58 protein-coding genes and 2 pseudogenes (1 of these 60 running past the window's edge) are annotated in these 54,641 nt (G+C 62.2%); 15 read left to right on the forward strand and 45 right to left on the reverse strand.

Features of this window, described 5'->3' with window-relative positions:
• Window positions 1–261: 261 nt before the first annotated feature.
• From ET21_RS0108010 to ET21_RS0108040, 8 genes are all read right to left on the reverse strand, one after another.
• Entirely contained in the window at window positions 262–1,914 is a 1,653-nt protein-coding gene (locus ET21_RS0108010; protein WP_051768060.1) for a recombinase family protein, read from the reverse strand.
• Window positions 1,911–2,375, reverse strand: coding sequence for a PIN domain-containing protein (locus ET21_RS0108015; protein ID WP_030539247.1), 465 nt, complete (start codon window positions 2,373–2,375; stop codon window positions 1,911–1,913). Before ET21_RS0108015 ends, ET21_RS0108010 begins: the two co-directional genes overlap by 4 nt.
• A complete protein-coding gene (locus tag ET21_RS28890) occupies window positions 2,372–2,635 on the reverse strand; it encodes a type II toxin-antitoxin system Phd/YefM family antitoxin (protein ID WP_051768061.1) in 264 nt (87 codons plus the stop codon). The genes ET21_RS0108015 and ET21_RS28890 overlap by 4 nt, the downstream gene beginning before the upstream one ends.
• A gap of 197 nt (window positions 2,636–2,832) precedes the next feature.
• Window positions 2,833–3,441 carry a lytic transglycosylase domain-containing protein gene (locus tag ET21_RS27005; RefSeq protein WP_081856635.1) on the reverse strand — a complete coding sequence of 203 codons (609 nt, stop codon included), beginning with the start codon at window positions 3,439–3,441 and terminating at the stop codon, window positions 2,833–2,835.
• Complete coding sequence (locus ET21_RS25695; RefSeq protein ID WP_037470503.1) at window positions 3,438–3,986, reverse strand: restriction endonuclease; 549 nt, start codon at window positions 3,984–3,986, stop codon at window positions 3,438–3,440. The genes ET21_RS27005 and ET21_RS25695 overlap by 4 nt, the downstream gene beginning before the upstream one ends.
• Window positions 3,976–6,951, reverse strand: a complete 2,976-nt coding sequence (gene mobF, locus ET21_RS0108030; RefSeq protein WP_030539250.1) for a MobF family relaxase — start codon at window positions 6,949–6,951, stop codon at window positions 3,976–3,978. Before mobF ends, ET21_RS25695 begins: the two co-directional genes overlap by 11 nt.
• Window positions 6,948–8,996: a type IV secretion system DNA-binding domain-containing protein gene (locus ET21_RS0108035; protein ID WP_030539251.1), complete on the reverse strand. Its 2,049-nt coding sequence runs from the start codon at window positions 8,994–8,996 to the stop codon at window positions 6,948–6,950. The genes mobF and ET21_RS0108035 overlap by 4 nt, the downstream gene beginning before the upstream one ends.
• The gene (locus tag ET21_RS0108040; RefSeq protein WP_030539252.1) at window positions 8,993–9,295 is read right to left on the reverse strand and encodes a hypothetical protein; all 303 of its coding nucleotides are present in this window, start codon (window positions 9,293–9,295) and stop codon (window positions 8,993–8,995) included. The genes ET21_RS0108035 and ET21_RS0108040 overlap by 4 nt, the downstream gene beginning before the upstream one ends.
• Window positions 9,296–9,762: 467 nt before the next feature.
• On the opposite strand from ET21_RS0108040, the gene ET21_RS25700 reads away from it, so the two are divergent.
• Window positions 9,763–10,089 carry a hypothetical protein gene (locus tag ET21_RS25700; RefSeq protein WP_037470504.1) on the forward strand — a complete coding sequence of 109 codons (327 nt, stop codon included), beginning with the start codon at window positions 9,763–9,765 and terminating at the stop codon, window positions 10,087–10,089.
• Window positions 10,090–10,238: 149 nt separating this feature from the next.
• On the opposite strand, the gene ET21_RS0108050 is transcribed toward ET21_RS25700, so the two are convergent.
• From ET21_RS0108050 to ET21_RS0108065, 4 genes are all read right to left on the reverse strand, one after another.
• Window positions 10,239–11,252: a DUF2493 domain-containing protein gene (locus ET21_RS0108050; RefSeq protein ID WP_030539254.1), complete on the reverse strand. Its 1,014-nt coding sequence runs from the start codon at window positions 11,250–11,252 to the stop codon at window positions 10,239–10,241.
• 81 nt (window positions 11,253–11,333) lie between these two features.
• Window positions 11,334–11,825 carry a DUF736 domain-containing protein gene (locus ET21_RS0108055; protein WP_030539255.1) on the reverse strand — a complete coding sequence of 164 codons (492 nt, stop codon included), beginning with the start codon at window positions 11,823–11,825 and terminating at the stop codon, window positions 11,334–11,336.
• Between the two features lie 815 nt (window positions 11,826–12,640).
• Window positions 12,641–13,546: a DUF4238 domain-containing protein gene (locus tag ET21_RS0108060; RefSeq protein ID WP_030539256.1), complete on the reverse strand. Its 906-nt coding sequence runs from the start codon at window positions 13,544–13,546 to the stop codon at window positions 12,641–12,643.
• Entirely contained in the window at window positions 13,543–14,082 is a 540-nt protein-coding gene (locus ET21_RS0108065) for a hypothetical protein (RefSeq protein WP_237751512.1), read from the reverse strand. The genes ET21_RS0108060 and ET21_RS0108065 overlap by 4 nt, the downstream gene beginning before the upstream one ends.
• 132 nt (window positions 14,083–14,214) lie before the next feature.
• Here ET21_RS0108065 and ET21_RS0108070 point away from each other — a divergent pair, with 132 nt between their 5' ends.
• Genes ET21_RS0108070 through ET21_RS0108080 form a run of 3 tightly spaced genes read left to right on the forward strand, consistent with a single transcriptional unit; the run spans window position 14,215 to window position 16,707 of the window.
• On the forward strand, window positions 14,215–14,850 hold the full coding sequence (locus ET21_RS0108070) for a hypothetical protein (protein ID WP_030539258.1): 636 nt from the start codon (window positions 14,215–14,217) through the stop codon (window positions 14,848–14,850).
• A complete protein-coding gene (locus ET21_RS0108075) occupies window positions 14,837–15,640 on the forward strand; it encodes a hypothetical protein (RefSeq protein ID WP_081856636.1) in 804 nt (267 codons plus the stop codon). Before ET21_RS0108070 ends, ET21_RS0108075 begins: the two co-directional genes overlap by 14 nt.
• A complete protein-coding gene (locus ET21_RS0108080; RefSeq protein WP_030539260.1) occupies window positions 15,637–16,707 on the forward strand; it encodes a hypothetical protein in 1,071 nt (356 codons plus the stop codon). Before ET21_RS0108075 ends, ET21_RS0108080 begins: the two co-directional genes overlap by 4 nt.
• Here ET21_RS0108080 and ET21_RS0108085 read toward each other — a convergent pair.
• The 6 genes from ET21_RS0108085 to ET21_RS0108110 all read right to left on the reverse strand — a co-directional run bounded on the left by ET21_RS0108085 (window position 16,645) and on the right by ET21_RS0108110 (window position 22,214).
• Window positions 16,645–18,993 (reverse strand): hypothetical protein, encoded by a 2,349-nt coding sequence (locus ET21_RS0108085; RefSeq protein ID WP_030539261.1) that lies wholly within the window; start codon window positions 18,991–18,993, stop codon window positions 16,645–16,647. The genes ET21_RS0108080 and ET21_RS0108085 overlap by 63 nt on opposite strands.
• Window positions 18,990–20,504 carry a hypothetical protein gene (locus ET21_RS0108090; RefSeq protein WP_030539262.1) on the reverse strand — a complete coding sequence of 505 codons (1,515 nt, stop codon included), beginning with the start codon at window positions 20,502–20,504 and terminating at the stop codon, window positions 18,990–18,992. The genes ET21_RS0108085 and ET21_RS0108090 overlap by 4 nt, the downstream gene beginning before the upstream one ends.
• 69 nt (window positions 20,505–20,573) lie before the next feature.
• Complete coding sequence (locus tag ET21_RS0108095; RefSeq protein ID WP_030539263.1) at window positions 20,574–21,311, reverse strand: YoaK family protein; 738 nt, start codon at window positions 21,309–21,311, stop codon at window positions 20,574–20,576.
• A 7-nt stretch (window positions 21,312–21,318) separates the two neighbouring features.
• Window positions 21,319–21,600, reverse strand: a complete 282-nt coding sequence (locus tag ET21_RS0108100; protein ID WP_237751513.1) for a DUF167 domain-containing protein — start codon at window positions 21,598–21,600, stop codon at window positions 21,319–21,321.
• Window positions 21,601–21,620: 20 nt separating this feature from the next.
• Complete coding sequence (locus tag ET21_RS0108105) at window positions 21,621–21,929, reverse strand: alkylphosphonate utilization protein (RefSeq protein WP_030539265.1); 309 nt, start codon at window positions 21,927–21,929, stop codon at window positions 21,621–21,623.
• Between the two features lie 21 nt (window positions 21,930–21,950).
• Window positions 21,951–22,214: a helix-turn-helix domain-containing protein gene (locus ET21_RS0108110; RefSeq protein ID WP_030539266.1), complete on the reverse strand. Its 264-nt coding sequence runs from the start codon at window positions 22,212–22,214 to the stop codon at window positions 21,951–21,953.
• Window positions 22,215–22,382: 168 nt separating this feature from the next.
• Here ET21_RS0108110 and ET21_RS0108115 point away from each other — a divergent pair, with 168 nt between their 5' ends.
• A complete protein-coding gene (locus ET21_RS0108115; protein WP_030539267.1) occupies window positions 22,383–22,601 on the forward strand; it encodes a hypothetical protein in 219 nt (72 codons plus the stop codon).
• A 133-nt stretch (window positions 22,602–22,734) separates the two neighbouring features.
• Here ET21_RS0108115 and ET21_RS0108120 read toward each other — a convergent pair whose 3' ends face one another.
• Window positions 22,735–22,938 carry a DUF5818 domain-containing protein gene (locus ET21_RS0108120; RefSeq protein WP_030539268.1) on the reverse strand — a complete coding sequence of 68 codons (204 nt, stop codon included), beginning with the start codon at window positions 22,936–22,938 and terminating at the stop codon, window positions 22,735–22,737.
• Window positions 22,939–22,955: 17 nt separating this feature from the next.
• Here ET21_RS0108120 and ET21_RS0108125 point away from each other — a divergent pair, with 17 nt between their 5' ends.
• Window positions 22,956–23,477 carry a hypothetical protein gene (locus ET21_RS0108125; protein ID WP_237751514.1) on the forward strand — a complete coding sequence of 174 codons (522 nt, stop codon included), beginning with the start codon at window positions 22,956–22,958 and terminating at the stop codon, window positions 23,475–23,477.
• Window positions 23,478–23,665: 188 nt separating this feature from the next.
• Here ET21_RS0108125 and ET21_RS0108130 read toward each other — a convergent pair whose 3' ends face one another.
• The 8 genes and pseudogenes from ET21_RS0108130 to ET21_RS0108160 all read right to left on the reverse strand — a co-directional run bounded on the left by ET21_RS0108130 (window position 23,666) and on the right by ET21_RS0108160 (window position 31,775).
• Complete coding sequence (locus ET21_RS0108130; RefSeq protein WP_081856637.1) at window positions 23,666–25,228, reverse strand: ISL3 family transposase; 1,563 nt, start codon at window positions 25,226–25,228, stop codon at window positions 23,666–23,668.
• 56 nt (window positions 25,229–25,284) lie between these two features.
• On the reverse strand, window positions 25,285–25,863 hold the full coding sequence (locus ET21_RS0108135) for a hypothetical protein (protein ID WP_193378969.1): 579 nt from the start codon (window positions 25,861–25,863) through the stop codon (window positions 25,285–25,287).
• Window positions 25,860–26,465 (reverse strand): annotated as a pseudogene (locus ET21_RS0108140) (hypothetical protein); the annotation flags it as partial. The gene ET21_RS0108135 and the pseudogene ET21_RS0108140, both read right to left, overlap by 4 nt.
• 103 nt (window positions 26,466–26,568) lie before the next feature.
• Window positions 26,569–27,027 carry a hypothetical protein gene (locus tag ET21_RS0108145; protein ID WP_030539273.1) on the reverse strand — a complete coding sequence of 153 codons (459 nt, stop codon included), beginning with the start codon at window positions 27,025–27,027 and terminating at the stop codon, window positions 26,569–26,571.
• Entirely contained in the window at window positions 27,011–28,819 is a 1,809-nt protein-coding gene (locus ET21_RS0108150) for an integrase (protein ID WP_030539274.1), read from the reverse strand. The genes ET21_RS0108145 and ET21_RS0108150 overlap by 17 nt, the downstream gene beginning before the upstream one ends.
• 4 nt (window positions 28,820–28,823) lie before the next feature.
• Complete coding sequence (locus ET21_RS28440; protein WP_237751515.1) at window positions 28,824–29,960, reverse strand: hypothetical protein; 1,137 nt, start codon at window positions 29,958–29,960, stop codon at window positions 28,824–28,826.
• The gene (locus tag ET21_RS28445) at window positions 29,900–30,640 is read right to left on the reverse strand and encodes a hypothetical protein (RefSeq protein WP_237751516.1); all 741 of its coding nucleotides are present in this window, start codon (window positions 30,638–30,640) and stop codon (window positions 29,900–29,902) included. The genes ET21_RS28440 and ET21_RS28445 overlap by 61 nt, the downstream gene beginning before the upstream one ends.
• Complete coding sequence (locus tag ET21_RS0108160; RefSeq protein WP_030539275.1) at window positions 30,633–31,775, reverse strand: tyrosine-type recombinase/integrase; 1,143 nt, start codon at window positions 31,773–31,775, stop codon at window positions 30,633–30,635. The genes ET21_RS28445 and ET21_RS0108160 overlap by 8 nt, the downstream gene beginning before the upstream one ends.
• Before the next feature lie 243 nt (window positions 31,776–32,018).
• On the opposite strand from ET21_RS0108160, the gene ET21_RS0108165 reads away from it, so the two are divergent.
• Window positions 32,019–32,522, forward strand: a complete 504-nt coding sequence (locus tag ET21_RS0108165; RefSeq protein WP_030539276.1) for a Pycsar system effector family protein — start codon at window positions 32,019–32,021, stop codon at window positions 32,520–32,522.
• A 4-nt stretch (window positions 32,523–32,526) separates the two neighbouring features.
• Window positions 32,527–33,234, forward strand: a complete 708-nt coding sequence (locus ET21_RS0108170; protein ID WP_030539277.1) for an adenylate/guanylate cyclase domain-containing protein — start codon at window positions 32,527–32,529, stop codon at window positions 33,232–33,234.
• A 32-nt stretch (window positions 33,235–33,266) separates the two neighbouring features.
• On the opposite strand, the gene ET21_RS26505 is transcribed toward ET21_RS0108170, so the two are convergent.
• Window positions 33,267–36,365: a tetratricopeptide repeat protein gene (locus ET21_RS26505; protein WP_051768062.1), complete on the reverse strand. Its 3,099-nt coding sequence runs from the start codon at window positions 36,363–36,365 to the stop codon at window positions 33,267–33,269.
• A 148-nt stretch (window positions 36,366–36,513) separates the two neighbouring features.
• Here ET21_RS26505 and ET21_RS0108180 point away from each other — a divergent pair, with 148 nt between their 5' ends.
• From ET21_RS0108180 to ET21_RS0108195, 4 genes are read left to right on the forward strand one after another with little or no spacing between them, the layout of a single operon-like run.
• A complete protein-coding gene (locus tag ET21_RS0108180) occupies window positions 36,514–38,094 on the forward strand; it encodes an adenylate/guanylate cyclase domain-containing protein (RefSeq protein ID WP_030539279.1) in 1,581 nt (526 codons plus the stop codon).
• Window positions 38,095–38,102: 8 nt separating this feature from the next.
• On the forward strand, window positions 38,103–39,800 hold the full coding sequence (locus ET21_RS0108185) for an E2/E1-associated domain-containing protein (protein WP_162180692.1): 1,698 nt from the start codon (window positions 38,103–38,105) through the stop codon (window positions 39,798–39,800).
• Window positions 39,778–40,341: a Mov34/MPN/PAD-1 family protein gene (locus tag ET21_RS26510; protein ID WP_081856638.1), complete on the forward strand. Its 564-nt coding sequence runs from the start codon at window positions 39,778–39,780 to the stop codon at window positions 40,339–40,341. Before ET21_RS0108185 ends, ET21_RS26510 begins: the two co-directional genes overlap by 23 nt.
• Window positions 40,338–41,267 carry a TIR domain-containing protein gene (locus tag ET21_RS0108195; protein WP_030539282.1) on the forward strand — a complete coding sequence of 310 codons (930 nt, stop codon included), beginning with the start codon at window positions 40,338–40,340 and terminating at the stop codon, window positions 41,265–41,267. Before ET21_RS26510 ends, ET21_RS0108195 begins: the two co-directional genes overlap by 4 nt.
• Before the next feature lie 89 nt (window positions 41,268–41,356).
• Here the strand turns inward: ET21_RS0108195 and ET21_RS25710 are convergent, their stop codons facing one another.
• The 11 genes from ET21_RS25710 to ET21_RS0108250 form a co-directional block, all read right to left on the reverse strand.
• Window positions 41,357–41,794: a hypothetical protein gene (locus ET21_RS25710; protein ID WP_051768065.1), complete on the reverse strand. Its 438-nt coding sequence runs from the start codon at window positions 41,792–41,794 to the stop codon at window positions 41,357–41,359.
• 138 nt (window positions 41,795–41,932) lie between these two features.
• Window positions 41,933–42,289 (reverse strand): hypothetical protein, encoded by a 357-nt coding sequence (locus ET21_RS0108205; RefSeq protein WP_030539284.1) that lies wholly within the window; start codon window positions 42,287–42,289, stop codon window positions 41,933–41,935.
• 51 nt (window positions 42,290–42,340) lie between these two features.
• A complete protein-coding gene (locus ET21_RS0108210) occupies window positions 42,341–42,547 on the reverse strand; it encodes a hypothetical protein (protein ID WP_030539285.1) in 207 nt (68 codons plus the stop codon).
• Window positions 42,544–42,888: a hypothetical protein gene (locus ET21_RS0108215; RefSeq protein WP_051768066.1), complete on the reverse strand. Its 345-nt coding sequence runs from the start codon at window positions 42,886–42,888 to the stop codon at window positions 42,544–42,546. Before ET21_RS0108215 ends, ET21_RS0108210 begins: the two co-directional genes overlap by 4 nt.
• Before the next feature lie 46 nt (window positions 42,889–42,934).
• Window positions 42,935–44,602, reverse strand: a complete 1,668-nt coding sequence (locus ET21_RS0108220) for an ATP-binding protein (protein ID WP_030539287.1) — start codon at window positions 44,600–44,602, stop codon at window positions 42,935–42,937.
• A 49-nt stretch (window positions 44,603–44,651) separates the two neighbouring features.
• Window positions 44,652–44,972 carry a hypothetical protein gene (locus ET21_RS0108225; protein ID WP_030539288.1) on the reverse strand — a complete coding sequence of 107 codons (321 nt, stop codon included), beginning with the start codon at window positions 44,970–44,972 and terminating at the stop codon, window positions 44,652–44,654.
• Window positions 44,973–44,989: 17 nt separating this feature from the next.
• Window positions 44,990–45,451, reverse strand: coding sequence for a hypothetical protein (locus ET21_RS0108230; RefSeq protein WP_030539289.1), 462 nt, complete (start codon window positions 45,449–45,451; stop codon window positions 44,990–44,992).
• Between the two features lie 3 nt (window positions 45,452–45,454).
• The gene (locus tag ET21_RS25715) at window positions 45,455–46,693 is read right to left on the reverse strand and encodes a phosphoadenosine phosphosulfate reductase family protein (protein ID WP_237751517.1); all 1,239 of its coding nucleotides are present in this window, start codon (window positions 46,691–46,693) and stop codon (window positions 45,455–45,457) included.
• Between the two features lie 45 nt (window positions 46,694–46,738).
• On the reverse strand, window positions 46,739–47,251 hold the full coding sequence (locus ET21_RS0108240) for a hypothetical protein (protein WP_237751518.1): 513 nt from the start codon (window positions 47,249–47,251) through the stop codon (window positions 46,739–46,741).
• Window positions 47,252–47,261: 10 nt separating this feature from the next.
• On the reverse strand, window positions 47,262–47,948 hold the full coding sequence (locus tag ET21_RS0108245; protein ID WP_030539291.1) for a hypothetical protein: 687 nt from the start codon (window positions 47,946–47,948) through the stop codon (window positions 47,262–47,264).
• A 53-nt stretch (window positions 47,949–48,001) separates the two neighbouring features.
• On the reverse strand, window positions 48,002–48,496 hold the full coding sequence (locus ET21_RS0108250; RefSeq protein ID WP_030539292.1) for a sigma factor-like helix-turn-helix DNA-binding protein: 495 nt from the start codon (window positions 48,494–48,496) through the stop codon (window positions 48,002–48,004).
• A 201-nt stretch (window positions 48,497–48,697) separates the two neighbouring features.
• Between ET21_RS0108250 and ET21_RS28450 the strand changes: the two are divergent.
• Window positions 48,698–48,825, forward strand: a pseudogene (locus ET21_RS28450) (IS110 family transposase); the annotation flags it as partial.
• Between the two features lie 52 nt (window positions 48,826–48,877).
• Window positions 48,878–48,973, forward strand: a complete 96-nt coding sequence (locus ET21_RS27600) for a DUF736 family protein (protein ID WP_237751519.1) — start codon at window positions 48,878–48,880, stop codon at window positions 48,971–48,973.
• Window positions 48,974–49,058: 85 nt separating this feature from the next.
• On the opposite strand, the gene ET21_RS0108260 is transcribed toward ET21_RS27600, so the two are convergent.
• The 5 genes from ET21_RS0108260 to ET21_RS0108285 all read right to left on the reverse strand — a co-directional run bounded on the left by ET21_RS0108260 (window position 49,059) and on the right by ET21_RS0108285 (window position 53,384).
• On the reverse strand, window positions 49,059–49,430 hold the full coding sequence (locus ET21_RS0108260; RefSeq protein WP_030539293.1) for a nuclear transport factor 2 family protein: 372 nt from the start codon (window positions 49,428–49,430) through the stop codon (window positions 49,059–49,061).
• A gap of 436 nt (window positions 49,431–49,866) precedes the next feature.
• Window positions 49,867–50,073, reverse strand: a complete 207-nt coding sequence (locus tag ET21_RS0108265) for a hypothetical protein (protein ID WP_030539294.1) — start codon at window positions 50,071–50,073, stop codon at window positions 49,867–49,869.
• A 101-nt stretch (window positions 50,074–50,174) separates the two neighbouring features.
• Window positions 50,175–50,792 carry a hypothetical protein gene (locus ET21_RS28170; protein WP_051768067.1) on the reverse strand — a complete coding sequence of 206 codons (618 nt, stop codon included), beginning with the start codon at window positions 50,790–50,792 and terminating at the stop codon, window positions 50,175–50,177.
• Between the two features lie 11 nt (window positions 50,793–50,803).
• Complete coding sequence (locus ET21_RS0108275) at window positions 50,804–52,000, reverse strand: hypothetical protein (RefSeq protein ID WP_030539296.1); 1,197 nt, start codon at window positions 51,998–52,000, stop codon at window positions 50,804–50,806.
• A 547-nt stretch (window positions 52,001–52,547) separates the two neighbouring features.
• Entirely contained in the window at window positions 52,548–53,384 is an 837-nt protein-coding gene (locus ET21_RS0108285) for a helix-turn-helix transcriptional regulator (protein WP_030539297.1), read from the reverse strand.
• A 96-nt stretch (window positions 53,385–53,480) separates the two neighbouring features.
• On the opposite strand from ET21_RS0108285, the gene ET21_RS0108290 reads away from it, so the two are divergent.
• Complete coding sequence (locus ET21_RS0108290) at window positions 53,481–54,383, forward strand: SDR family oxidoreductase (RefSeq protein ID WP_030539298.1); 903 nt, start codon at window positions 53,481–53,483, stop codon at window positions 54,381–54,383.
• A 227-nt stretch (window positions 54,384–54,610) separates the two neighbouring features.
• On the opposite strand, the gene ET21_RS0108295 is transcribed toward ET21_RS0108290, so the two are convergent.
• On the reverse strand, window positions 54,611–54,641 hold the end of the coding sequence (locus ET21_RS0108295) for a hypothetical protein (RefSeq protein ID WP_030539299.1). Its footprint extends 674 nt past the window's final position; the window shows 31 of its 705 coding nt (coding positions 675–705); its start codon lies off the right edge, out of view; its stop codon occupies window positions 54,611–54,613.

Genomic DNA, 54,641 nt, shown 5'->3' on the forward strand with positions numbered 1-54,641 from the left:
CTTACCCGCCCAACTCACATCTTGGCAGGCGGCCTCAACCGTTCGGTTACTTTGAACCCTCGGCCCCAACATTGGCAAGGTTGCTCAGCCATAGTGTGCGCTGCTTCAAAATTCGGCCTCTATCTCGGCAACGGACTTGGTCGCGGATGCGCTATTCAGCGCCATTTTTTCGCCCGAACGATTCCGAAGTGATTCCGGATCGGAATCTCAGTGTCTGCGGCCGAAACGCAAAAAGGCCGCCAATATTGAGTGGTTGCCTTTTTATGACCTCGTTTTGGTTGCGGGAGGGCGCAGTCCCCGTTGGTATAGTTGCCCTCCTCCCCCGCCTTCCTTGCTTACAGCATTGAGAATTCCCATGAGTTGCCCGCACAATTCGGCGTAAACCTGCCCACGGTCAGGGCCGGGCGAGATGATGATTTTCCCAACGATCGATCGAATATCCTGAGCCACCTCATCCCGCAGGGCTGGGTCTTTCAACGCCTCAATCAGATATGCGACGCGCCGCCGGTATAGCTCAGCGAGGTTCGGGTGAATGTCCGGAACCACCACCGAATGTTCGACGTGTCGATGCTGAAGCTCATCCCGCTGCTGTTCGAGATCGCTCAATCGCGCCTTCATGGATGGCTGATACATGCCATCCTCAATCGCAGAGAGAATTCCTGCGATCGCGCGTTCGACCTTGTCCAAACTGCGGCGGTCCAGTTCCGCCTGAGCACGCTGTTCCCGGTTAGCGGAATTGATTTGCTCTATGTAGCTGGCCACGGCCTGCTTCACCGCGTCCGCAGAAACGAGGCGCTCCGATATTCCATGCAACGCACGTTTCTCCAGCATCTCACGCCGGATTGTCCGATTGTTGCCGCAGGTACCCTTTCGGAAGTGGTTGTTGCAGCCGTATCGATCATTCACGATGATGGTGCAGTTCCCGCCGCAAACGCCGCATTCTATCATTCCCGAAAACAGGAAGACGGGCCGATGCAGGTCGCGAAGTCTCTTTCCCTTTGAGACCCGGATACCGTCCGCAACAGCCTTATAGCGCTCTCCGATTTCGTCCGCCCGCTGGCGCACGGCCTGCCACAGCTCGTCAGTCAGAATGCGCAATTCGGGCACATCCTTCTTGATCCATTCAGATTCAGGGTTGGGCCTGGAGACCCGCTTCCCCGTCGACGGGTTTTTGATAAATCGTTGCCGATTCCAAACCAGAACGCCGACATAGAGTTCGTTGTGAAGGATGCCGGTCTTGCGCGCCGCATGTCCCCTTATCGTCGTGTCCGACCATTGCTTGCCAAATGGTCCGGGAACGTTGTCGCGGTTGAGGTCCCACGCGATCGCGCGGGGGCTCCTGCCATTGGAGAACTCTCGGAAGATCCGTTGAACGACCAGAGCTTCCGCCTCATTGATCGATCTCTCGCCACGAACCAGTTCGCCGCTCGCATCGACCCTCTTAAGCACATTGTAGCCGTAGCACAGGCCACCGCCCGATTTGCCCTTCTCGACCCGTCCCCTTAGCCCTCGATGCGTTTTCTTCGCGAGATCCTTGAGGAAAAGAGCATTCATCGTGCCCTTCAGCCCTACATGCAGCTCCGATATCTCGCCTTCGGCGATGGTGATCAGCTTCACGCCGGCAAACTGGAAGTGCTTGTACAAGGTCGCGACATCAGCCTGATCTCGGGAAATGCGATCGAGCGCTTCGGCAAGGATCGTGTCGAATTTACCGAGCTGCGCATCCTGGAGCAGCGATTGAATTCCCGGTCTCAGAATCACGGAGGCGCCAGAGATTGCTGCATCCTGATAGCTTCCGATGATGCGCCATCCTTCCCTGGCGGCCTGATCGCGGCAAATGGCGAACTGGTCGTCTATCGAGGTCTGGCTTTGCATATCGCTCGAGTATCGGGCGTAAAGTGCAGTACGGGTCAAGATGCGTCTCCGGTCGATGGTGCCGGCCTGGTGCGGTAGGCTGCATGCCAAGGATTTAGGGTCCGAACGTTCATCCCTGTGGCCTCTTTGGCATTTCGGGTAAGGAGAATGAGACTGTTCGACGCTGCCGTCGCAGCAATTAGCGAAGCGGTGACCGAGCGGATGTGGTCATTTCGTACGGCGCTCCATGCGTCCGCCACATCGCCATCGACGGGCAAGAGCCTCTCCTCGAAGCAGGCCTTTGCCTCATCGAGCCAATTCTCGAAGCGGGCTGCCGTTTCGGGCTCGATCTCAAGCAAGTCCCTTGCCTGCCGACGGAGTTCACCCAAGCTGAGAGCGCTAAGAAACAGCCTGTCTGCTGACGTCTCTTTTAGAAACCGCGCGACGTTCGGATGCATTGACGCTCGGCGTGTCTCGAACAGCACGTCGGTGTTCAGGAGGAAGCTCTCATTGCCTTTCAACCTTCCCCCTCCCCTATCGCGTGGAATGCCAGGTCAGGTGATGCAAGGTTTGCCTTGGGACCTCCCAATAGCCATTCCTTGAAGTCCGGCCTCTGGGACGTCATTGCCGCGTAGTCGGCAGCAGAGAGCAGTACCGCACGAGGTCGGCCGTGGCGCGTGATCATCTGAGGCCCACGCACCTGTGCCGTTTCAATCACCTCGCTGAGTTGGTCCTTCGCTTCCTGAAGTTGCCAGGCAGGCATATCCAAAACCTCTGCCATTTCGGCTAGAACTATAGCTCAATCATCCTGTTCTTCCAATGGGCCATCGCGTATTTCTGGCACACCAGTTGCGCCCGCCTTCCGCGCCATCTCCTCCCTGGCGAGATGCCGGCCAATCGCTGCTGCTATGCGAAGGATCCGTTCGTCCAGATCGTCCGCGGGGCTCCGCGAAACCTGTGGCTCGCCGCTTGAGCCGTTCACTGCGGCTTCCCCTGAGCAAGAGGAAAGGAACTGCTTTCCTGGCGTTGGGATAAGGTTTTCGGCGGAAGGGGTGAAAACACATTCGCCCCGAACCTTGAAACCAGGCGCCGTGCGACATTTTTGCGGTAGCGTTCTTGCCGCCACGGTGTCGGGCTGTGATAGACACCTACAGCCTGCCAATAACTCCCGCTGGTGCGCAACCCCGACAGGAACAGCCACTTGGCTGCCTGCACGTTGAAGCACGGATCGTTGATCAGCCAGGTGCGTACAAGACCGGGATCGCGGTCGACGAGAACAGATAGCTTGGCTACCCAGGAGCTATTAACCTGGAGAGGACCGAGGTCATGTGTACCGTTGCTGTTCGGAACCTCAGCGCCGATCCATCCGGCCTCCTGATCGCGCAGACCCCACAGCGTCTTTTCAAGCCATGATCTGCCCGCCGATGCGAATTGGATACATCGAGCGATCTCACGTTCCCCGGTGGCAGAGCCGACCGGACGAGACGCCGCTGCAGCTGAACCCGACAGGAGGGCGAGGCCCGCTACGAGCGACGGCAAGGCATAGAGTCCCGACCGCCAGCGCGCGCGCGCGATGGGGAGTCTCATATGCGCTTCCCCCTGACCAAGACGGGTTCACCGCGAATGAGGGCGAGAAGCTGTTCACCAGATATGATCTGGATATGAGGATGACGATTGAGCAGCGTCCGGGTCGATGGTCCGGTTCGTCCAGTGTGAATGAACAGCCCCGGCATACTCTTTGCGGCACATAGCTGCGCGAACGCATCAACATTTTCTGGCCGTATCGTGTCTTTGTAGCGCTTGGCTTGGACAAGCCAGACCCATCCGCAGATCCTTACCTTCCCATCAATACCTCCATCACCGGTGTAGCTCTGGTTTCGGACCACTTCGATCGCGCGGCGTTCAAAGCATTCCAGAAGCAGTTCCTCGAAAGCCAAGGGATCCATGCGGCGCATCCGGGCGAAAACCACCGCCGGAGGTTGGGAGCGATCGCGGCCCTGCAATTGCCGGCACATGATGCGTGCCTGTCGACGTCGCCATCGGTGTTTGACCGGAGTCCGGGAACCACGAAGGAACCAGGCAAGGAGCACAATCCCGACGACAATAGACAATACGGCCCAATCAGCGATCATGGCCGCCTCCGTGATCCTGGGAAGGAGCGTGGGCAGGTTCGGGAGCCGGCTGGGGCGCCGTCGCGGCGGCGCGCCCGTCTTCCCGGTCAGCACCTCGATGGGAACTTCGATCGAGAAGAGATACGACCCACCGGTCCATGAAGGATGCAGCCGACAACGCACGATCCGCAATGCGCTCAGCCAGTCCGGTGAACTGAGTGCTCTCCGCAGATCCACGTTGCGCCGCCGGCTTGTCCTTTCGCTCTTCGCGTTGGGCGCGTTGCTCGGCGCGGAGCTTGTCCCAGCGTTCGGAGTGGCGGGTCGACCGGCCCTTCACACCGTCCCGATCGATCCGCCCCAACCCCTGGAGGGAAGATGTCTTTTCGCCCGTACGCTGCTTCAGTTTTTCGACCAGCCTTTGCCGATTCTCGGTCCACAGGCTGGCCCCGAATCTCGCGCGGGTGATCGCGGTGTAGAAGTTTTGCCCTGTAACGAGCGGCGAGTTGACGGGCGCCAGCACATAGACCCGGTCGTAAGTCTTGGACTGCGCCGAGTAGACGGTTTCGCCATAGCCATGGTCCCAGTTCTTGTGCTGGGAAAGATCGATTTCCTGGCTCCGCCCGTCCCGATCCCATCGGATTGTGGCAACGGTGCCGTTGAGGCGCTCCAGGGTGCCTCGCTCGGCATTCTTGAGATCCAGCTCCTCGTTGACGAGGCGCCATTGTATCCGGTCGCCGGCGGCAAGGTCGCGTTTTTCTTCCTTGAACACGTTGATCTGGGAGGCCCGCCCCAGACGGGGATCCCACTGGATGGTGCGGCCATGTTCATCGACCAGGTTGACCGTCTGACGCCCACGGGCGTCTCGTCCAACGCCAATCACCTTATACTCGGCATCTCGGGCGATCCCCAGCCCGACATTGTCGCGGGAGAACACCACGACCTGACCGCGAGAATAGAAGCGCGCGAAGTGCTTCTCCTGCTCGGTCATGCCGGACGGCGACAGGATCGACAGCCGGGTTTCCTCGGCCGCGATCGCACCTTCCGTTTTCAGCGCCTCGCGGACCTTGGTGTTCACGATCAGACGGGTCGCATTCTCAAGCACGAGAATGTTCGTCTTCTCGCGGTTTTCCGGACTGAGGCGTGTCCAGTCGGCAACGAGCGACGCGGCAAGCTTTTCACTGCTTTCCCCGGTCGTCACCCTGTCCAGCGAGGTAAGCGATCCGTCGTAGTTCTGGAGCCGTGCCAGCCGCACGGCCTGGGTCATCTTGTCCGTTTCCTGCCGGACAGGTTCCCGGAGTTCGGCTTTCGGCAGGCCGAGACGTTGCATCAGCCAGAACGGCTTGCCCTGCTCGATCGCCCCTGTTTGACGGGTGTCACCAATCAGTAGAAGGCGCGCGCCGGTGGTCCTGCTGATCTCGAGGAGACGTACCGCCTGGCGGTTGCCAAGCTGCCCGGCCTCGTCAACAACCAGGACATGACTTTCATCAAGCCTCGCGCCGCCGCTCGCAAGGAGACTGGCAACGGTGCGCGATTCAATATTGGCCTTCTTCCCCAGTTCCGCCGCCGCCGAAGAGGTCGGAGCGAGGGCAATGAGGGTCGCGTCCTCACCCGCCGCACTCCTTAGTGCGCCGATGATGGTCGACTTGCCCGAGCCGGCGACGCCGTGGACACCCACGATCCGGTCTTCGCTCCGGCCGAGATGAAGCAGAGCTGTCCGCTGCTCGGGAGTGAGGTTGTGGGCAAGACCTGCATCCCTGAGGGCTTCGATAGACGCCAGGGGCCGGGCGTCTGTGAGGGCCAGGGCGAGATGATCGGAGAGCGACATTTCGAGACGCGCCGTCCTACGTGACGTTCGACCGCGGGTGTGTATCTCGTCACCGGTAAGGTGGCGGGTTTCGAGAAGTTTGGCTCGCGCCTGATGTTCCTCGACCACGGGACGAATATCGGAAAGCCGAACCTCGCCGACATGTGAAGCCAGGGCCGTCTGCAACAGCCGACCGAGATTGTTGACCGCCTCCTTGCCTTCCGACTGGCGCAGGCCGAAAAGCATGGCACGCGCCGCCGTCTGCGCCTCGACCTCAATACTGCGCTCACCAATTTGCTCGGCGTCGGCGCGCGCCTCCATCACCGCCTCGGCATGTTTGCCAAGCCGCCCGTCCCACCGCTGATGGAGCTCTTCGAGTGAGACTTTCTGCTTTGGTCCCCGAGTGGCATAGAAGGATTTCTGCCGTGCCGCCTGCCCGGTCAGGCCATGCTCTTTTGCATGAGCCTCGATCTGTTCGGCGCGCTGCGACATTTCGGTGATCAGGTCCTTGGGGACGCCCCTGATCTCGAACAGGCCACGACGAGGGTCGAACTCGACATCGTAGCCGCGCTCGCGGAGGAGGTGTGCCAATTCATTGCGGTACACCTGCCCGGCCGCCATCTGCTCGGCGAACATGGCGCGAGTTTCCAGGCTGACCTTCTTCGCTCCATCCCGCTCGTCGGTGATGTTCATGACGACGACGTGCGTGTGAAGATGGGGATCGAGCTCGCGAGACGCATGCTCGGTGAAGCGCGCCCAGATCAGCCGGCCGGTCGTCTTCTCGGTGACCTTGCCATCGACGCGGTGCCGCATCGTGGCGTGTTCCTCGAGATAGTTGAGCGCGACCCCGACCGCCTGCTCATGCGCCTCAACGATCCGCTCGTCGCCGGAGACGAGTGCCATGATCGACACCGACTTGGGGGCGTTTACGGCGAAGTCCCACCCCGGATGATGCTGGATGTTGCCATCTTTCCGCTGGCGACCAAGCTGCTGGTCACCGACCTTACCGGCTAAGAGTTCCTTGAAGACGGCAGGGTCGACCTCACCTTCCAGTCCCAGTTCGGTGGCGATCTTGCCACCCCATTCGGAATGCTCGTCGGCACCCTTGGTGTAATAGTCGCCGACCGTGTAGTACCGAGCGATGTTGGCGGGTTTGCCCTTGAGGCGGATGGGATTGATCATGCCGGCCTCGCTGCATTGCGGGTGCCGTCATGGCGGCCGTGCTGGCTGAGACGGAAACACGCCGGCTTCCCGAACAGCTCGAGCGGTGGTGGTGGGTTGCTTGCTTCCCCTTCCCGGCCGTTGTCGGTCGGAGGAGACGCCGCCTCTTCATCGGAGGGTATGCCGGTCGGTCCCGTAGCGTCGCTTGGCGGTACCAGGGGCAGTTCGGCTCCTGGATCACTGGGGGCAGCACGTCGCCGTTTCGTCGGGGTAGCTTTCGGCTTGGCTGGTGTTATCGGCGCTGTCGGCGCCGGGGGCGCCGATGGCGTTGGAACCGCCATCCGAATGGGCGCGGCGCCCCGCTCCTCGAACGCCTCGCCGATGGAGGCGACCTTGTTGTAGCTGTCCTCGAACCGGACCACCGGAAGGCTGCGACCGAACCGCAGATAGCCCATCAGGTTGGGCAGGTTTGTGACCTCGGTGTGCATGACCAGCGGTCGGGTTACCTGCATGCGCGAGAGGTTCACCCCGTCGCGCATATCGTTGACCCCGTAGGACATGCCTTCGTTGGCTTCGACCTGTTCGACCTGGCCGAAATTTTCGCTGACATGCTTCGCTGTGGGGGTGTCGTTGGCCCGCAGCGCCACCCAGGTGGAGCAATAGCCGGTGATCGCCGCAGCGTCCTGGATGCCGTAGGTCGCCTCGAGCTGGGGATAGCTCTGGAAGCCGAGGATACCGCAGCCTCCATACTTCCTTGCGCGGGCCAGGAAGTCGCCGAGCGAGGGCAGGCGCTGGAGCGTCGGCAGTTCGTCGATCACGCAATAGAGGCGCCGGTTGCGATCGGGCGTCATGCTCATGATCGCGCTGATCGCGATGTCGAGCCATACCGTGATCAGGGGGCGCAGCGAAGGCAGCTGGTCCGCCTTGACGGTGATGAAAAGCCAGCTGTCGTCTTTCTCGTTGGCGACCCAGTCGCGGATCGAGAAACCATCAGCGGTATCGTCGAGATAGGAGAAGCTGCGCATGACGGAGGCAAGCTCAGCCTGGATACCGGCGCTGGTGCGTTCGCCCTCGGTCGAGATGAATGCCGCCGCATCGGTGCCGGCGGCAAAGGCTGCGAGGTCCTTCAGCTTGGAGCGCAGCAGCGTGTCGAGCAGGATCGAAACGAGGGTGCGTTCCTGCCGAGCCAGCTTCCGCAGCACGGCGACCAGCGTACCGCGCGCCGCCTTCGCCCAGAAGGGATCGCCGGTCTTGTCAGGGATCGTGGACTCGGCGATCTGATCGTAATGATAGTCCCTCGGGACGTCGACCCAGGGCGACCAGCAATCCGCCCGTGCGTCGAGCGGATTGAGCAGCACGTCGATCCCCGGCCGGTAGAATTTTTCGACGAAGGTGCCGGCTGTGTCATAGACGATCGCGCGGCGCTTTCGCTTCCGGATGCCGTCGAGCATCTTGACGATGATGTTCGTCTTGCCGGTACCTGGCGCACCGCAAATCAGGATATGTTCGGGTTCGAAGGCGTCGGGTACATTGACCCCACCAATGTCGAAGCTGCCCTTGGCGTAACGCCAGAGAGCGCGGCGGACCTGCCGCACTGTGCCGAACCGCGCCCCGCGCAGGAACTGATTGGAGCCGAGGCCTTTCCCCGTCCGGGTGAAATAGAACCACGCCCAGAAGAGCATCGCCAGAGCGAACACACCGGAGAGCGCTGCGCCGTGTAGCAGGTAGGTCTCGAAGGCGGCGAGCGTCTTGTGGGCGACACCTGAGTCGAGCAAGCCCTTGGGTGTTGTCCAATATTGTTTGCCCGCCGGTGTCTTGAATAAGATCGGGGTCGCGTTGCCGGGAACAGCGTCGCCCATGAAAGCCGCTTGGCCGAGCTTCACCAGAACGAAGCGCTCATACTCTGAGGATTTCTCGAGCGCATACCAGATGATGCCGCCGATCCAGATGACCAGTCCAGCGAGGAAGGTCTGGTAGAAGACCTGGGTGGTCATCCGGACGTTGTGGACGATGGCCTGGCCGCCGCGAGTCCAGGAGCCGAGGGTGTCGTGACGAAAGATGCTCATGACCGGTCCTGCTCGGGGTCGAGCAGCCCCCTTTCGCGGAGGAGGCGACGGGCTTCGCCCAGTCCCTTTTGGAGGATGTCCGGAGAGCGCTCGCCGACAGACGTGGCGAGGATGGCGAAGGCCTGGATGACCGTCGCATGGAGCTCATCGAAGCGGGCGTGATATCCCGAAGGATCTGTGCCTTCGAACCGTTCAAGGATGTCGCGACAATAGGTCGCGGCGCCGAGACCTGCGTTGCGCGCATGGACGGAAAGGCGCGCATAGAGATCATCGTCTATGCGGATTGTAATACGTGCCAAGCGGCGGACTCCTTGTCCGGCACGCCAGCAACGTGGTGAAGCGTCGCCCTTATAGCCGATTTGCGCCGTGATCTCAACAATTTATCGAAACTGCCGCTGGCAGCCAGAGAGTGCCAAGCGAGATCAATCGGTTAGGCCGGCAGCATTCTGGGGCTGGCTGCCGGCGGCAGCCGATCAGTGCCAGATGGGCTGCCGTCCTGTGCCGCTAAAAAACGGCGGAAATCCGGGCGATTCGCGCCCGCAGCACCCCGTGCGTGGGGTGCATTACACCCGCCTCCGGCGTGCGTCCCTCCTCCGCAGCGCGCTTGCCCGCTGCGCCCGTCGACTCGACCGTGGGCGGGTCTCCCCGGTTGGGTGCGTTTGCGGGCGTGATCTCATTCCGATCGCCGGGAAGGCATTGCATGGCGGTGGTCCTTGGTGGATAGTCGAGGGCGGCGGGCAGACCTCCTTGAGCAAGGAGTCTAAGAATGCCCAAGATGACGGAACGCGAACGGCTGGCGAAGATCGAGGCCGATCAGCAAAATCTCGCGCGGGAAGCCGAGACGGTGCGGCGTGGATTGCGCGCCCATTATGGGAAGCTGGCGACGGAACTGCCGGTCGAACGCTTAAGCGAGCGCGAATTTCGCGACGTGCTGAGCCAAGCGATTCGAGTCGGCGGCGGCGTGGCGATTGCCGCGCTCAAGGGGCTGACGGCACAAGGCATCCAGGCGGAACCGTCTGCGGGGTCGGCTCGCAAGCGCGCGGTTGTTCCCCCGGCTGGCGGTGATGACGCCTCAACGGCTGTGCATCCTTAGCGGAAAGGGGAGCGACGTTGGCGGGCGGTACGCCCGGCAAAAGGAGCGGCGCGGGGAAAACCGTTCGGGTTTCCCCCGCTCGTGCCAAAGGCACGACAAGGGGCCGGGAGCGGTTGCCCGCCCCGGCCCTTCTCTTGGTGGCTTCGCGATCAGGCCGCTATGACGCGGCGCTTCTTTTTGATCGGAACATCGGGCGCCTGATCTGCCCGCATGAAAACATGGGTTGGGACACGGTGGCCCTTCTCCGGGTTGAACAGGTCATAGAGGCTCGACTGGATGCCCGACCCTTCGCATAGCAACGCCTCGACGGGCATAAGCTCGGCAATGTTGCGATTGCGCCGGAAGGCTTTGCCGTTGCCGCGCCCATAAAGGCCGAACGCGATGCAGACCACGCCCCGTTGCGCTGCCCATGCGGCGGCGGCTGCATCGACCCCAAGGCGCTGCCCGGTGGTGACAAGCACCATGTGAGGAATGCGCGTTCTGATCTGGTCGAGCCGTCCCCAGATAATCCGCCAATCGTGCCAGTCGGAAGGGCCGGACACGACCACGACGGGGCCTTGCGGGTCGTATCGGTCACGCTTCCGTTCAGACCTTGCGCGCAGGAAGTCGAGCGCCGAAATCTGGCTGGCGGTGGTGACATGGGACGCGCGCGAACCCTTGGCGGGCGACCATGGGCGACCGGCATAGGCACGATACATTGCCGCCGCATAGTCGCGCATGGCTTCCATGGCGGCGCGCTGTTCCGCGACCGACTGGCATTCAAGCTGGGTGTCCTCCAGTTCCTTGTTGAACACCTCGCCCGGTTCCAGACGGCGGGCCATATCGCGAATGGTATCGGCCAGCCTGTCCTCGCGGCCTTCCAGCTTGTTTGCGACGAAATGGAAGCTGTTTACGAAGCCCCATGCGAGTTCCGGGGCAAGCGGGTCCAGTCGGGTATCGCCTAGCAGATCGAAGATGGCGGCGATGATGCCGCCGCATTCCGCCTGTGCCGCGAGAGGATCGGGCATGAAATGTTCGGCAGGTTCCTCGTCCGGCTCGATGATGGTGAGGGGCAAGGGGTCGCCGAACGATGCCACGAAATCGGGCGTGGCGATGGCTTCGGCATAGAGTTCCGGCAGGTCGGCAAAGCTGCTAACGCTGCGCAAGGCCGTTGGCTTGCTCATGGGATGGGTTCCTTTGGTCGGGTGACGGTTCAGGGTCCGGGGAAGCGTTCCAGCGCTCCCCCGGCCCGCCTTGGGTGCCGCTTAGAAGGGCACCTCATCGTCAAGGCTGCGTCCGCCGCCGGTATATCCGCCGTCCGGTCCAGCGGTGCTGCCGCCGGAGAAACCGCCGCCGGTCCGTCCGCCGAAACCGCCCGACCGCTGACCGCCGCCATTGCGCCCGCCAAAGCCGCCGCCCTGCGCCTCGCGCTCGCGTTCGCGCCGCCACTGGACATCGAAGCCGTTCGTCTCGTCCCCGAAAAGGGCGATGGGCAGCGGCTCGCGGAAGCTCGGATCGTCCACCATGCCGGACAGGAACACCTCGTCATTGGACTTCATGCGGCGTTCCCAGACCACGCCGATCTGGATTTCGTCGCCAGCGCGGTTCGTCTCGTAAATCTCATAGACGGGGGCGCTGTCGCTCTGTCGATCCTCGACGCGGCGCATGATAAGGTAGGGAAAGCGCATTTCGCGGGTGGCGATCTTGCCGATAATGTCGCTGGCGCGCTCGTCGAACTTGAAGCTACCGATCTTCATGACTTCATCCTTTCTCTGTGCTGTGGCTCGTTTCTCTTTCCCGGCCACATCAGAACCCTACTCCCTCCCCTCCATTACTTCCATAACATTGATTTCTTGACAGAAATCCATCGTACCTGGTGAGCCCGAGCATCAAACGGCCGCGTCAGCGGCCCACAAATGACGAAGACGCACCGGCCGCTTGCGGCCGGTTCTGCTTGAATGGAAAGGGAGCGTGGGCCGGCTGACAAGTCATCGCACCCGGAGCCGCCCTCGCAGGTCCGAAGGCGCAGGGCGGGGCTCTTGTCCGCAAGAAGCACGGGAGGGGCTCTAGCGAAGCTTGGCGAAAAGGGGCCGGCGCTTCTGTTGAAAACAGACAAACATCGCCGGCCCCTTTTCGCCTAGCGTAGCTTTGTCCCGACGCAATTCTTGCGGACGAAACCCGTCCTGCAACGCACGGATCCTGCGAGGGCGGCGAAGGGGGTGATGGCTTGTCTGCTCGCTCCACGATCCGCATCGCGCGACTAGCGCGATTCCTTAGGCGAAGCCTGCATTGCGATGGTCGTGCCGGGCCTTCTGACGTCTCGGGAAGAATGCCTCCCCTGCCCGGCCTCCCCGCGGAAGGGATCGTTACGGCGTCAGCCGCCAAGACCCCAAAGGGGGCTTGGTCGGAGCGGAGCGGAGATAGAGCCCGGTGCCCGCTTTAGCGGGCATCCGCCCGACCTCGGGATGTCTATCCTGTCGTTTATCGCTCGGCGTGCAATCCCGAGATGCCCCGCTTTCACGACAAACCGGAGGCTTGCCCCAGTGCAATGCGCTGGATCGTGGTTGCCGGATCATCGCCCCGTGCCGAGCTTGCGCCATCGGGCACCATGGGTCGTGGACCGCTCGAAGCCATAGCCGGCCCACACAAGGTCGTCATCAAGATAGGGGTCGTTGGCGAGGAGGTAGCGAACCGTCATGCTGTTGCCATGCTGGACCAGATATTGCTGGTTGATCATGCGGGCCGCGTCAGGCGGCAGGGTAGAATTGCTGAACCCCGGCGGGCCACCGGCGATGATGAAGGCGCCACAATATCGATCGAGCGTGAGCCACCAGGTTCTCAGGTCGTTGAAGAAGGCGCCGAAGATGGATTGATGGCCCGGCGCCGAGATCATCAGCGTTGGGTTCGTCGATGTCCGCAAAGGGATCGGCGAATGGCAGACCATCACATTGATGGCGTCGGCGTCCTCGGGGATATTCGTGTCCATCGCGCCCTCGCGAAACAGGGCATGCGCATTGTCCGCGGATGCAGCGATCCATGCGTGCATCTCCTGCTCGTCCTCGCTCAAGTCGCCGTCGAGCGCGCCATCCGCGAAGCGGGCGGACTCAGCCTCTATGAAGCGCAAGGTCTCAAGGTTGCGACGTTGGAGGTGACGGGCGAAACCATAGATCGGTATCTTGTCGGTCTCAGCGAGACTGGTGCCGGCACCCTCGACGATCTTCCTCCAGGCCGGACTGTTGGAGAAGGGCGTCTCGATCATATGGTTGATCGGACCTTCGATCGACCCTGCGACCCCGTCCGCGACATAGTCATGGATGGAGTCCTCATAGCCGATGCGATCGATCGATTTGCGGTCGATGGCGAGGATATCGCCATGTCGTTCGACCATGCGGACCTTGTTCGCGTCGTCCGGGCAGGCAAAGCGACGGAGATAGAATTGCGGCACATAATGATGCCGCTTGGGCCTCTCGGCGGTCATTCTCGCGTTTCCTCGGCAGGGGGAGCAGCCCTGACCGATGCGGCCTGTGCGTCGATATCAAAGCCGTCAATCGAGAGGCCGACGATCATGTTGATGAAGGTCTTGGCCTCCGCGATCACCGCCTCGGCCTCATCCTTGTTGCTGAAGGAACCTTGGTGGACGACGGCGTTGCGGACGGTGTTGATCTTGCCCGCCGAGCTGATCAGGGCGCGTGCGGTTGGGCTTGTCCGGGGGGTCGCGAAGAAAACGGGTACGAACAGGCGCTCGACCTTCAGTGGGAGACCATTCGCCCAACGGAGGAACTGGTCGACGATGGCTGCATCGAATTGGGTCTTCTTGCCCCACTCGGTGCGTACCGCATAATTGGCGGCGATTTCCGCAGCCGTGGCGCAGCGCACGATCGCCGCGGATGGTTCATCGCGCCCATGGAGCCCCGACAATTTGGTCCATTGGGACTGGAGTTTCTCAAGGTCGGTGCGCTCATTATAGGGCTTTCGCGAAGATTTCCGGTGGGCATCGCCTTTGGCACTCTTCACGCATTCCCCCTGTGTCTAATTGCACGCACCTCTATCGCATCGTCGTCACCACGGCGAGGTCTTGATGACTTGCAACTATGGGAGAAAGCTTCACCTTTTGGGGCGCGCGAGGAAGCGCGCAAGAGGATTGTGATGATGTCGACGGCGGAGCGGTTACCCAGGATCTTTCAGGCCAATCTCGGGCGGTTCTTCGATCGCGTGATCTTGCCCGTCATGGACAAGCTGCCGTCCCATGCGGGCCTTGAGACCGGGGAGGCCGATAGCCTTGATCAGTTTCTCGATCGGGCGGCGGCGCAGGTCGACAATTATACTGCCAATGAGGCGGCCAAGGCGTTTGTCCTTACCCTCGCCGGTTTGTTCGAGCGACAAATGAGCCGCTGGGCGCGCGCGATACAGGATGCTGGGGGTTCCGATATGGGCAAGCTCAACGGCTTTGAAGCACTGCTCGCCGGCTGTGCCGAGCGCGCCGGTATCGACCTTATGCTTGAGCCTCTTGGAGAGGCTCTGACGGAGATGTTCGTGGTTGCCAATGTCGTGCGTCATGGAGAGGGGCGATCCTGCGAAAGGCTGCGCGCGCTTGCCCCGCACCTCTGGGATGAGGAGTCTGTTGACTATCACGATCTCCTCCCCGGAACGCCGGTGGCAAGTGAACATGTGCGCATCCGGCAAGCGGACCTTGAGCGCTATACCCGGGCCACGACGCGGTTCTGGGGCTTGGCCGATCCCCTTCCCCTGGCGGTGACGAATCCGCCTTATGGGAGCCTATGACGGCGTGCCGGAGATGTTCGAACCGGAGGACGAAGAGCCACGCTATCGTCGGGTGTCCGACATCGGGCGGAGCGATCTTTTCGAGGCGCTGAAGTCGCTGGCCGGTTTTGCCGAGAACCCGTTTCTCGTGATGCAGGCGAGCCAGCTTTGCCATGTCGATAATCTGCTGAACGGCCTTGAAGAGCAGGTCCTGCAACAGATGGCGGAGGATGATCCGCCACGGTCGACCATGGCCATGGTGCAGGCGCTTTCACCGATGTGGATCTTCGCTGCCTATGAATTGCTGCGCACGTGGCGGCAGCGCTGTGAAGAGGTCATCAAACTGGCCGAAAATGGTGGGTTCGACCAGAAGGCGAGCCATCTCGAGCGCGAGCTTGGGTACCGTCATTATGACCGGGAGCTTCGCGCGCAGCAGTTGCGTGATGCGCAGGAACGGCCGGAACTGGTGGATCAGATGCGACTCGATCTGCGCCGCACGGAAATGGGGTTCACCACGCTGGAGTTCATCCGGGTTGCGCTCGCCAAGCATGAGGTCAGCAAGAAGGGCAACAAGAAGCCCATCGCCTTTGCTCCGGGGCTGGCCCTTCCCAATTGCCATACCGGATCGGTGGACTATGAGATGAGCAATGGCGGCTCGATTATCGGCTATGTCTCCCGTCGCGACATTGCGGAGACGATCCGGTTTTTCCCTGAGGCGGACAATCCAAGCGATGAGGATCTGACCGGATTTCGGCACTATATGAACCCGCCCGATGTCGAGCCACCAAGTTCGAACGGGAGCACGCCATGACCAAGGGGATGCCTGCGCAACCCCAGCCAAAGGCGTTTGATCTGCTGGCGTCGCTGGCAGCCTTTGCGCAGCGTGAAGGCGTCGCCCTCAACGATCCGACGCTGATCGACAGGTTCATGACCGATGCTCGACCGAGGCTGGAAACGGCGCTGTCTGATGCAACCCTGATCCATGGCTCGCGGACCGAACGGCTGTTCGAGGCGACGATTCTGACCCTTGGGCGCTATCGGATGCTGAAGACCGAGGACATCGGCCGTGTTCATGGGAGCGCAGTATCGCGTGCTCCGGATTTCCGGGTTGTTCTCAACGATGGCGAGCAATGGCTGGTCGAGGTCAAGAATGTCCGTAGCCAGAAGCCGTTCAGGCAGCGCACCTCCATGTCGGCGGCTTATCTCAACTCGCTGCAATCCTATGCCGACCTGGTCGGCACGCCGCTCAAGCTGGCGATCTTCTGGTCGCTCTGGAATATCTGGACGATCATTCCCCCGGGGCCTTTTCGCCGCCCTGATGGCGGCCTGCGCGTGACTATGCAGGAGGCGGTGATGGCGAATGAGTTCGGCAGGATCGGTGAGGTGATCATCATGACGCGGCCACCGCTCCGTCTGGTGCTCGACGCCGACCGGAAAATGCCGAGAAAGTTGAGCCCGGAGGGGTTGGCGGAGTTCATGATCGGCGCGGCGCGCATGTATAGCGGGGATACAGAACTCACCGATCCTCGTGATCGCAGGCTGGCGCAGATTCTCTTCCTGTTCGGGGATTGGACCGTGGGCGAGCCAATCGCACGGATGGATGGTGGCGAGATTGGAGGTGTCGAGTTCGTGGCGCAGCCTGAGGACCCATCGGACCAGGGCTTTGACGGGATCGGCTGGGCCAGCCGGATCTTCAGCCACTATTATGCCGCGCAGACGGTCGACGGCGATCAGGTGATCCAGCTCCATGGCGAGGCGGTGCCCGAATGGTTTGCGCCGCTGGGGGCTTGGGACTTCAAGAACAGCCGGCTCCCTTTATGGCTGGGGCACATCGAGCCGAACAGCGATCGGATCAAGGCCGAGTCTGATCCCGATTGACTGGTCGAGTCCTGCACGAATGGCTGTGGCGATATCACCATTCAGCTCGTCGGATCTCAGACCGAGAAGGGAAACCACGCGTCGGCGCAGTTCGGGAATATATTTCACGAACTCGCGGTCCTTGCGCTGGTTTGCCAACAGGGTCTCGATCGCCTCAAGACTCCATAATATGGTAATCCAGCATTCCATGAAATCGACCGGCATGGCCTCGAAATCGCGTGCGAGCATGACGCGTCGTATTGCGGGCTTCCCGCCGCAGAAAAAGGCGACAAGGACGCGCACGACGAAGCGTGGCCAGCCAAGGAGGGCGCTGGATGTATCCAGGCCCTTCGGCAGATCAGGGCATCGGGCCTTGTAGAGGAGAAACAGGACCCAGTAGCGCAGCCGCAGCACGTCGCTGGAACCGAGCGCCTCCTCGTCGGCCTCAAGTCCTTCGGTATATCCAAGAATATGCCGCTCGTAGAGCCGGGCGTCGACCGGGGTGGGCGCGAGCGATGGCTTGTCAGTGTCGCGATGTTCAACGCTTTCATCGGCCGGGTCATCCTCACGGTCGGTGTCGGCCTTTTCGTCCGAGAGGTCATCGAAAGCTGTGTCGTCTTCGGCGGATTGATCTGCTTGAGGGCCGCGGCCGGAGAGCAGATTGAGGAAGTCGCGAATCGTGTCGCTATATGTGCCGGCAAGACTGTTATCGCCCTCGCCGCCCGAACGGCCGGCGCCGGAGCGCGCCTGGGTGAACTCCTCATAGCTCAATGAAACGGGGGCCGCCGGCTCGTCCACGCTTTTGCGCTCCTGCGGCCGGGCGGCCGACAGGGCGCGCGGCTGGGTCACGGCCTCGAAATCCGCGCGCACAAGGGTTTCGAATGCCTGATGCATCCAGAGATCGAAATCAGCGCCATCGATGAAGGGCGCGAGCGCGCGTGCCACGCTGCCGGTCGCTACCTCCCGACGTCCGGCGCGCAATATCTCGCGATGCGTGATGTGCGCGAGGGTCGAGACGAGATCGCCGGTGGCCAGTCGAGCGAAGCACAGGGACTTGTGCAATGCGGGCTCTACCGGTGCGCGCCGCCGGTTATCGATCTGGACGAAGGATCGCACCGGGATCGTCCCGATCAGGCGCACAGACCGGTCGAGCAGCTGGATGTCTCCATCTGCCACATCCGTTTTCGCGGCTGTCCAGATGAGCTGGCCCTGGTCGAGTTCGAAGATGCCGGGCTGGCGGGCTTCGATGGTATCGAGCGGGATCGGGGATGTCACAATCGGCGGTGACAGGTCGGAGAGCTTGATCGGCTCAGCGTCAGTCCAGCGTTCGAGGCCCAACGCTCGACCCGCTGCACCGGCGGGAAGCCTGCGATAGATGCAGGCTTCGGCATTGGCGCCTGGCATCCCGGCTGATCCGAGGGCGGCACTGGTACAGTTGGCGCTGCCGAAGAGGATATGGTCGTGATCAGCGGTCGAGGCGATGATGATCTTGGCGTGCGTGAAGCGCCGGGATGGCCACTGAAGATCGACGATCGTCGTCTTTCTGGCAAAGCGTGCATCGACCGGAAATTCATGATGGTTGCGGTCGATCGGAAGGATGATCCGGGTCGGGGAGAGGCGCTTCGAGAGATTGGCCAGCGCAGCGAGATCATGGTCCCAATAGGGACTGATTACCGTCAGACTCTGGACCCTCGCGCCCTGGATCAGTGACACGAACTGATCTGCGATTCCCGTGTCGCCGGGCCCATCGAGGAAAGCGATGCCGGTCCCGTCCAGTTCGTGCACCGCATCTCCTGGTGCCCCGCCGAGCCAGGTCGCACGCTCTTGCGTCCAGCGCAGCGCGTCACGCGCTGGAGAACTGGCGGCGGGCACAAGTGCGTCGAGATAGCGCCAGATAGAGCGAATGATCTCGCGCTCGGGGCTGTCTATGTTCTTGCATTCGATCTCGATCGCGACCTCGGCGTTGCCGGCAAGGCCCGATGCGGTAAGGTTTGCGGAACTGACGATCGCCCGGGCGCTTTCGCGACCAACTTGCAGGATGATTTTCGGGTGGAAAATGCCGTTGGCGGCAGGCGGGCTGTAGAGCGCATAGTCGCGACCAAGGGCGGCAGGAAGGGCTGAGCCTTCCGAAAGCGCGAGCGCGGTCATGCGCGCGTCGGTCAGGAGGAGGAGGTTCGTGGCGCCGCTGGCCATGAGCTGCGGCAGCAGGATTTCCTCGACCGCCGCGAACTCCAGGGCGAAGCTGGTGGCGATTGCACTATGGAAAGGGCGGCCGCTGCGGCGACCCAGACGATCGGGGAGCTTCATCGGCCGGCATCCCGCGCCGCCCAGCCGAGCGGCGTCAGGCCATCATCGTCGAGAAGATGGATGTCAGCGAGAAACTGGATTGCGGATGCCAGCCGCGGTGTGGTGGCGACCGGCTGGTAGGCAGCGAGATAGACGAAACGCCCCTCTTGCTGCTCGAACAGGAACGTATAATCGCCCTGTCGCCGCAGTTTTTGCATGGCGACATGGCTATGCCGCCTGATGATGCGCTCGATCATATAGTCGGCGATCAGCGTGGCGATGCTCTCCCCTTCCCTGCCTTCGAGCCATGATATTTCTGTCCGTAGCGAGTGGGCCATCCCGCGATCGGGCAGACCTTGCGCGGCGGCGGCAGCCAGTTCGGGACGGCCGAGGAGTCGCTGATGAAGCGCAGCAATCAGCAGGCATGCGCTGACGGCCTTGTCGGCAACGGCGCCGCGCGCGCCGGTGAGTTCGGCCCACATCGCGGCATAATCGAATATGTGGGGATCGATCGCGAGACGCAGCGCGCGCCAGCTCGAGTCCGGATCGGGGTCATCCAGCGTTTCGAGATGGGCGACGACCTCCGCTCGGATCTCGGCAAGCGACCGGCCTTGTGGCTCGGCGTTGATGATCGCTATGCCCCATGCGAGCAGCGCGGCGCACGCCACCTGCATCATGTCCTGGCATTGATAGGCTTCCCAGGCGAGCCGCTGGGTTTCGAGGCTGGAGGGAAGGGCCGGCTCGGGTGGATCAAAAAGATGCCAGCGGACCTGTTCGGGGCTTGGCCACTCCTTTTGCGTGAAGGCGGTTTCGAGGATGAGGTCGAGCGATGCCGCGCGGCTCGGCCCTGACTTTCCTGCGTCACCGGACCGGGCGAAGAGCAATGTTTCGTAGAAAGTCCGCTCCTCGCTTTCTTCCGCGATCTGCGATGGTGCGATGGGTTGAAGCCGGTCGAGTTCGCGAAGGCTTACCTTGGCGTCGACGATCTTCTGTCGCAGGAGTCTGGCGAGGTCCGGTCCGATGGCGTCGGCAAACAGGGAGGCCGCGCGACGGCCGAGATCCTTGGTGGTGACCTGGATGCCGTGGCGGTTCTCGGTGAAGAGGTTCATTTCGGCCATCTGGCTGTAATAGGCGCCGCCGAAGACGCCGAGCGACTGGCGAAGGTACCGTTCCTGCGCGGGATCGGTCGAGGCGGCGGCTTCAAAGTCGATCACGCGTCCCGAGGTCGCGAGGCGCCGATTGGCCCATTCGATACCGCCGACGCCGGTTTCACCCGTCCGTGCTGACACGAGGGCGTAGAGTGCCTCGGCGCGGCGCACCCAGATGCGCCAGGCTTCGAAGTCGCTGGTCGCGTCCCGGCGGGCATAGGTTTCGCTGACCCAGCAATAATAGCCATAGTAGCGCATGCGCAGCGTGACGTTGCTGATGCCCGGGAGCAGTGACTGATAGAGCAGCACGCCGCTATTCTGCATGCCGAGCGGGTCGAGCCCGCGCTTTTCGGCTTTTTCGGTCCATTGTGGCAGCAGGATCATCGGCCCTCGGTGATTGTTCGGGCCAGTGGCCTCATTTCACCATAGTAATGAGCGGTGAAGTAATGGTGATCAATCGAGCGGATCATTTTGCGGGACAATCTGGCCGGCACGTCGCATCGAGGTTCCCGCGATGGCTGCGAGAACCAGGCCTGCAATCACGAAACAGAGGTCGCCGACGATGCGCCACGCCAGCACCCCCGCGACTCCGCCGAGCAGGAAGGACAGCACCGTACCCGTGTGAAGGCTCAATCGGGTTGTAATTTCCCCGCGATCCGCAGGGCCAGCCTTGCCGCGAAGGATATCGAGCATCCTGGCGAGTCCAATGCCGATGTCAGTGGCCATGCCCGATACATGGGTAGTGCGCACCCGCGCGTTCGAAATATGGGTAACGATGGCGTTTTGCTGCCCCATGAGGAAAGCGAGGCCGATGATCAGCATCGGCACCCCTGCGGAGCGATCGAGCGCCATCCGCGTAAGACCGAGCGCGGCAAGAAGAGCGGCTTCGACCAGGATTACGCGGGCGTAGATAGTGCCGATCCCGCGCCGCAGGCCTGAGCCGATCGCGAGTGTCGAAAGCATGGAGCCAATAATGAAGGACAAGACTATGGCGAGATAGCCAAGAGCATGCCCCCATTGTCCCATCGCGAGCAGGCTGGAGAGGGCGGACACATTTCCGGTCATGTTGGCGGAGAAGAAGCCGACCTCGTGAAACGCCGCCGCATTGAGTCCGCCCGCCACCCACGCCAGCGCAAAGGCAAGCTTGCGGTCGAGCCGACTGTCGCGTGCGTCGCCCTGGCGGATCAGCATTCCGCGATCATCCGCGCGGCTGCCCGATACGCACGACTTTGGTGCGGCCTGTCTCGCCGCGAACGAGCTGGATCGAAGAGACGGGTTGGCCAAGGGCGTGGGCGAGAAGGCGCAGGATCGCTTCATTGGCCTTGCCGCCCTCGGCTGTGGCCGTTGTGCGCACAAGAAGTTCCAGGCCCCCGGCTTGCGATGGTAGAAGGATTGCGTCGGCCGAAGCATTTGGCGTGGCGCGGAGCGCGAGACGTCCTTCGCGATCCGCCAGCGCGCGGATTTCGATCGCAGAGGGCATCGGGATCCGGCGCCGCGCCATCAGCGCTTGCGAACGAACTCGGCGCGCAGCACGAGGCCCTTGATGCCGTCGAACTTACAATCGATTTCCTGGGCGTCACCGGTCAGGCGGATCGCCTTGATGAGCGTTCCGCGCTTGAGCGTCTGACCAGCGCCTTTGACGTCCAGATCTTTGATGAGTGTCACCTGATCGCCGTCGGCGAGAAGGTTGCCGACAGCATCCCGGACTTCCGGCTGAACGGCGGCGTGCTGGCGCTGGGCAAGTTCGGAAGCTGGCAACCATTCGCCACTTTCCTCATCATAGACATAATCTTCGTTGCTATCGGTCATCTGTCCTTGTCCCTTGGTCAGTCACTGTTGGCCGGCGACAGCCTGGCGCAAGCGCACACCGCGTCCCCCGGTCTGGCTGGTCGCATTCTCGCCGATCAACTCGACACCTGCGCGTTCAAGCGCTGTGACGACCTTGACCAGCGTTTCCACGACACCCCGCACCTGTCCGTCCGACGCTTCCATCCGCTGGATCGTGGGAAGCGATACGTTTGCCAGTTCCGCCAGTCGCTTCTGGTCGATGCCGAGCAAGGCTCGCGCCGCGCGCATCTGCTGTGAGGTGATCATGCTGCGCTTATGACGTATAAGACATCATATTTCAATCTTACACCATCACTATCCATATGTTATACCCAAGCCAACCGGAAACTTGGAATATGGCAGACGTGATCTCGTGATGCACATCGCAATGACGCGGATCGACCGATTCGGCGGTGCTCGGCGCGTGATGGTGCGATGAAGACGGGCAAGCGGATCAGGGGCTTTTTCCTCCTCCAGAATATGATGCTGAAGGATTTCGTCCGGGAGGGAAGCGCGCGGCAGGCGCTTGCGCGGGAGGAGGTCGACCGACTTTGCCGGCTGGAGGCGCTCAACGCTGCCGAGCTTGAGAGATGGGAGCAGGATCTCTTCATGGCCGGTGACCAGCCGACGTTTCGGCAGAGAGGCGGCGGGTAAGGAGGACTGCTCATATCGCGCGAACGAATCCGGCGCTGTCCTGCTCGCTTGCCGTCAGCGAGCGATTTCAGAGGCGGTTACAGGTTCGAGCTGATTTGAGGCATAGTTCCCCCCTTACCGGACCATCCGGCCATCAGGCCGGACCGATCCACAGCAATTCGAGGATGCTTGCTCCGCGCTGCCAGGCCTCGACCCGAACCCGTCGATCCTGATGCGTACGAAGATCCGCGTCTGTTTGAAGGCGCCAGAGAGGCCCCTCCTCGACCTCCAGGAAAGGGCCACGCTCGTTTAGCCGCAGTATCCCGTGCAATCGCAGCGGCGCCTTGCTGTCAGTCATGGGCGAGTGCCTCCGGGATGGAGACTGTCCGAGGCGAGCGGGATAAAAAAGACAGAACAGACATTGCCTCCGCATGGCATAAGCGTGTTCAGACTTGCAATCTTGTTCATTTTATGTTCTCAGGCACACTGAGGAGCCACGCCATGATCCGCGATTATCTCGCCAGTTATGATTATAACTTGCCGCTGGACGATGCGGCGGTCGATCCTGATCTGCCACTGGTTCGCCGCCGGCTGGCGAGCCTCGCGGCGAGCGAGGGTCTGGATGGCGGCTATTACGAGGCCCAGGAGATGGCCGAGGCGTTTCTCGATGCTGCCCGAGAGGCGAATGCGGGCATCGAGGCGGAGGACAGCCCTGCCCGTGTTCGCCTGCGTGATATTCTGGATCGCGACCTTGCCTATCAGCATGAGCTGTTCGATGAAGTTTGCCAACTGCCGTTGGCGGACGCAGCCGCGCATCTGGCCTGGCTTGCCGATTTGATGAAGCGGCGGGCAGATATGGCGCGGCCAATCGCGGCCGAGCTCGGTTATCGCCACTGACGCGGCCACCTTCGGTACAATCAAGCCTTTTGCCGCCCTTCATCTTCGACATGCGTGCGTGCATTGGCATGGCCTGATGCGTGACTTTCAGGCATTTCCCAGGCGGGTTGCCACCGAGCGAACGATGCACGCTTGCTTGTGGATCGGCGTGGAAAAAGGGGTCTGACTCATATTCCGTGCACCTCGTATCATGCTGGCGCCATGACCCTTGCCTTGAGCAGGTCGATTTTAGCGCGCCCGAACATCTGGCGCTTGATCGCCTTGAGGCGGTTTATTTTCCCCTCGACCTGACCGCTGGACCAAGGCGTGGCGATTGCGGCGGCGATGGCGTCCTTGTCCGCCTCGACGCCGGCGGCGAAGGCGGCGAGCTTAGTGTCTGCCGCCATGGCGATCCATGGATCGAGCCGCGCTTCGTCCTTCGAGCGCATCATGGCATGGAAGCGATCGAGGGCCTCACGTGCGGTGATCAGCGCGGGCACGGCCTTTTCGATCACCGCGTTGATCAAGGCGGTTTGCGCAGAACCGGTCTCGCGTTCGGTGGTCATGCTGCGCGCAATGGTCCGCGCGCTCAGCCCAGCGCCACCAGAGTGGCCGAGTTTCTCATCGCGACGGCGGCGCGTGGCCCATTCGCTGACAACCCGCAGGGAGCCGGCAAAACCGGATGCCTTCAGCCGACGCCAAAGTTCCGCGCCGATCCGGCACCCCGCGTTCCACTCGGCCTCGAGTGTCAGCGACCAAGCGTCGAGCGAACTCTCGCGGCTGCGGAACGTATCGTGCCGCTGGCCGCGCAGAACCTTCCGGATCGTCTGGCGCGAAACGCCGGTCGCGCGCGCCAAGGCCTTGATCGGGATGCCTTGTGCGGCCAGATCGATGATCTGACGATTGAGCGCCTCACGCAATTGCGCACCATCCCACTGGATGCGCTCGGCGCGGGTCAAGGTTGCGGGGTCAACCGGGCCAGTGGGCGCCAATGCCCGACGTAGGCAGGGCATCTCCGAGCGCACTGCGGCGAGAAACGCCGCCGAGGCATTCTCGAACAGGTGCCAGCGGTCGGCCACCTGCCGCGCCTGCGGCGCCGCTTCGCTGGCTGCGGCACCATACCCCGGGCCTCGGTCACGGCAGATGATCTCGACCTGCGGGTTCTGGCGCAGCCACGCGATTACAGTATCGCGCTGGCGATCGGGCAGGAGGTCGATGACCTGACGGCGCTCGAGATCCACAACGATGCTGCCGTAGCTGTGGCCGCGGCGCCATGCGAAGTCATCGATGCCGACCACCCGCGCGGGCGGCGGCAGTTCGGCGGCAGGATCACCACGCCGTAGGACACGCAGCATCGTGTCGCGCGACCACGGCACCGCTAGTCGCGCCATCATCCGCGCCCCGGGCCGACCGCCTAGCGCCACCGCGACTGCCCGTACCAAGGCGTCACAGCGGCCCACCCTGCGGCCATATCGACGGCCAACCGGGGGCGCCAATGGTTCGCTGAACGTGCGTCGTTGGCAAGACGTGTGCGTGCAGCGAAACCGACGGACCGACAGCCGAAGCCGAACCGTGCTGCCGCTGACCGGCAAATCCGAAAGCGTGCGGTCGTATCGACTGTGAAAGGACGTCGATGGGTTAGCGCAGTCCGGGCAGATCGCTCCAGCAGACGCCAAGCGGCCCGAAACCTCGACAGTTCCGTCCACGACAGCCCTGCTCTCCACAATCAAACCGGGTAGCGTCAGGCTGCTATCCCATGCTTTCACGGCCATTGACCCGTACTCCTCGCTTTCCGTGAGCTGGAGTTCGCGGCTGCCCTTCGGATTTGTCAAATCTGCACGGAATATGAGTCAGACCCCTTTTTGCGCGCCGATTGACACGCTTGCTCGGGTCCGAGCGTAGCGAGAAGCTTAAGCTCAGCGTCTGTGAGTTCTTCCTCGGTGGAATAGGCATCGATGGTATAGCTGCCCCGCGCGAAGGTGTCGGCGGAAGGCCGCACCATGGCGGTGTAGGATTGTGGCCAGGCGCAGATGAGCAGCCAGGGCCAGTTCGGTATCTGAGGCTCATAGCGAGCGAAGATGATGTCACGGGTGCGCAAGGCAGACGGGCGCCGGTCGAGAAGAGCGGGCGCTACCGGGGTCATCCGCGGCTCGCACAGAAATGCCTCGAATTCGTGCATCTCTGCGAGGCTTTCGAGGATCACGGGGTAGTAGCGGCCGAGTGCCAGACCTCCGCCCGAAAAGCGAGGTGGGATGTCGATCAGCAGGATATCCGGCAATGTCGGGAGTGGCCGGTGATAATAGAGCCTCGCGGCGGCCAGGTCATCGATAAGTCGCATGAAGAGAGTTTTTCGGTGAAGCTGTTTGGCAGTCAACAACAGTCGCAGACAGATTGACGGTATCGTCATGCCGCGAGCCGTTCGACACCCGCATTGAACCGATCGATCCAGTCCCGCATCGTCGGTCGTTCGGCGAGTGGGATCTGGGCCGCGACCCGTTGGAAGTCGATCAGATCAACCGGTGCGCCGGCAATGATCGCGTCTATTTCGGAAGCAGGCAGCAGAGCGCGTTCGCGGATGAAGTGGGTCATCGAGCCGGGGCGCTCACGCGTCGACTTGCGCCACAGACCCTCGACCGTCACAAGACGCGGAGCGGCGCGAGCCTCCACCAATATGATCAGACGGAGGCACCAGCCTGGAAGGGTGATCAACTCGCCCGTTTTCTGTGCGAGACAAAGCCAGCAAGCCGATTTGATCGGCACGGGCAGGCCTTCGGCACGGATCCGCGCGATGCAGGCGTCTCGATCCCAACCCCAGGCGCGCAGCGGATAATGATAGTCGTACAGGTCGCTGATATGGCCTTCGCGATGGGCATAGCGGCGGCTATCGGCGGGCGAGCTGTCATAGCCGATGAGCTTGACAACCTTGCCGCCTTCAGCCCATATTTTCCGGGCCGGCGCCCATGAATTAACCCATTGATCTTGCGGCTGTATTTTCCATTTATGGCTGCATTAGGTCTGGATCGACCTGTCTTATTGGCCTCGCAAAGCTCGCATTTCCGTCGTTCCTTCACCCTCTCCTCTTGCATGACGCCCGATTAGGGCGTGACCGCCTTCAGGCAGCAGAGGGATCGGGCGCTTCGGCGTTGGTGCGGATCGGAACGGGCCGGCGCATCCGATCGAGTTCCTGCACGAGCTGCGCATTGCGGCGTTCGAGCCGTTCCGCCCGTTGCTCGGCTTCGACAGCGCGCTTCAGCAGGCTGGCATTATGTGTCGCAAGCGCGATGTTCCTGGCTTCCGCATCGCGAAGAGCAGAGCGTGTGCGATCAGCCTCGCCTGCGGCCGTTTCAGTGGCCCCCTCGCGCTGCGACTGAAGCTCACGCAGGGCGTCGAGAACGCCGGCATGGTGGGTATAGATGATGTTGCGGCCGACCCCGGCTGCTCGTGCGAGCCCGGCGACCGTTGGCGCGGTGGACGCGTTATTAGCGAGGACGCCAAGGGCTTCGCGCAGGCGTGCATCGGTGTTCGCCCGCCGACGGGCTTGTGGGGTGGACAGATCAGTCTCGGACGCCATCGGCATTTCCTTTGTCGAGCTGGGCCAAGATGCGGAGAGATTCCTGGATGCGTGCTTCGGCAAGCGCGCGGCTCTCGGCATCGAGATCATCGCGCTGGGTCAGTGCGGTGTTACGTTCAAGGCGCGCCTCCCAGACCGGCCTATGCCGGTCAGTCACGGCGAAGTTGGCGCAACTCGAGCAGGTGCTTTGCGTGCGAAGCACCGGGTTCGGCTCGCGCTCGCCGCCGAGGCAAGCGGATGTCTCCCGGCGGTAAAGGCAATAGCCCCAGTCGCAGACGCCGAGGCGCATATCCGTTTCGGCGAGGATTTCGGTAATATAGGCATCGACATCGCCCGATCCCGTGCGCCCGCGGAACGGCGATCGCTCGGAGAGCATGACGCCCGCCTTCCCCGCAACGTGCGGAGCCAGGAGCAGGTCTTCCAGCGCCTTGCGGGTTTCTTCGGCGGCCTGCTCGTCGATCAACTCGGCAAGCTCGAAGTCGGTGCCGACATAGGCCCGGTCGGTCATCGCGCGGTGGACATGCCCGAGATGGCGTTGCAGCGCCGTCAGGCCGGTGCGGTCGCGCCGCCCGATGAACCGCGAGAACGTCTTGCGCCCCTGATAGGTGGTCAGGCGCCAGGTGCCGCCTTGGTGGTCCGGCAAGGCGAGGAACGGCGCAAGCCTCTCGTTCAAGCGGACATTGACCATGGGTGACCGCAGTCGGGCGACGGGCATCATCGTCGGGAGCGGTGATCGTCCCCGACCGAGCTGGTGGAGCCAGAGATTCTTCTCGCCGCTGAGTTCGCGGAGCGGAGCGGAGAGACGCTCGAGTATGTGGATTGCGCGCTGGACCGGCTCGGGCGCGAGCCAACGGTGGATGTCGCCATGTTCCGTCAGCGACGTCTTCGTGATCGTGCCGACCAGATAGACGTGTTCCTCGCCGTCTTCGTCGGCCGCGCGCCGTTCGAGGCAGCCCTCTTCAAGTCTGAGGATCTCGGAGGCGCGCGCGCCAACAAGATAAGCGATGACGGTGAAGCAGGCATCGCCAAGCCGGTCGAGCATGAACGCCAGGCGGCGCAGTGGCCATTCCGGATTCGGATACCGATCGGCGCAGGGACATGGCTCGGCCAGCATCGCGCGTCTGATATGCCAGTGGAGCATTCGTCCATGGTGCCGTGGTCGGAGCCGTTCATACAGGTCTGCGAGACGGTCGCGCAGGGCGATTATCTGGTCCGCTGGATCGCCGAGCAACTCGATTGCCCCGCTGATCAGCGGCACGGCGATCTCGTCAGGGGTATAGGGATGACCGCCATAAGGCTTCCAGTGCCGCTTCCCGACCGAGGCGGCGCGAGGCGGTGCCGCCGGCGGTGCGTCGTCCAGCTTGTCGCGCTGCATATGGAAGGTGCGGATCGTGCCGAGATGGCCTTCGGCGGTGCTGAGCGAGAGCAACGCGCCGTTCCTGCCCGGGCGGGCGCGCAGCATCGCCACGAAGCGACCGACGGTGTCCTGATCGAGACCCCTGAAGCATCGGACGTTTTCCGCCGCCATCCATCGAACGAGGAAGCGGATATGACTGAAGTGGCCGCGGATCGTTTCCTTTCGGAGCGGCATCCGGCCTTCGGGTGGATCGTGCCGCAGCGAGAGCAGGAACAGTTCGGCCGCGTGCCGGAGCGGCGTCCACCGATCGTCGCTGAACCGGCTCCCGTCCGGCATTTCGAAGCCCCAGTTAAACGTCGTCGCGGCGGGCATGCGTTCGTTCCCGAGCAACGGCGCCGCATCCTGGGCAAGCGTGGGTGTCGGAACGGTGGCCATGAGGCTATTCTAGGTCCGGCAGCGGAGGCAAAGCGAGCATGAGCCGTTCCGCGTCCAGCATCATTGCGGGCGGGAACGCCGGGAGCAGGTCTTGCGTCAGCACCTGAAGGCTGGGCGCGTAGAAGAGGCCGAACCGGATCGGGTCGATCCGCTCCCGCGCCGTTTCAAGATGCCGGGTGGCCTGGACGATGCGCGCGAGATGATCCGGGTCGATCGGGACGATCAGGCCCGGACAGGCAAGGCAACCTCCCAGTTTCGGGCACACCCGGCCAGGATGGGCATGTCTACTGTCAGTCGGGCGAAGGCAGTCGTGGCCGAACAGCGCCGTCACCGGCGCGCCGGTATCCGGTCCTCGATGTTGCGCGCTATCCGAGATTGTCTCGCCGCGGACCCATGTGATCATCAGCGCCTGAAGTCGGGCGATCGTATCGCGTTCGAGGCGGCGAACGGCATCGCCGTCGACATAGATATCGGTGGTGGCGACACTCGCATGATTAAGGACCGCCTTGGCCGCCATGATGTCGCCCTGCGATGCCGTATAATGGGCGCTTGCCATGCTGCTGCGGAACAGCTTGGGCGAGAAGTCGGGAAGCAGCGCACGAGGCTTTTCGGGATGCGCTTCGTTCCACGAGGCGATTGCGGCGTTCTGGCGCTGGTAGAAGCGCAACATTGCCGATCGCAACGTCGCCTGCACGATATGGCCGGCTTGATGATCACGCTCGAGGCGGCCGGTCGTCATGAGGAAGCGATGCAGGAACAGCCGATCGCGCCTGGACGGTTCCACATGCGGCAACAACGGCGCCGTCATCGCAAGGAGCTTTTCTATCAGGCGAGGCGCCGCATAGGGTCGGCGATTGTCAAACGATCGCCGTTGCATGCGTTTCACCTTGCCGCCGGCGCGGGGTTTCACCCACTCAACCATGACGCGATGTCGTTCGAGTGGATGGGGCACCAGGCAGTCCCGCTTGATCTGACGAAGCGGGCCGGCATTTGCCGCGGTCTGGATCAGCAGCACGATATAGAACGCAACCAGCGTGTCGGTCGTAAGGTGGAGATAGCCTTCGAGCTCGCGGAACCCGCCTATCTCGGCGATCCGCTGCCGATCGGGCTTGTTAAGGTCCGAGCCTCGAGCGGGCGGCATGACGCCGTGGCCGAGGCGGTGGAGCTTCCAGATCCAGCGATCCGTTCGGCGGTCCGGCCACCATGGAGCGACAAGTTCGGAAGAGCGACGATGATTTGCCCGTGCTGGAACTTGTCCCAGGCAGTGTCGATCTCGGCATAGCAGACTGCCAGTAGGGCGCGCATTGCGGCGGGTGTCAGCCTGTCTTGGGGTAGCCGCTGGACGCCGGCGAGCGGGATCGGATTGTTGGGAACGGCGAAGCCCGGTGCGAACAAGCCCGGATTGTCGGCGATCGCGCGCTTAAGGACCGGCCGGATCATACCGAGCTGACCGGATTGCGACTGGACGCCGCGCCTGCGCCCGTTGGTGGGGTTCGCCAGCCATGTAATGAACCGGCGGATCGTCGCCGTATCGAGGTCGACCGCGCGCCTGACACGCGCATCTTCGCACAGGAACCTGCCAAACACACGCAGCGCGAACCAGCGTGCGGTGCGCGTGGCGGCGCTGGATGCCACATCGTGATCGCGGAAGGCGCGCGAGATGGCTGCGCTGATGTCATCCGGCATTCCGAACAGCACCGGGTTGAAGCGTTGGACGATCCTGCCCCATTCGTCGCGGAACTGGATTTCGGCGATCTCAGCCGGATGGTCCGTCGGCGTCGGTTCGAGCCGAAGCGTCCGGTCGAGGCGGCTCCTAGCCATCGGCCGGGATCAACTCGCCATAGAGATAGGCGAGGCTTTCGCTCAGGTCGCGCTCGTGCAGTTCGACGCAGCGCAGATAGATCGCCGTCGTCGTGATCGAAGCGTGACCGAGCAGCACCTGCACGACCTTGAGCGGATTGAGATCGGGATTGGTGCGGGCCTGTACCTGAAGCCGGGCGAGCATCGCCATCGCGAAGGTGTGGCGCAGCCAATGCAGCGTGCCTTGAAGCCCCGCGACTGCGAACGCTTCCGCGAGTTGCGCCGTCAAGAGCTTGCGCGTCATGGTGCGGCCATGCTCGTTCAGCAGGAGATTGGACGGCGCGCGGTAGCGCCGGTCGGAACGGCGGATACGGCGGACGATCCGGGCGCGTTCCTCGCCGATATACCAGTGCGTATGATCGAGCAGCCGAAGCGGCGGATAGGCCGTCCTTGGCCGGTCGCCCTTGGTGATATGCAGCGGCACGCCGACCAGCGGATCGCTATCGAGGTCGAGCGGCCAGCTATCAGGGATCTGACCGACGGCGAGCGCGCAAAGTTCCTTGCGCCGCAGACCCGCTCCGAGCGCCCATTGCGCGGCAAGTCGCGCAGTCGGCCTGAGATGCGCGAACAGCCGCGCCAGTTCGTCGGCGCGCAACGGCCGCGGCAACTTTTCAGGGCGCGAGACGATCAGCTCGTTGACTTGGCGCCGCTGGAAGCCTGGGCGATAGGCACCATCAAGCATCAGCGTCATCTTCTCGGTCAACCGGAACGGGCAATGGTCGATCAGCCCTCGGTCGAGCGCCCAACCATAGAAGCGGCAGACGGTCGAGACACGCGCATTGATTGTGGTCCGGGCATAAGGCCGCCCGGTATGCGTGCTGGGATTCTCCAGCATCCGGTTGCGATAAGCAGCGATGACACGCTCATCGGCCTCGCGCCATTCGATCCCCGATTGTTCGAGCGGGTCGAACCAGTCGTGGAGATGTTCGCCATAGGTCCGGACGGTTTCGGATGCCTGAGCTCCCCCGCGCAACTCGGCATGCTCCATTAGCCAGACGAAGGCAGGTTCGATGATCGCCATCTTGGCGTCGAAGAGGATTGGGAAGCCGACAGGTATCCCCGGCTCGCCGATAGTTGCCCGGAGGATCGATACCATTCAGTAATTCCCATCGTGGCGGGAAAGGGACCATATCGCTATCGCGCAAGTCGCGGATGAGAAGATCGCCAGAATGAAATCTTCCAAGGCGTATCGACACGTTGCAACGCATGTCGCTTGGAGTCCCTGTCCTGACGGGCATCGCCGACCGACTCGATCGATACCACTCATGTCGGATATCGACCAATATACTTTTCGATGTCAGCCTAAGTTGGTACCCTCGCTCATGAAAGCGGGGGAAGCATGCAAGATCTAAATGTCATTGAGGCGCAGCTGGCGCGCGTTCTGGGTTTTTTTCCGAGAGTGGATACAAAGGTCGGCGGTCTCTTCACCGTGAACTCTGCGGTGTTGACGATCAGCGCGCTCAATGTTCAGGCTGGTGACCTTAAACAATGGTACATCGCTGTTCCTGCATTTTTACTGATTCTGGGTTTGGTTGGATCTTACACCTTTCTATACCGGTGTAACTTTCCTGATCTCGAGGGCGGTCAAGGCAGCTTAATCTACTTCGCAGCAATTCAGAACCGGACGGAGACGAAATTCAAGGTCGAGTACGAGGCGATCAGCGAGGTCGATTATCGCGCGGATATGCTCGGCCAAATCTGGCGAAATTCCCATATCCTTTGCGAGAAATATCGCGCCATCGCCATGGCAATCCGCATAACGCTGGCCACGTTACTGCCATTTACTATCTTTCTTGTGATGACGGCGATAGAACATACCCGCATGCCCGTGATCGGCGGGTGACCTAATGGCATTGAAAGACGAGCTCACAGACGCGGTCGATGGTATCCTCGGGACGGCGTTTGAGGAGCGGGACGGCAAAAAAATACCCGCCTCGTCCGACGTTGCCCTCGCAAACGGGGCCGTAAAACTGGACGCTGCCTTTCTTTATGCTGATCTTGCTGGGTCCGGGCTCATCGCGAAGATCTGTCCATGGGATACGACAGCCAAGATAATCCGCGCATATCTGGATTGTTCGGTCCGTATCATCAGGGCCCATGGCGGAGAAATCAGGAGTTTTGATGGCGATCGCGTAATGGGTGTGTTCATAGGTGACACGATGCGCACGAGCGCCGTCAAATCGGCACTCAAGATACAATGGGCGACCCAGAATCTGATCCAGAAAAAGGCTTTAGAGCGGTTCAATTCTGTGAAGAACAATGACGTAAAGATTCGGCAGGCATGTGGCATCGACGTCGGGATTTCTCGTGCGGTTCGCGCCGGTATCCGCAATAACAACGATTTGATCTGGATTGGCCGGCCGCCGAGTTTTGCCGCTAAATTGTCCGATAATCGGGAGTATCCCTACTGCACCTTCATTTCGGCGGCGGTATACAAGAAGATGCTGGACGAGGCGAAGCTCAGCAAAGGCGTAGACATGTGGGAAAAGCGTACCATGAAGTTCGCCGGCGTGGACGAGGATGTCTATCGTTCGAAATATGAGTGGACGCCCTGACAGGGCCAACTCACTCCGTTACCGTGCGCCGGCTATCGCTCGTTCGAGCGTAGCTGGTCGAGAATGTCGAGGGCAACTTCCCTGATTTCCTTCGCGACGGCCGGCGTCTCGCCGCGATCCAATCTCAGTGCGACTGATAGCGGTTCGACCGTCCGACCTTCCTCGGATTCAAACAAGGAAGTCAGTTCGGCGCCTAGGCCAGCGCGTGCAAGTTCGAGGCTGGTGTCCACAAAGCTCGGGATAAGCTCTCGACGACTCTCGAGTTCCGGCAGCGCGGCACTGAGGTGTGCCATGGCCGCTTGGACGTCACCGCGCTTGACTTCCAAGGGAGCGAGAAAGAGGCGGGCTTCGGTCAGATCCGGGTCACGCTTGAGGGCCTCAGAACCATCTTCGATCTTGGACTGGAGTTCGCGATCGATCAACTGGGCGCGCGCCAACAGGCATTTGGGATTGTCGGGATCGGCCTCCATCGCCCGACCGATCAATTCCTGCGCATCGGAAGGGGCAGAGATGCGTGCAAGACCGGTCAACGCGGAAACGCCGACATCGTTGAGCGCGAGCGCCGCCGCGAAATGCTCGCGAGCACCTTCTTCATCGTGTCGCCGGGCAGCAATATCCCCTTGGAGGACGAGGCTGCAATAACAGTGCTCGTTGGCAGCGAGAGCTTCGTCCAGTAGTTCGAGGGCATCGTCATCATCGCCGTGGTGGACGAGTAGCTCCGCAACCTCGCGCATCGGACCGCATGCGCCGCTTTCTAGGACGGCCTCGACTGCCTTTCGCAGAGCGCTTTCTGCGTCCGCATCCGATGCCGATTTTTCCATGAGCAAGCGCGCCAGGCGGACCCATGCCGGCTCACCGTCCTCCAGTGTCGTGGCATGACGATAAGCGTTTTCGGCGCGGTCCAGGCGTCGACTTTGGCTGAAAATGTCTCCGGCGGTGATCCACGCCCATGCATCGTCTGCATGTTTTGTGACCATGGTGTCGGCTATCTGGACAATGGCTTCTGCCGGTTCGCCCAGATTGCGCATCGCGGTCGAGAGCATTCTATAGACTGCAGGATTATCGGCACCGATCGCGACGCTGCGGTCGAGTGCTTCGCGCGCCTCGGCAAACTTTTCCTCCGCCGAGAGGAAAGCGCCGAGGTCAGCCCACGCCATCCAATCCTCGCCACCCTCTGCGACTTGCCGGAGCAGCGATATTGCCTCTTCTGCACGTCCTGTGCCGGTCAACAGGGTTGCAAGCAAGTGCCTGGAATCCGAACGGTCATTACTGTCCTCGAGCGCTTGGCGCAGGATCATCTCGGCTTCGCTATCCTTGTCGCGTCGCAACAGAATCCTGGCGAAGTGCGCGGCGGCATCGTCCGTCAGCTCTCCAAGCGCGGCAGCGCGGCGATACAAGTAGAGCGCGCCATCTTCATCATCGTTCCTGTCACGCAGGCGCGCAAGATGAAGGATTGCCGGCGTGCAAGCAGGATCGATTTCCAATGCCCGGTTGAAGGCAGCCTCGGCCTGCTCGGTCTGGCCGGCGAACGACAGCATCAGCCCGAGCATCGAATGCACTCCGGGATTTGCCGGATCCCGTTCCACGGCCCGCTCGGCGGCACTGATGGACTCGTCATGCTCGTGGAGCTGAAGATGCGCAAACGCCAATTGTATGAATGGCATCGGGTTCGAAGGGCTGATCGCGGCCGCGTCGGCGAGCAGTTGCTTGGCCCGGTCGGCATCCTCATTTTCGACCGCGTCGCGAGCCTCGCGAAGCAATCTTTCGAGGGTAGCATCGCCGTCGCCGTCGAGAGCTTCAGCATCGGTCAAACCCGGCGCAATTTCCGCCGGCAAGACGTCCTGACGCAAGGACTGGAGAAAATCGGCCGGTGTCTGTGCGAGGATACGGGCCCGAACGGTCTCGGGTTGCCCCGTCAAAATGGCATCGAAGGCCCAGTGGTAATCGGTCCGCTTCGCAGGTTCGAACCGGCATGCCTCGTCGACGAGTTTCGCCGTGGTTGCAACAAGCTCATCACGATCATAATATTCGGTCATGAACGCGACCAGCGCGCGAACACGGCTAGAGGGGTGGCTACGCCGTCGCATAAGATAGTAGATATTGAACAGCCGCTCAGCGGCATAATAGAGCACCGATCGCCCTCGGCCCTGTTCTTTCAGCACCGATCCCCGGTCACTCAACCGTCCAAGCATGGCCGAGGCCGTATTGACGTTCACGCGCGCCGCCTCGGCGATCTGCTTTGCGGTGCTCGGGTCCCATGCGTCGAGCAGCGCAGCAAATACCTTCCGCTCGACAGCGGGCAGCGTATCGAGTTGGCTTTTGAAATATTCGGTGTTCTGGTCAATCAGTTGGTTCAGGTTGCCCATCAGGTCGCCAAGCGATGGCGTGCGCATGAAATCGGCCAGGATGTGTATCAGCCGCGGGCTACCGCCGGTCAGAATCTGCAAGGGCCGAATGCGGGCACGCGGAACGTCGTGCGTGGTAAGGGCAGCCCATAACGCGTGGCACTCCTCAAGAGTGAGCGGCCGAAGCGGCAGGATGCGGTAACCATCGAGGGGGCGACCGGAATTCTCATCACTCGATTGCGCGACGGAGGTTGCGAGGACCCCGAAAACCGTCTCGTCTGCCAAGGCATTGAGAAGGATGGAACGGTCGCTGCCGATCTGATCGTTCAGGAGCATGTGGAAATTCTCGACGACGACAAGCAGGCGCTTGCCGGCATCGGCGGCCACCTCGCGCAAGATCTCGAGGCAACGCTCGAGGAGAGGTTGCTCATCGACAATTCCCATCGCCTCGCGGTGTTGCGCTTTCAGGATTGGCTCGCCCGCATCCTCTGCCAGATGGAAGAGGCACTCGAGAAAAAATTCCCCTGGGGTTGTCACGGTATAGCTTTCCTCGCCGAGGAAGATCGGCTGCCACCGTGCCCGCAGGCCTTCATCGGTGCTGATTTCCGCTAGTACCCGGCGACACATGGTGGTTTTTCCAGCGCCACGCGGAGCGACGAGGATAATCCGCGGTGTTGCCGCTCCCCTCAGGACGGTGAGGATCTCAGCAAGCTCAGGTTGCCGGACGACAAAATTCGATACGGCCTCGTCATCGGACTGAAAGGCCGGATTGAATTTGTACGCCATCGCAAGCGTCCTCTTTTGAATCACCTAAAAGCAACACCCCCGTAGCCGCCATCAAATTTGTTGGCAAACAGAATAAAATGGTTTAAGAGGTGCCAACAAATCTGCTGGCAGGTGTCTGCGAGCCGAAACAATCAGGGATTTCAGAGCCATGGCGAAGAAGGTGTGGAAGAGCGAGACGACCGACAAGCGGGTGGCGACTCGCCTGAAGGAGGTCGAAAGGGTGGAAATCAAGGACTATGTGCGGGACACCGACCTGCACGGCCTTGCGCGCAACAAGGCGTACCGCGTCGACGGCGTTCATATCTACGCTGATATTCTGAATTTGGGAGAGATGTTGCAGTCGACCCAGATTGAAGGCGAGACCTGCCATAAGCGTGCATTGCGCTTCCTCAACCTCCACTACCGGGCGGTCTACCGGATCATCGCGGCGGTCGATGCGATCCAGGTCGATTTCCACAATCAGCGACTGCACATGGTGGTGGCCAAGCCCTATGGTGACGAGCCTGGCCGAGTGAACAAGGCGATTGCCATTGGGCAGTTGATCATGGACGTTCTCGCCCAGACCGGCGAGAATGGCGACGAGAAGATCCCGGCTGCGAAGGTCAGGGTCGGCATCGATACGGGCCTCGCGCTGGCTGTGCGCAACGGACGCCGCGGCAGCTCCGAACCGCTCTTCCTGGGTGTGCCGGCCAATCATGCGGCCAAGCGCGCTGGTGGCGGCATCGCGACCGGCATCTACCTATCGAACGAAGCCCGCGCAGCAGTCGATCTGACCGAAGTCGATGACGAAGATCTCAGCCCGCTGAGCGCGTCGGAGGTCGAGGCCAGCCAGGATGAGGCTTCCCTTGCGGTCACGGCCGATGGGGTCGTCCGGGACTGGCAAAAGGATCTCGAAGCAAATCCGATCGGGAAATTCTGTTTTAGCGGCCACACTCCGCCGTTCGCCAACCTCGACCTGGAGTTGCTGAGCCCAGGTAATTCGCGGCGCAATGATGCTATCTCCGTATATGCGGATATCGATGGGTTCACCGCCTACGTCGCCGACCATATCGATGATGATGACGAAGCAATGAATGTCGTGCGCGCGCTTCATGTGCTGCGCGCGGAACTGGACGCGGTGCTGACGGAGGATTTCGGCGGGCGCAAAGTCCGGTTTGTCGGAGACTGCGTCCATGGCGTTATCGGCGAGGGAACGGCCCAGACCACCGATATGGAAGCGAGCGCAAGCACCGCGATCTTGTGTGCCGGCGGTTTGCGCAGCGGTTTCGATCGGGCGCTGGAATTGCTTGAGGATGAGGGCATCGACGTGGCCGGGCTCGGGATCGCGATCGGTTTCGATGCCGGTCCTGTCACGCTGACGCGCCTGGGAATGAAGGGATCGATGATCCGCTGCGCAACGGGCCGCGCCGTGCTGGCATCCGAGAATGAGCAACGGCGCTGTGCCGGCGACGAGACAGCGCTCGGGTCGGTTGCCTATGGATGGTGCTCCGAAGCGGGCCAGAAGATTTTTGGGTCGAGCCGCAAGCGCGCCGGGCTTAGCTTTGAAGTGGCACTTAAAGAGCTGGCGGACGAGGGTGACAAGACCGCCGAGGCTGCCAAGGTCGCAAAGGCGGCGATGGCGATGGGCTTGCTCGAGCCTGTACTGGCGGCTCCGGCAACTGCCGCCTCCAGCGCCTTTCGTTTCCCGAATCGCGATGCCACGCCAACCAAGCCGGCAGGTTTCGCCTAATGTGGTATATGGGTGAACTGGGCCGCCTGGCATCGGAACAGGCGGCACTGGCCGATCTCGAGACGCGGCAGGCCTGGTTCACCGTTATCGGCATGTACTTCGACGATCAGGTCCGGCTCTGCTTCGACGCCGAGATCGAGGTCGTGGGCAAGCGATATCCCGTACGATTGACCTATCCGCAAACGTTCCCGTTCACGCCGATTTCGATTCTTCCGCAGACGCCTGAGCGCTGGTCAGACCATCAATGGGGACGGGGCGAACTTTGCCTCGAATGGGGTCCGGATAATTGGGTGCCCGATATCACCGGAGCCCAGATGGTAGAAAGCGCTCACCGGCTGCTCCTCCACGAGGCTCCGAACGAGATTGGCGAGCAGCCGGTCGCGCCGTCGCGTCATGTCGAAAGCCTGGGTCAGCAACTGCGCGGCTCAGCCGTTGGCTTCGTGCTTACGCGGTCGCTTGCGAATAAGCTCGCCGGGATCCCCGGCGGGCAGCTGCTCCCGATGGGCTTCCTCATGCGCTCGACGGCGCAGGTTGTGATACCCTTGACTATGGGCAACGAAGCCGCCGCGCCGTGGCGCGACCCGGTAGTGCCGGAAGGCCTGAAGCAATCCAGTCTTTCGCTGACAGGACATGTCGCTGTTCTGCCTGCCGGTTCGACGGTCCCTGCGGTGTGGACAGCATCAGCGTTCAAGGCCGCGTTGGCCGACATGGGCTGTGCCTATCCCGAGGGGTATTTTTCCAACATACTCGATCTGTGTCTTGTCTGGGTAGATGGTTCGGCACGAATGTTCTGGCTAAAGGACGAGGCGAACACAGCCACGGAATTCAAGTGCCTGCCGGAAGGCGGCGGGATGCGGTCGGATCCTTCCCGAGCGGCATTGGCGAGGAAGACGGTGGGCCTTGTGGGCTGCGGCTCAGCGGGCGGCAAGATCGCGGCCAGCCTTGCGCGCAGCGGGGTTCGCAATTTCCTGCTGATCGATGACGACGTGATGCTTCCCGAAAATCTCGTCCGGAACGATCTCGACTGGGAGGCGATCGGCGAGCACAAGGCAGAGGGCCTGAAGCGCAGGATCGAGATGATTGCTCCAGGCACCAAATGCACTGTCCGGCGCCAGCAGCTCGCGGGCCAGGAAAGCAGCGGGAGTATCGACGGGGCGCTGACGCTCTTGCAGGCGTGCGACCTCATCATCGATGCCACGGCCAACCCACACGTGTTCAACCTTCTCGGCTCGGTCGTGGCCGCGGCGAAGAAGCCGCTCGTATGGCTTGAAATATTCGGTGGTGGTTTCGGCGGCTTGATCGCCCGGTCCCGGCCTGGGATCGATCCGCTGCCGCAGGTGGCTCGGGCGCGGATTGAAGCTGTATGTGCCGAGAGAAACGTCGCCGCCCCACGCACGACGGGCGGATATGGCATCGCCGCATCGGATGGTCCGATGATTGCGGACGACGCGGACGTTGCGGTGATCGCGGCACACGCTACGCGTTTCGTCATCGATATCCTTGCGTCACCCGAGGACTCCGCTTTTCCCGTCTCGGCTTATCTGATCGGGCTAAAAGCAGAATGGCTGTTCCTTCAGCCATTCCACACTTTTCCGATCGACCTCGGTCAGCCCGAACCTGAAGCCGAACAAGCCGTCGACGTGAATGGCTTGGCTATCGTGCAGAGATTGATCAAGGAGCGTCATGATCGTATCGCTCCCGCCTGACCTAATTGCGAAATTCGAGAAAGCATTGTCGCGCGCTGGACCCCGCGAAATTGGTGGGGTGCTCGTCGGTGAGCATGTCGCCGATGCAGAATTTCGAATCGTCGATATATCTGTTCAGCATTCAGGCGGAACTGTGAGTTGCTTTGTGCGCAAGCCCGAGAAGCACAAAGGCTTCATAAAGCGCTTCTTCCGGCGTACCGGCGCGGACTATACGCGGTTCAACTATCTGGGCGAGTGGCACTCCCACCCGCTCTATCTCCCGGTGCCGAGCGCCGTCGATTTCGCGCAGATGCAGCAGATCGTTGAGGATGGGCCGAATGCACCTTTGTTTGCGGTTTTGCTCATCGTTCGCCTGGGCGAGCATAAGCGTATCGATTTCGGAGCGATGGCGTTCACAAAGGGCTCGGCCCCGACGCCGGTCCAGATCCGTGTGAGTGAGCGGCCGGACTGTGATCCGACCCTTCCCAATCGCCTGATAGCATGGCGGTGGAAGAGACCTGGCTGGTGGCCATCGAGCGATGTGAACAGGAGCGAGGCATGAGTTTGAAGAAGCGATTTGAGGATCGCGAGGTGCTGATCGACGCGCTTCTGGGCCAGAAGATCATTCGCGGTGACCGTGCAATTGCCGCAGCCTTTGCCGATTCCGGCGATCTGACGGAGTTTGCGGCCGGACAAAACGTTCTTGAGCAAGGGGAGAATGATCGGTCGGTTCACTTCCTCCTATCCGGCCGGGGCCAGATCATTATCAACGGAGTACGGCTTTATCCGCGTGAGCCAGGCTGCACCGTTGGAGAGATGTCCGCGATCAACCCGAGTATCGGACGATCCGCGACCATCGAGGCTGTGGAAAATGTGCTCACGCTGAAGGTCGACCATGTGAAGTTCGCCGAGGTCGGCAACGCACATCCCGAGATGTGGCGACTAGTCGCGCAGGATCTCGCGTCTCGGCTCGAGCAACGCAATCGCTTCGTGAACCGCGCCAATGTTCGCCCGCGCATCTTCATGATTTGCTCAGCCGAAGCGCTCTCGATTGCGAAGTCGATCCGTGTCGGACTCTCTCATGACGCGGATATCGAGATTTGGAGCGACGATATGATCTTCCCTGCCGGTGGCTATCCGATTGAAGCGCTGGAGGAACAGGTCAATATTGCCGATTTCGGCATAGCGCTCTGCGAGCCGGATGATCTGGTGACGGCCCGGGGTAAAACTTCGGCGGTTCCGCGCGACAATGTTATCTTCGAGCTGGGATTCTTCATGTCACGTCTCGGGCGTCATCGCACTTTATTGTTGGTGCCTCAGCGCACTGACGTGACGCTACCATCCGACTTCAAGGGACTAACGCCGCTCCCTTATGCTACGGCGGATAAAGCTAGCGACCGCGCCGTCGCGCTTGGGCCGGTGATCGATCGGATCAGCGCTATCATCGAGGAAAAAGGAGTGCGCGCCTCGCTCATCGAGAACAAGTGACAGGCATGACCTATCGCGTTTCAGGAGCACAATCCGAAGCCTTCGCCGGAAGGAAGAAGGAGCAGGCCGGACGGCGCCAGCTTCGTGGGTTAGCGCGCCGTCCGGCCTGCTCCTTCTTCACCGGAAGCTAATAAGACACTCGTACGGACCGGACCTAACGAGCAACTGTGGCGGCCGAAGCTGATCGACGGCAGTGTCGCGTTGGTGAGGCAGTTCTCCAGGAGCGAGAAATAGGGCGGCCAGTGCTTGAAACGCTTCGGCACATAGCGGACGACATGATGCTCGATATGATGCCGGTCCATCCAGCGCTGGAAGATCGGCAGAAAGGCATAGGTTTCCTCGCGCTCGACCCCGGTGTCGGCTGTAAGGACGGCGGACAGGGGCAGTCCCCGCCCGACCCATTCGATGATCATCGCGGTGCTGTCGACGCCCATGCCCCAGGCGGCAATCACAGGGACGCCGGATAGCGCAGCAAGGCAAGCGTCGTCATTCGCCGCCGCGATCGGCGGTCGCTTCGGATCGTACATGGCTGATCTCCAGGAAGGAGGTCGGGAGCCCATAGGGAACGTCGCCGTGACGGTTGGCGGGTTGATCCCGGAGGCCGGATGGCCGGAATGCGACGATCAATTGGCCCCCGAGGCCCCAGAGTCGGGAGGTGTGGCCGCTTAGAAGTCGAGCGGCACGCTCACCATCGTATCGGGGGGACATGGCTGCTCGGTCAGGAGATAGCCGAGTCGATTGACGGCGTGCATGCCGTCGGTGATCTCGAGACCGTCGTCGCTCTCGATCACCGTCCAGACATTTGCCGCAGGTTGCGAGCGGATGAATTCGAGGTCCGGGCCGGAGGCTTCGAACAGGCATCCGCCCCGGCCGAAGTCGAACCCCGCCGTTGCGAGGAGATGATTGGGCACTGGCTGGAATCTGTCCACAAACTCATCTTCGGTGAGGTCCAGATATTGGATGGCAGGCGGTGGGGCGTCGCACACCTCGTTTGCGGACTGACGCAATATTCCATCGTTCATGTGGTTGTTCCTCGTTAAAGAGTGCCGTTGCCGGCACGTGCAGGCGCCAGATCAGGCGACGAGCGTCATCAGCGCCTGACGGTGCTGTGGCCCCGTGCTGGAGACGCGAAACGGCTGGAGCGGATCACCGGTGCGCAGCACTAATTGGGGGCGGCCCGTCTCGTGCCGCATCCGGAGCGCGACGGCATAGGCATGATCGAAGGACGCGAGCGCCGCGCGCTTGGACGAACAGGGTTGCGTCGAGCAGAGGTTCGTCATGACTGGTGCTCCTCGGGCTGGTCGGGGTCGGCGAAGATGGGCAGTTCGGAGCAGGTGGGTTCGTCGCGGTCGAACAGGACCCAGGAGGCATCCCTGTCGAATGCCGCACTCAGGATCGCCCAGAACTCCTGGCTGATGTCGGGCGCCTCCCCGCCGCACCCGACGACGCTGGTGTGGACGAAAAAGCCATAGGCATAGGGCTCGATCACCAGATCGAGATGGCCGACCTCGACACGTCCGTCCGGCCCGCGTGGCGCGACGGCGATGAGGTGATCGATGTGACGACGCTCGGCGACAGGCAAATGAGCGGTCGAGCAGACAAAGAGCGTGGCATGGCGCATGAGGGATCTCCTTCGCGATGGTTTGGTTACGGCTGGAGCGACAGGCTCAGGCCGCTTGATCCAGCGAAAGCGAGAGCGTCTTCCTGTCGCCGGAGATGGTCAGGCTGCGGTTGTCGGGAATGAGCCACTGGACGTGCTCGAAGACCGCATCGCGCAATTGGGCGAGAAGGGCCTCGTCCTCACCCAGCAGCAACAGGTTGGCGAGATTTCGGGCTTCATGCTCGAACGCGAGCGATTGCGTGTCCCAGCTATCGTGCCCGTGATCGTCGGAATAACAGAACAAGCTGGCATGCATCAGGTCGGCAAGGGCATAGGGCTGCACATTGGCCTTGCCGTCAAAGAGGATCGTCGCCTCGTCGAGCGTCCAGCAGGCATTGCTGCAGACAAGCATGTCCGTGGGCACGCGGTATGTGGTGGGCTCGGCCGGCGACGGGCCGCCGGACCGCAGAAGGATTTCTGCGGAGATATCCTCGACCGGTCCGGACTCAAAATCGTCGGGCAGAGCGATATCGTCGGCATAGCGATGAAGGACGCCATCGCGCTGCACGGCGAAGCTGCAGGACAGGAGACGCGGCAATTCGTCATACCAGCGATAGCCCTCGAAATCGCGGTTCTCGTGAACCAGGGGACCGCTGAGCGGTGTTTCCTTCGCAAGTGCGCGGGCAAGCGTTTGCTCGATGTCGGGTTCGTGGTCGGACATGATGATCATCGGACCCGATCGAATGGCTGCGCCCTGGTATCGGTTGGACGTGTCGGCAATGTTCGGCGTCCAGGCATTGAGCCAGCGGTCGGCTTCGGGAAGAGCAATCCCAAGGTCGCGCGCACGCGCCCAGGCCTCGTAGGAGAGCCGATGAGATTTCTCGCGGCCGATGGCGCGGTAAAGCGCGACTTCGGCCGCTTCCCTGAGCCGGGACAGCGCCTCGTTCTCGACCATTTCCTTGCGCGCGGGGAGAACAAGCTGAAGCGCCGGCGCGTCGACGATATCGACCCGCACGCGCCAGTTATGGGGAGTCTCGATTTCGCTCAGGGTGGGAAGCCGGGAGGCAACCGTCACGCCGCGGAAATTGATTCGGGGCGTGTGGACCGCCTCGGTCGTGCCGTCGTGGAAGATGCCGATGCGGCAGCCTTCCCATTCCTCAATATGTCCCGCACCCGCGAGAAAATCCTCGCACGGGAGCTGCTTGCCCTCGAAATGAACCGGGAGTGGAAAATATCGCGAAGCAAGGCGCAGTGCCGACGAAAGTTGCTCCTCCCAGGCGGACGGCAGCATGATCTGGATTTCGGTGCCGCGCACGATCCCGGACGACCTGATCGCGAGCGGCACAGCCCCTTCCCAGCCGTCAGCCGGAATATCGACCTCCCACCCCCGGTCAGCGGCTCGAGACCAGGACCGGACACGAACATCCCGACCGGCGAGGCTGAACAGGCCCATGCCGGCCGGATCCTCACGGGCGCGGATATCGTGCTGCCAGCCCGATGTGCCGAGGGTCAGGAGGTTGGCGGGATCGTCGATGCCGCAGCCGTCGTCATAGATGGACAGCGCGGTGCCGGCGGGGAGATTGTAAATCGCGACATGGATCGCGCGCGCACCGGCACGGCGGGCATTCTGGAAAAGCTCCAGCAGCACATCTCCGATCGTGCCATTGAACAGGCGCGAAACCTTGGTGATGAGCGGCTGGCCGACCTCGGGCCGGATGGTGGCGGGAAAGGACATGGGATGGGGCTCCTGTCTGGCGGAGACCAATTCCCCGCCGCACAACCCCTCATCCCCCTCCCCTTTGGATTACGGCGGGGTGGAATGGATCGGACCAGTCGATGTGGTCGATGATCCAGGCAGGCACGAAATCCCAGTCGAAGCAGAGCGGATAGTCGTTGGCGACCTCGCGCCAGGCAGCCTCGACGATGTCGGTCCAGCCAACGACCGTCAGCCGCAGTGCAGCAGTGCCGAGCGCATCGAAGGTCTTGTCGATCGCGAGAGCGAGGCCTATCGCGTCGGGATCGGTGATCGGCATGGCGCGCAAGGCCAGGACCGCCTCCCAGAGGCAGGCGGCGGTCTCGAGGCTGGCTTGAGAATAGTGAGTCATGACGGAGCCTTTCGATGTCAGGCGGCGCGAAGGTCGCAGCCCTGGTAGAGGCCGAGATCGGCTGCCATCAGGGTGTCGATTTCGGGCGCGATCCGGTCGAACGCTGCGTTCAGGTCGGCGACGGCGACACGGTAGCTGGCCTCGCCGGGATCGGACTCCAGGGCGAGCGTCAGTGGGGTCAGCCGGGCGGTCATCTCGGGAAAGACGGTGCGGATGATGAGCGCTTCGATTCGCCGCGCGACCAGGTTGAGCCGCGCCGCGAGGCCCAAGGGGGTGGCCAGCTCACGCTCATACCAGGCGGCGGGTGCTACGACGTCGGCGATCCGGGTCGAGGGCACCCGTCCATTGCCGATGTGGGCCTGGATGACGACGCAGCGCGGGCGCCGCTGGAGCGCCACTTCGGCCAGCGGCACGAGGGCGCGATAGTGATAGGTCGAGGCCGCGCCCGGGATGCGGGACCGAGAGACGATGACGTCCATTGGCTATTCCTTCGATTGTGGAGACAGGGGCTGCGCGTTCGGCAGCAAGGAGACGCGCGGGCGAAATTCGCCCGACGCACCTTCAAGAGAAGTCCTCCCCTCCGGCTCGCTAGCGGGACCGTTCGGCCTGCGCGGCGAGCAGGTCCGCGAACCGCGCCTGGACCGCGGTAGCGTTGGAAAAATGGTCGGCGAGGCCATGATGGGCGAGGATGGCGCGCGGGCTTTCGCGATCAGCGCGGCCTCGGCCAGGCTCGGCATACGTGGTGGCCAGCCCTTCACGAACCGCAATTCCGGGGGCATTTCCGCTTCGAGCGTCCGGCGCTCATGGGCTCGCAATTTGGCGCGACCGATGTCGCGAAGAAGAGCGGCCGGCAGCAATCGAGGCGCGACATCGGCGAGCCATCGCTGGGGCTGGAAGGAGAAGGTTGAAGCGGCCTCGATCGCCACGAGATGGCGGTAGAGATGGAGATTGCCGGGAGCTTCGGTGGAGGCGACCAGATCGTGCGCGGATGCAAGCACGCAGAAAGCGCAGGACAGACGGGTCGTGCGGTATCGCACATAGGCTTCGTGCAGCGGGAGTCCGTGGCGCGCGTGAATCCCGAAGACGTCGTCAGCACTCCAGTCGACTGCTGGATGCCAACTGAGCATGCACGTGCTGGCGGCATTGCCGGGCTTTGCGAAGCGTTCGTCGACACGGGAGACCGGGGTCGAGCGCCGGCTCGGGCTTTCGTCGCGGCGCAGGCCGATGACCGAAACGACAGTCTCGCCCCGGTAGCGGCGCGCCAGTTCGGGGCCGATCACCTGGACCTTCAGTTCGGACGTGCAGAAGCGCAGCGATGCCGATGACCATGGGCCGATGAGATTATAGGTCTCAAGCGCCTCGTAACGACGTTTGCCGGAGAGGAAGCGTTGCTCCCAGCGCGACACCATGTCGCCTGCCGATCGGCTGACAACCAGCAGGGGTTTCCCCAGCCTGTCAGCGATCGCTGCAACCATAGCCGGGGTCGACCGCCATTCCGCCCGGCCGAGGTCCGCGTGGATCGCGATCCGGCGATCGCGGGGATGACCCAAGGCGTCGAGCAGCGCAATCGCGGCGTGGGCCGAAGCGGTGGAATCCTTGCCGCCCGAAAGATTGAAGGCGAACCAGGCACCGCGCCGCGCGGCGGCTATGACCCTATCGTCGATCGCAGGCAAAGGATCATCAGGCGCGGCAAGCAAGCCGCGCGCAAGAGCTGGGCTCATGCGGTGTCTCCTCAGGTGCGGTGGATCGGCGCGACTGCGCGCCTGTCAGTGGCCGGCAGGCGACCTGTTGTCGTAGAGGGGTTCCGTGCCGGGCTCCCAGTCGCCGGGCAGCCAGATTCGGCCGTTATAGCTAATTCGCCCCACAGGCGTGTCGGCGATCAGCAGCAGCGCCTCGGGGTACATGCTGGCGCCCAGACCCGATCGGTCGCGGCGCTCGCAATAGAGGTTTGAGGCTTCCGCCCAATTCGCTGCGGCAAGCTCGGCATAGCCTTTTTGCTCGATGCGGAAGGGCTTGCGCGAAGCACTCCGTTGCCGCGTCCCGCCAAGGACCCGGGCGATATGTCCGGCATAGACGGCAACGGTAGCCCAGTAAGCAGCGACAAACACCTTGCGCCTCTCCCAGCTCGATCGCGAACGGTGACACGCCTCGGCAGCAAGGTCGAGTAGCAGCACGGAGAGCAAGGCGCGGGTGTCTGCCGGCATAGCCTGGATGAGGCGCGCGGCCGGAAGACCGAGGACCGGATTGCGAACCTCGGCCCTGGAGGAGCGGCGGGTCATGGCAGCGCCCTCACCACTCGAACGTCTCCAGACCGTCGACGCAATCCGCGTCACGGTCGAGAAGAAGCCAACGGCAGCCCTGTGCACGCGCGAACTCGACGGCGGTCCAAAGCTCGTTCGGAACCATCGCACGTTCGAGGCCATCGAGCGGGTCGGTGAGGACGAACCAACCATAGCCGGCCTCAGCGACACCCAGCGGGCGCGATTCCGGGATCATCGGCGCCCATTGGTCGAGAAGGTCCGCGGTGGCGGGACGGATATGGCTGGTGCTGATCACGAGATGGCGACCGACACGCAGTGCATGCAATGGGTCCACCGCTGGTGGTTCGATTGAGATGCGCTCTGTCCAGAGATATTCCTCTTCGTGCGCGTCGAAATAGATCGAAGCGGCCTCTTCGTCGGAGAGCGTCGAGGGATCACGCCTGTCGCGGATCTCTGGCCACCATTCGCGGCAGAATGAGGCGACCTCCGCCATCAACGCCTCGCGGGTTAAGGCGGCGTAGAGGTCCCCTCCATGACGATGGTCGATGAACGCAGCGTGGATGTCGGCCGACCAGGGAACGGCATGATTTTCCATGAGCCGTTCGGCCTGCGCCAGTTCGTCGCAGAGGATATGGTCTGCCGGGCTGGCGTCGGCGATCGCAATGCGGGCGCGGGCCAGCAGGCGCGCGAAATCGTGCCTTGTCATATGGGTCATGGTTGTCTCCGTGGGGATGTGACGGGTGCGCGGAGGGGAGCCGGAGCGTGGAATCAGGCCCGATCGAGCGATTGGGCGATGGCGGCGAGTGCGTCGGCGATATGCTGCTCGACCTCCTGCGTGGTGATGCCGAGACGGGCCGCGATCGCGGTGAAATCCTCATCGCCGAGGAAATCTGCCAGGAGAACCTGTCGGGTGATCTCCGGCAGTGCGGAGACAGCGTGGGCGTATCGGTTGTTCGGCGCAGCGCCGACGTCGGCAAGTCCGGCCGCATCCACGCGCACCCATGCCCGGACCCAATAGCCGTCGCCATCGCGCTGTACGGTCTGTTCGGCAGGGTCGATCCGTAGGATATGTGCGTTAGGCCAGCGTTCGCGGGCGGCAGCCACGATAGGCAGAACAGTCTTGTCCGGCGCGAGGAAGGCGTCGATCCGCGCGGCGAGCTGGTAGCTTGTGCGGCGCCGGTCGCGGCGTAGGCTGAAGCAGGGATGGCCGTTGAGGAAATCAAGCGCCTCGACAAGGAGGGCGCGGGCGTCAAGATCGGGCATGGCGTGGTTCTCCGGTAAGCCGGTTCCTGACCGGCCCCCATTCCTGCCCCCTTCCCTCCAGCTGCGACCGCTTGGCTCAGGCGGCGTGGGCAAGCCGCGGAAGCGCCGTCACGTCGCCGGCGGGCGTGGTGCGATCAAGAACGGGATAGGACAGACTTGGTACCGCCCGTGCCGTGATCCGCGCCGCTTTGGTGAGCGGGAAAGGGCCTTCTGTTTTCACAGGGCATTACGGCCTTCTTGCCGCTTCGCCGGGATCGGCGCGAAGTTCTCAAGACGCTGGTGACTAGCGACCGCGGCCGCTCCCGGACCATATGAAGCGGAAAATATTGATCGGGCGCCTTGAGCAGATCATCGATCAATTCGTCGTGGTCGATTGCGAGCGTGATCAAGTTCGACGATCCGTCGTTCCCGGCGCCGATCTACGCTACCCTGATCCAGGGCGACCGGGGCGAACACAAGCTCATCTGCTCGCGATGACACCGGAGAGCGCTCCGCCCGAGCGCGGAGCGCCGGCTCCTATGCTCGACAGATCGTTCTGACGGTGAGCGAGAAACGGATAAACTTAATTCGCAACTGCAATCGTTGCTTGCCGCGCGATCAGAAGCCATGTCCCGCCGCGCTTGGCCCAAACGTCCGTGAAGGGCCGCGTCACCTGTTTTCCTGCGCCCGGCCCTTTCATCGGCACCATGGTGTCGTACCCCATGATCACCGTGATCTCCGGCTTCTCGCCGACGAAGGTGACATGTTTGTGGAAGTCTTTATAGTCGAGGAAGTCGTTCTCCATTACGGCGATCACCTGATCGCGGGTCAGGACTTCATTGTTGGGTGAGTTGACGACAAAGTCCTCGGCCCACACCGCCTTCACCCCGTCAGCGTCGTGCGACATCATAGCTTTGCCCAGTCGGCCATAGGCCGCTCCGATCTCGGCGGGCACCCTGACCCCTGGTAGGGCCTGGGCAAAAGCCGGAGACGCTAAAAGAGCAAGTGATATTCCGATCGTCCTGAACACTGTTGCCTGCCGCCTGGAGAATCCCTCCCGCAATACTGCCAGACTATCCGATTGATGCAATCGTCAGTTGGGCCACGTGGCACTGCCGATGTTCGCCGTCCTGGTTCGCTCCTTGACCGAAGCTTCCTCATGTGAGGCGGTATAATGATGCTGGCGCACAAAAGGGCGGCCTGCTTGAAGGTGTCGATGATATCGACAGCGAAACGCCTCGGGTTGATTTACGGAGCGCCTGGCACCGAGGGGCGAGGCCGATCGCGCCAGCGTTGGCTTCTGGTGGTGATCATGAGCGGCAGCTCCGGTTGCGGGCGCGCGCGCCCCCCCCCCGCCAACCCATGATTGGCGGCAGGAGAAAGCCGGTCGTTTATTGCGCGACTACGCGACGCGTGAGATCGGGGATGCGCGCGTTGTCGTAGGGACTGGAGACTGACATCTCGAGCGCATCGCGCCGGGCGCGATACCAGTCGGTCGCTTCGACCGTGTAGGTCTCGGTAGCATAAGCCTCTCCGCCACTGGAGAATTCGATCTCGACGGTGAAGGAGCGCTGTTCGATTTGGGAAGAAGCGTGCATGATCGGATCCTTTCGATGTGAAAAGGGCGGCTCCGACCTGGGTCGAAGCCGCCTTGAGGTGAGCGGGTATTGAAGGTCGGCCCGGTGGCAGGATCAGGTGATCAGGCGCCCGCAGCGCTGCGCCATCGGGCGGCGGCTTCATCAGCCGTCAGCTGGCCATGGCTCTCGTCGCAAAAGCGCTGAAAGTCTGCCTCCCAGGCAAGGGAGGTGGTTTCCAGCACCTGGATCACTTCCCACAGGAAAGCGGTAGCCGAGCCGGCCTCGGCGACCGGGACCCAGAGGGCGAGATCGTTGCTATCCGCGCCGCAACGCTCGCAGGTCTGGCTGTCATAGGTCGAGAGCAATGACCATGCTTGCGCGGTCTCGTCCCATATGGCGTTCGCGTCCCGGCAGATGTCCGCACTGCCGCAATGGCGACAGCGCGGCATGAGCGAACCCGCTATCGGCGTCACCGATTCCGTTCCGGTCGCCGGTGGCGGATATCCTCCCTCACCGAAACCGGGCGGCAGTGCCAGCGCGGGGGCGGTATAGGCGCTATCCACACCGGGCCAGATACCGGTCAGGTAAGTAGCTCCGCTATTCTCATAGTCCTCCTTCTGACCGGTCCAATCCTCGTCCGCGATGGCGAGCCGGCAGGCATCTTCGGGGGTGGCCGCCTCATAGGTCCGATGCCGGAATACCGGCAGCCGGTAGGTGCTTTCGATCGTGAAGCTCGGCACGGCGCCCCTCCTCAGTTGGCCTTGGCGAAGAGCTTGCGCGCCTTGCCCTCGATTTCGAGCCGCGTGTCCTGGTTGGATTTGGCGCGGGCGTGTGCGGTGATGCCCTGCACGAAATCGAACAGGCTGGCGGGCGGATGGCCTTCTTCGGCGATCACCGACTGGATGATCTTCGCAGTGTCGGTCTTGGAGAAGCCGTTCTTTCGCAGGAAGGAGTCGCGATCCTCGTCGGACCGTGCGACGATGCGACCGCGCGCCGCCTTGATGCCTTCGATGAAGCTTAGCGCGGAAGAGTCGGCGAAGCTCTCGAGCGCGGGCGCCGCTTCATGGGCGAAGCGGTTGGCGGCGAATTTCGAATGGCGGATCGAGATCTCCTCGAAATTTTCGACGCCCCACAAATTGCGATTCATGCACACGGCGCGCAGATAAAAAGTCGCAATTCCCAATGTCTTGGAGCCGACCTCCGAGTTCCAGCAGTAGAAGCCGCGGAAGAAGAGATCGGGGTCGCCATTCGGCAATTTCCCCGCTTCGATCGGATGCGTGTCATCGACCAGGAACAGAAAAACGTCGCGATCCGACGCATAGAGTGTCGTCGTCTCGCGCGTAACGTCGACATAGGGGTTATAGCGCATCGACCGCCAGTCGAGCACGCCCGGAACCTTCCAGCGCGTATCGGAAACACCGTTGCCCGCTATCTTCATCACGGCTGCGACCAGTTCATGGTCCCAGATCCGTCCGTAATCGGGTCCGGTGACAGCCCGCAATTCGGCGCGACCTTCATGGGTCTGGAGGAGCTTCACCTGCTCACCGCGATGGCTCAGGAGGCCGTGCTGGAGGTTTATTCCGGCGAGCGCTGCAGGAAGGTTGCGCAGATAGGAAGCCGGAGCCCCGACCAGGCTGGAGAGCTGACCGAACGACCAGTTGGTGGGCGCGATCGGCTCTGCTTCGCCAGGAACGATGAGGCTGAGGCGCTCGGCATTGTCCATGCTAGCCTCGACGCGGACGTCGCGGCTTTCGACGACGCGTGTGCGTGCGCGGTCAGCGCGACGGCGAACGCTCTCATAGAGGTCGTCGAGGGAGAGGAATTTTTCGTCGTCGGGGCGCGAAAACCATTCGGACGAGACCCGTCCGATGTTGCGACCGCGGGATATGTCGACCTTGTAGGCGCCTAAGACCTGGGGCGCGTCGATATGTTGGGCAAGCGTTGCCATGGGACATCTCCTGGTTGGAACGGCCCGATCCGTTTCGGACCGCCAACCATTCCCCACCCCCTTCCCTCCACTTGGGGGCGGCCGGAAGTCAGGCTGCGCTGAGATGTGCGGTCGAAAGCTCGGCCGCACATCTTGGGAGGTTCCTTGCATCGCGGAATCGAAAGAAGCGTTGCTGACCCGTCGATGGTCGGCGAGGGGCTGGCGGACCATCTGCGAACTCGGATCAACCTGCTGCGGCTGGACGGAGCCGAGGACTTCGCCTGACACCGGGAGCTCGGTCGGGCTCGGTTGTTCTTGGAAGCCCTTACCGGCGCAGTGGTTCGATCGATGGTTCAGGTATCTCAAGTATGTGCGCTATCGCCAAGAGCGCCGACGGCCTCGCTGCAGCGCGCCTTGATGTTTTGATTGAAACCTGCGCGGACATTCGGGTCTCGTTGGCAAGCACCGCGATCTGGTGGCCTCGGTCATCCGCTGCCTGTGACCGGAGACCATACGGTGGACTGGCAACGCGGGTTGACTTCTTGACCTCCGATTTGAGCAGTGAAGCCTATTCTCCTCTGGTGGTCACGAGCCCACGAACTTTCTCGGCATCCGCTTCAGACGCCGGGTTGTAGACGACCATTCCAAGTTCTGGTCTGCCCTCGACTACGAAGGATGAGAATTCCAGCGCTACGAGACCTGCCTCTGGGTGGCGGATCCGCTTCACTCCCTCACTATGAGCCTCGACGTCGTTGTCCTGCCAAAGCGAGTCGAACTCCGGGCTAATCCGGCGCAGTTCGTCGACGAGCTTTGTAGCCTCGGCGCTCTCATGCGCACGCACCCTAGCCAGGTCGGCTCTGAACGCGCCGACGACGAAGCGCGCAACACTGTCCCAATCCTCATTCCGGGTGCGGCCCTTCCCACCCGTGAACATAAGTCGCAGGATGTTGCGCTGATCGCGCGGCAGCTGAGCGTAATCGGTGAGCAGTGCTGCCGCGGCTCGGTTCCACCCGAGTACGTCCCACATCGCGGTCTTGATGATCGCCGGGCTCAGCACCATGCCGTCCAACACGCGCTGCAATCGGGGCGAAATACCGTCGACCGGTTGATAGCGTGGTTCGGGAGGGCGTCCGAGACCGAGCATATAGAGATGTTCCCGCTCCGGCTCGGTCAGCATCAGGCCCTTTGCGATGCGGTCAAGTACCTCGGGCGATGGCGCACCGCCACGGCCCTGCTCCAGCCAAGTATACCATGTCGGGCTGATATTTGCGCGGCTTGCGACCTCCTCGCGGCGAAGCCCAGGGGTACGCCGCCTGCCGCCGGCCAAACCGAAAGCTACCGGATCAAGGCGGGTGCGACGATCACGAAGATAGCTTCCCAGCAAGTTCGACGCATCTTTGGCCATGTATCAATCCTGTTGAGAATCATACCATGATAAAGACACTACTTTAACAGGTTCAATCTGGTGGCGATATGGCGCAGCTGCAAGAAGGAGATTTGCATGCGTGTGTTCCTAACCGGCGCTACCGGCTTCATCGGCTCCCACATCATTCCCCAGCTCCTCGACCGGGGACATCAAGTGCTTGGCCTTACTCGCTCCGAGGCCGGTGCCAGTCAGCTCGAAGAGGCTGGCGCTGAAGTGCTTCGCGGCGACCTCGAACGGCCCGAAACGCTCGCCCGCGGGGCGGCGGCGGCGGACGCGGTTATTCACTGCGCGTTCGATCACAATTTTGAGACTTTTTTCGAGAATACGAAAAAGGACGAACGCAACATCGCGGCGATGGGAGAGTCGCTAGAGGGAACCCAAAAGCCGCTTCTGATCACCTCGGGAGTCGGTATCGGCACGCCGCTAAACGGCGGCGCAGCGACTGAAGACGTGCTTAACCCACGCCACGCCAATCCACGTATCGCGACCGAGCTGGCCGGCGCTGCGCTGATCGCGCGACGGATCGATGTGCGCACCGTCCGGTTGCCTCAGGTCCACGACGCCACCAAAGCCGGGCTGATTACCCCGCTGATAGCCGAGGCGCGTCGTTCTGGAGCGGCGGCCTATGTTGGCGAGGGACAGACGCGCTGGTCAGCAGCGCACGTGAGCGATGTCGCGAAGCTTTACATCCTGGCACTGGAAAAGGGCGAGCCGGGCGCACGATACAATGCGTCCGCCGAGGAAGGCGTAACGATACGCGCCATTGCTGAGACGATTGCAAAGGGCTGTGGACTCCCGCTACGCTCGATCGGGACCGGCGAAGTGGATCGGTATTTCGGCTGGATGGCACCATTTGCAGGGCTCGACATGACTGCTTCGAACGCCTGGACGGTCGCACGGCTAGGGTGGACTCCGACGGGTCCTGAGCTACTCGCCGACCTTGGCGCGATGGACTATTCAGCGCCTTCCGAGACCTGATCGGCCGGCACCCCGTATCGGCTTGCCGATCGCTGAAGAGACCCACGTCGTGGACTGCCTTCGGGTCTTTCTTCACGATGTTCAAAGCGTGCCCTTACGGGCTGCCGACGATCAAAGGTTTACGCGCGTCGTTGTTCGCCTCGTTCAACGGCGTCTGCATTTGGCTGCGTTAAGGCCCCTTCCCACGACTATGCGGGTTATGGGCGGGAGCCCGCATGAGGTCTCGTTCAGGCGCCCTGCCTGCGCTGCCATTCGTAA

Source organism: Sphingobium sp. DC-2, from assembly GCF_000722555.1.
In the GTDB taxonomy this organism is placed as follows: domain Bacteria; phylum Pseudomonadota; class Alphaproteobacteria; order Sphingomonadales; family Sphingomonadaceae; genus Sphingobium; species Sphingobium quisquiliarum.

Bases quoted from the DNA above. Each gene is read 5' to 3' on its own strand.
- ET21_RS28890 (WP_051768061.1), bottom strand. From the start codon at position 2,635: ATGGCAGAGGTTTTGGATATGCCTGCCTGGCAACTTCAGGAAGCGAAG.
- ET21_RS27005 (WP_081856635.1), bottom strand. From the start codon at position 3,441: ATGAGACTCCCCATCGCGCGCGCGCGCTGGCGGTCGGGACTCTATGCC.
- ET21_RS25695 (WP_037470503.1), bottom strand. From the start codon at position 3,986: ATGATCGCTGATTGGGCCGTATTGTCTATTGTCGTCGGGATTGTGCTC.
- mobF (WP_030539250.1), bottom strand. From the start codon at position 6,951: ATGATCAATCCCATCCGCCTCAAGGGCAAACCCGCCAACATCGCTCGG.
- ET21_RS0108035 (WP_030539251.1), bottom strand. From the start codon at position 8,996: ATGAGCATCTTTCGTCACGACACCCTCGGCTCCTGGACTCGCGGCGGC.
- ET21_RS25700 (WP_037470504.1), top strand. From the start codon at position 9,763: ATGCCCAAGATGACGGAACGCGAACGGCTGGCGAAGATCGAGGCCGAT.
- ET21_RS0108050 (WP_030539254.1), bottom strand. From the start codon at position 11,252: ATGAGCAAGCCAACGGCCTTGCGCAGCGTTAGCAGCTTTGCCGACCTG.
- ET21_RS0108055 (WP_030539255.1), bottom strand. From the start codon at position 11,825: ATGAAGATCGGTAGCTTCAAGTTCGACGAGCGCGCCAGCGACATTATC.
- ET21_RS0108060 (WP_030539256.1), bottom strand. From the start codon at position 13,546: ATGACCGCCGAGAGGCCCAAGCGGCATCATTATGTGCCGCAATTCTAT.
- ET21_RS0108070 (WP_030539258.1), top strand. From the start codon at position 14,215: ATGATGTCGACGGCGGAGCGGTTACCCAGGATCTTTCAGGCCAATCTC.
- ET21_RS0108075 (WP_081856636.1), top strand. From the start codon at position 14,837: ATGGGAGCCTATGACGGCGTGCCGGAGATGTTCGAACCGGAGGACGAA.
- ET21_RS0108080 (WP_030539260.1), top strand. From the start codon at position 15,637: ATGACCAAGGGGATGCCTGCGCAACCCCAGCCAAAGGCGTTTGATCTG.
- ET21_RS0108085 (WP_030539261.1), bottom strand. From the start codon at position 18,993: ATGAAGCTCCCCGATCGTCTGGGTCGCCGCAGCGGCCGCCCTTTCCAT.
- ET21_RS0108090 (WP_030539262.1), bottom strand. From the start codon at position 20,504: ATGATCCTGCTGCCACAATGGACCGAAAAAGCCGAAAAGCGCGGGCTC.
- ET21_RS0108095 (WP_030539263.1), bottom strand. From the start codon at position 21,311: ATGCTGATCCGCCAGGGCGACGCACGCGACAGTCGGCTCGACCGCAAG.
- ET21_RS0108100 (WP_237751513.1), bottom strand. From the start codon at position 21,600: ATGCCCTCTGCGATCGAAATCCGCGCGCTGGCGGATCGCGAAGGACGT.
- ET21_RS0108105 (WP_030539265.1), bottom strand. From the start codon at position 21,929: ATGACCGATAGCAACGAAGATTATGTCTATGATGAGGAAAGTGGCGAA.
- ET21_RS0108110 (WP_030539266.1), bottom strand. From the start codon at position 22,214: ATGATCACCTCACAGCAGATGCGCGCGGCGCGAGCCTTGCTCGGCATC.
- ET21_RS0108115 (WP_030539267.1), top strand. From the start codon at position 22,383: ATGAAGACGGGCAAGCGGATCAGGGGCTTTTTCCTCCTCCAGAATATG.
- ET21_RS0108120 (WP_030539268.1), bottom strand. From the start codon at position 22,938: ATGACTGACAGCAAGGCGCCGCTGCGATTGCACGGGATACTGCGGCTA.
- ET21_RS0108125 (WP_237751514.1), top strand. From the start codon at position 22,956: ATGGAGACTGTCCGAGGCGAGCGGGATAAAAAAGACAGAACAGACATT.
- ET21_RS0108130 (WP_081856637.1), bottom strand. From the start codon at position 25,228: ATGGCCGTGAAAGCATGGGATAGCAGCCTGACGCTACCCGGTTTGATT.
- ET21_RS0108135 (WP_193378969.1), bottom strand. From the start codon at position 25,863: ATGACGATACCGTCAATCTGTCTGCGACTGTTGTTGACTGCCAAACAG.
- ET21_RS0108145 (WP_030539273.1), bottom strand. From the start codon at position 27,027: ATGGCGTCCGAGACTGATCTGTCCACCCCACAAGCCCGTCGGCGGGCG.
- ET21_RS0108150 (WP_030539274.1), bottom strand. From the start codon at position 28,819: ATGGCCACCGTTCCGACACCCACGCTTGCCCAGGATGCGGCGCCGTTG.
- ET21_RS28440 (WP_237751515.1), bottom strand. From the start codon at position 29,960: ATGCCGCCCGCTCGAGGCTCGGACCTTAACAAGCCCGATCGGCAGCGG.
- ET21_RS28445 (WP_237751516.1), bottom strand. From the start codon at position 30,640: ATGGCTAGGAGCCGCCTCGACCGGACGCTTCGGCTCGAACCGACGCCG.
- ET21_RS0108160 (WP_030539275.1), bottom strand. From the start codon at position 31,775: ATGGTATCGATCCTCCGGGCAACTATCGGCGAGCCGGGGATACCTGTC.
- ET21_RS0108165 (WP_030539276.1), top strand. From the start codon at position 32,019: ATGCAAGATCTAAATGTCATTGAGGCGCAGCTGGCGCGCGTTCTGGGT.
- ET21_RS0108170 (WP_030539277.1), top strand. From the start codon at position 32,527: ATGGCATTGAAAGACGAGCTCACAGACGCGGTCGATGGTATCCTCGGG.
- ET21_RS26505 (WP_051768062.1), bottom strand. From the start codon at position 36,365: ATGGCGTACAAATTCAATCCGGCCTTTCAGTCCGATGACGAGGCCGTA.
- ET21_RS0108180 (WP_030539279.1), top strand. From the start codon at position 36,514: ATGGCGAAGAAGGTGTGGAAGAGCGAGACGACCGACAAGCGGGTGGCG.
- ET21_RS0108185 (WP_162180692.1), top strand. From the start codon at position 38,103: ATGGGTGAACTGGGCCGCCTGGCATCGGAACAGGCGGCACTGGCCGAT.
- ET21_RS26510 (WP_081856638.1), top strand. From the start codon at position 39,778: ATGATCGTATCGCTCCCGCCTGACCTAATTGCGAAATTCGAGAAAGCA.
- ET21_RS0108195 (WP_030539282.1), top strand. From the start codon at position 40,338: ATGAGTTTGAAGAAGCGATTTGAGGATCGCGAGGTGCTGATCGACGCG.
- ET21_RS25710 (WP_051768065.1), bottom strand. From the start codon at position 41,794: ATGTACGATCCGAAGCGACCGCCGATCGCGGCGGCGAATGACGACGCT.
- ET21_RS0108205 (WP_030539284.1), bottom strand. From the start codon at position 42,289: ATGAACGATGGAATATTGCGTCAGTCCGCAAACGAGGTGTGCGACGCC.
- ET21_RS0108210 (WP_030539285.1), bottom strand. From the start codon at position 42,547: ATGACGAACCTCTGCTCGACGCAACCCTGTTCGTCCAAGCGCGCGGCG.
- ET21_RS0108215 (WP_051768066.1), bottom strand. From the start codon at position 42,888: ATGCGCCATGCCACGCTCTTTGTCTGCTCGACCGCTCATTTGCCTGTC.
- ET21_RS0108220 (WP_030539287.1), bottom strand. From the start codon at position 44,602: ATGTCCTTTCCCGCCACCATCCGGCCCGAGGTCGGCCAGCCGCTCATC.
- ET21_RS0108225 (WP_030539288.1), bottom strand. From the start codon at position 44,972: ATGACTCACTATTCTCAAGCCAGCCTCGAGACCGCCGCCTGCCTCTGG.
- ET21_RS0108230 (WP_030539289.1), bottom strand. From the start codon at position 45,451: ATGGACGTCATCGTCTCTCGGTCCCGCATCCCGGGCGCGGCCTCGACC.
- ET21_RS25715 (WP_237751517.1), bottom strand. From the start codon at position 46,693: ATGAGCCCAGCTCTTGCGCGCGGCTTGCTTGCCGCGCCTGATGATCCT.
- ET21_RS0108240 (WP_237751518.1), bottom strand. From the start codon at position 47,251: ATGACCCGCCGCTCCTCCAGGGCCGAGGTTCGCAATCCGGTCCTCGGT.
- ET21_RS0108245 (WP_030539291.1), bottom strand. From the start codon at position 47,948: ATGACCCATATGACAAGGCACGATTTCGCGCGCCTGCTGGCCCGCGCC.
- ET21_RS0108250 (WP_030539292.1), bottom strand. From the start codon at position 48,496: ATGCCCGATCTTGACGCCCGCGCCCTCCTTGTCGAGGCGCTTGATTTC.
- ET21_RS0108265 (WP_030539294.1), bottom strand. From the start codon at position 50,073: ATGCACGCTTCTTCCCAAATCGAACAGCGCTCCTTCACCGTCGAGATC.
- ET21_RS0108275 (WP_030539296.1), bottom strand. From the start codon at position 52,000: ATGGCAACGCTTGCCCAACATATCGACGCGCCCCAGGTCTTAGGCGCC.
- ET21_RS0108285 (WP_030539297.1), bottom strand. From the start codon at position 53,384: ATGGCCAAAGATGCGTCGAACTTGCTGGGAAGCTATCTTCGTGATCGT.
- ET21_RS0108290 (WP_030539298.1), top strand. From the start codon at position 53,481: ATGCGTGTGTTCCTAACCGGCGCTACCGGCTTCATCGGCTCCCACATC.